This window comes from Arthrobacter rhizophilus (assembly GCF_026241105.1).
Taxonomy (GTDB): Bacteria; Actinomycetota; Actinomycetes; order Actinomycetales; family Micrococcaceae; genus Arthrobacter.
In genome coordinates this window covers 1-57,324 of record NZ_JAPFFT010000019.1, presented here as the reverse complement: position 1 = coordinate 57,324, position 57,324 = coordinate 1, and the positions used below count along the sequence as shown (strand labels likewise).

General features: G+C 63.4%; 49 protein-coding genes and 5 pseudogenes (1 of these 54 only partly in view). 17 read left to right on the top strand and 37 right to left on the bottom strand.

The genetic code is table 11. The annotated features are described in order from the left end of the window. The 3 genes from OOZ51_RS15725 to OOZ51_RS15715 form a co-directional block, all read right to left on the bottom strand. Positions 1-119: the start of a fumarylacetoacetate hydrolase family protein gene (locus OOZ51_RS15725; RefSeq protein ID WP_265980723.1), read on the bottom strand. Its footprint begins 742 nt before the window's first position; the window shows 119 of its 861 coding nt (coding positions 1-119); the start codon lies at positions 117-119; the stop codon falls past the left edge of the window. Between the two features lie 28 nt (positions 120-147). Beyond that, entirely contained in the window at positions 148-1,563 is a 1,416-nt protein-coding gene (locus OOZ51_RS15720) for an MFS transporter (RefSeq protein ID WP_265980722.1), read from the bottom strand. Between the two features lie 182 nt (positions 1,564-1,745). Further along, entirely contained in the window at positions 1,746-2,726 is a 981-nt protein-coding gene (locus OOZ51_RS15715) for a LysR family transcriptional regulator (RefSeq protein WP_265980721.1), read from the bottom strand. 202 nt (positions 2,727-2,928) lie between these two features. Here OOZ51_RS15715 and OOZ51_RS15710 point away from each other — a divergent pair, with 202 nt between their 5' ends. From OOZ51_RS15710 to OOZ51_RS15700, 3 genes are all read left to right on the top strand, one after another. Next, positions 2,929-4,584 (top strand): FAD-dependent monooxygenase, encoded by a 1,656-nt coding sequence (locus OOZ51_RS15710; protein ID WP_265980720.1) that lies wholly within the window; start codon positions 2,929-2,931, stop codon positions 4,582-4,584. A gap of 111 nt (positions 4,585-4,695) precedes the next feature. Then, entirely contained in the window at positions 4,696-5,598 is a 903-nt protein-coding gene (locus OOZ51_RS15705; protein WP_265980719.1) for an alpha/beta hydrolase, read from the top strand. An 11-nt stretch (positions 5,599-5,609) separates the two neighbouring features. Next, positions 5,610-7,007, top strand: coding sequence for an amidohydrolase family protein (locus OOZ51_RS15700; protein WP_265980718.1), 1,398 nt, complete (start codon positions 5,610-5,612; stop codon positions 7,005-7,007). 512 nt (positions 7,008-7,519) lie between these two features. Here OOZ51_RS15700 and OOZ51_RS15695 read toward each other — a convergent pair. The 6 genes from OOZ51_RS15695 to OOZ51_RS15670 form a co-directional block, all read right to left on the bottom strand. Continuing rightward, on the bottom strand, positions 7,520-8,323 hold the full coding sequence (locus tag OOZ51_RS15695) for a formyltetrahydrofolate deformylase (RefSeq protein WP_265980717.1): 804 nt from the start codon (positions 8,321-8,323) through the stop codon (positions 7,520-7,522). A 16-nt stretch (positions 8,324-8,339) separates the two neighbouring features. Next, positions 8,340-8,846, bottom strand: coding sequence for an MBL fold metallo-hydrolase (locus tag OOZ51_RS15690; protein WP_265980716.1), 507 nt, complete (start codon positions 8,844-8,846; stop codon positions 8,340-8,342). An 85-nt stretch (positions 8,847-8,931) separates the two neighbouring features. Further along, the gene (locus tag OOZ51_RS15685) at positions 8,932-9,108 is read right to left on the bottom strand and encodes a hypothetical protein (protein ID WP_265980714.1); all 177 of its coding nucleotides are present in this window, start codon (positions 9,106-9,108) and stop codon (positions 8,932-8,934) included. Between the two features lie 254 nt (positions 9,109-9,362). Next, positions 9,363-10,619: a sugar ABC transporter permease gene (locus tag OOZ51_RS15680; RefSeq protein WP_265980713.1), complete on the bottom strand. Its 1,257-nt coding sequence runs from the start codon at positions 10,617-10,619 to the stop codon at positions 9,363-9,365. Then, a complete protein-coding gene (locus OOZ51_RS15675) occupies positions 10,616-11,428 on the bottom strand; it encodes an ATP-binding cassette domain-containing protein (protein WP_265980712.1) in 813 nt (270 codons plus the stop codon). Before OOZ51_RS15675 ends, OOZ51_RS15680 begins: the two co-directional genes overlap by 4 nt. Before the next feature lie 91 nt (positions 11,429-11,519). Beyond that, positions 11,520-12,596, bottom strand: a complete 1,077-nt coding sequence (locus OOZ51_RS15670) for an ABC transporter substrate-binding protein (protein ID WP_265980711.1) — start codon at positions 12,594-12,596, stop codon at positions 11,520-11,522. A 204-nt stretch (positions 12,597-12,800) separates the two neighbouring features. Between OOZ51_RS15670 and OOZ51_RS15665 the strand changes: the two genes are divergently transcribed. Then, the gene (locus tag OOZ51_RS15665) at positions 12,801-13,610 is read left to right on the top strand and encodes a DeoR/GlpR family DNA-binding transcription regulator (RefSeq protein WP_265980710.1); all 810 of its coding nucleotides are present in this window, start codon (positions 12,801-12,803) and stop codon (positions 13,608-13,610) included. Positions 13,611-13,734: 124 nt separating this feature from the next. On the opposite strand, the pseudogene tal reads toward OOZ51_RS15665, so the two are convergent. The 9 genes and pseudogenes from tal to OOZ51_RS15615 form a co-directional block, all read right to left on the bottom strand. Continuing rightward, a pseudogene (tal, locus tag OOZ51_RS15660) lies at positions 13,735-14,466 on the bottom strand (transaldolase); the annotation flags it as partial. A 194-nt stretch (positions 14,467-14,660) separates the two neighbouring features. Continuing rightward, positions 14,661-15,713, bottom strand: a complete 1,053-nt coding sequence (locus OOZ51_RS15650) for a 2-hydroxyacid dehydrogenase (RefSeq protein ID WP_265980709.1) — start codon at positions 15,711-15,713, stop codon at positions 14,661-14,663. Between the two features lie 21 nt (positions 15,714-15,734). Beyond that, positions 15,735-16,373: a histidine phosphatase family protein gene (locus OOZ51_RS15645; RefSeq protein WP_265980708.1), complete on the bottom strand. Its 639-nt coding sequence runs from the start codon at positions 16,371-16,373 to the stop codon at positions 15,735-15,737. Next, a complete protein-coding gene (locus OOZ51_RS15640) occupies positions 16,370-17,854 on the bottom strand; it encodes an FGGY-family carbohydrate kinase (protein WP_265980707.1) in 1,485 nt (494 codons plus the stop codon). Before OOZ51_RS15640 ends, OOZ51_RS15645 begins: the two co-directional genes overlap by 4 nt. Continuing rightward, positions 17,851-19,455 carry an FGGY-family carbohydrate kinase gene (locus tag OOZ51_RS15635; RefSeq protein ID WP_265980706.1) on the bottom strand — a complete coding sequence of 535 codons (1,605 nt, stop codon included), beginning with the start codon at positions 19,453-19,455 and terminating at the stop codon, positions 17,851-17,853. The genes OOZ51_RS15640 and OOZ51_RS15635 overlap by 4 nt, the downstream gene beginning before the upstream one ends. A 132-nt stretch (positions 19,456-19,587) precedes the next feature. Beyond that, positions 19,588-20,898 carry an MFS transporter gene (locus OOZ51_RS15630; RefSeq protein WP_265980705.1) on the bottom strand — a complete coding sequence of 437 codons (1,311 nt, stop codon included), beginning with the start codon at positions 20,896-20,898 and terminating at the stop codon, positions 19,588-19,590. Positions 20,899-21,275: 377 nt separating this feature from the next. Next, positions 21,276-21,659: a hypothetical protein gene (locus OOZ51_RS15625; RefSeq protein ID WP_265980704.1), complete on the bottom strand. Its 384-nt coding sequence runs from the start codon at positions 21,657-21,659 to the stop codon at positions 21,276-21,278. Positions 21,660-21,790: 131 nt separating this feature from the next. After that, positions 21,791-21,970: a DUF4192 family protein gene (locus OOZ51_RS15620; RefSeq protein ID WP_265980750.1), complete on the bottom strand. Its 180-nt coding sequence runs from the start codon at positions 21,968-21,970 to the stop codon at positions 21,791-21,793. 596 nt (positions 21,971-22,566) lie between these two features. Next, positions 22,567-23,157 (bottom strand): TetR/AcrR family transcriptional regulator, encoded by a 591-nt coding sequence (locus OOZ51_RS15615; protein ID WP_265980703.1) that lies wholly within the window; start codon positions 23,155-23,157, stop codon positions 22,567-22,569. A 72-nt stretch (positions 23,158-23,229) separates the two neighbouring features. Between OOZ51_RS15615 and OOZ51_RS15610 the strand changes: the two genes are divergently transcribed. After that, on the top strand, positions 23,230-24,027 hold the full coding sequence (locus OOZ51_RS15610; protein ID WP_265980702.1) for an SDR family NAD(P)-dependent oxidoreductase: 798 nt from the start codon (positions 23,230-23,232) through the stop codon (positions 24,025-24,027). 352 nt (positions 24,028-24,379) lie between these two features. Here the strand turns inward: OOZ51_RS15610 and OOZ51_RS15605 are convergent, their stop codons facing one another. The 6 genes and pseudogenes from OOZ51_RS15605 to OOZ51_RS15580 all read right to left on the bottom strand — a co-directional run bounded on the left by OOZ51_RS15605 (position 24,380) and on the right by OOZ51_RS15580 (position 29,842). Continuing rightward, positions 24,380-24,982, bottom strand: coding sequence for a TetR/AcrR family transcriptional regulator (locus OOZ51_RS15605; protein ID WP_265980701.1), 603 nt, complete (start codon positions 24,980-24,982; stop codon positions 24,380-24,382). An 81-nt stretch (positions 24,983-25,063) separates the two neighbouring features. Next, entirely contained in the window at positions 25,064-25,870 is an 807-nt protein-coding gene (locus OOZ51_RS15600; RefSeq protein ID WP_265980700.1) for a strictosidine synthase, read from the bottom strand. Between the two features lie 28 nt (positions 25,871-25,898). Then, on the bottom strand, positions 25,899-26,765 hold the full coding sequence (locus tag OOZ51_RS15595) for an alpha/beta fold hydrolase (RefSeq protein WP_265980699.1): 867 nt from the start codon (positions 26,763-26,765) through the stop codon (positions 25,899-25,901). 48 nt (positions 26,766-26,813) lie between these two features. After that, positions 26,814-27,811: pseudogene (locus OOZ51_RS15590) on the bottom strand (NADP-dependent oxidoreductase). A 187-nt stretch (positions 27,812-27,998) separates the two neighbouring features. Continuing rightward, positions 27,999-28,710 (bottom strand): annotated as a pseudogene (locus OOZ51_RS15585) (SDR family oxidoreductase). Between the two features lie 56 nt (positions 28,711-28,766). Beyond that, a pseudogene (locus tag OOZ51_RS15580) lies at positions 28,767-29,842 on the bottom strand (alkene reductase). A 707-nt stretch (positions 29,843-30,549) separates the two neighbouring features. On the opposite strand from OOZ51_RS15580, the gene OOZ51_RS15575 reads away from it, so the two are divergent. From OOZ51_RS15575 to ppsA, 3 genes are all read left to right on the top strand, one after another. Then, complete coding sequence (locus OOZ51_RS15575) at positions 30,550-30,858, top strand: type II toxin-antitoxin system death-on-curing family toxin (RefSeq protein WP_265980698.1); 309 nt, start codon at positions 30,550-30,552, stop codon at positions 30,856-30,858. Positions 30,859-31,651: 793 nt separating this feature from the next. Further along, positions 31,652-32,470, top strand: a complete 819-nt coding sequence (locus OOZ51_RS15570) for a pyruvate, water dikinase regulatory protein (RefSeq protein ID WP_265980697.1) — start codon at positions 31,652-31,654, stop codon at positions 32,468-32,470. Between the two features lie 149 nt (positions 32,471-32,619). Continuing rightward, a complete protein-coding gene (gene ppsA, locus OOZ51_RS15565; RefSeq protein ID WP_265980696.1) occupies positions 32,620-35,013 on the top strand; it encodes a phosphoenolpyruvate synthase in 2,394 nt (797 codons plus the stop codon). Positions 35,014-35,034: 21 nt separating this feature from the next. Here ppsA and OOZ51_RS15560 read toward each other — a convergent pair whose 3' ends face one another. After that, a complete protein-coding gene (locus OOZ51_RS15560) occupies positions 35,035-35,985 on the bottom strand; it encodes an allophanate hydrolase-related protein (RefSeq protein ID WP_265980695.1) in 951 nt (316 codons plus the stop codon). Between the two features lie 9 nt (positions 35,986-35,994). On the opposite strand from OOZ51_RS15560, the gene OOZ51_RS15555 reads away from it, so the two are divergent. The 3 genes from OOZ51_RS15555 (at position 35,995) to OOZ51_RS15545 (ending at position 38,951) form a co-directional block, all read left to right on the top strand. Then, positions 35,995-36,207: a response regulator transcription factor gene (locus OOZ51_RS15555; protein WP_265980694.1), complete on the top strand. Its 213-nt coding sequence runs from the start codon at positions 35,995-35,997 to the stop codon at positions 36,205-36,207. A gap of 118 nt (positions 36,208-36,325) precedes the next feature. Next, positions 36,326-37,981 carry a DUF4236 domain-containing protein gene (locus tag OOZ51_RS15550; protein WP_265980693.1) on the top strand — a complete coding sequence of 552 codons (1,656 nt, stop codon included), beginning with the start codon at positions 36,326-36,328 and terminating at the stop codon, positions 37,979-37,981. Positions 37,982-38,198: 217 nt separating this feature from the next. Continuing rightward, positions 38,199-38,951, top strand: coding sequence for a hypothetical protein (locus tag OOZ51_RS15545; RefSeq protein ID WP_265980692.1), 753 nt, complete (start codon positions 38,199-38,201; stop codon positions 38,949-38,951). A 376-nt stretch (positions 38,952-39,327) separates the two neighbouring features. On the opposite strand, the gene OOZ51_RS15540 is transcribed toward OOZ51_RS15545, so the two are convergent. From OOZ51_RS15540 to OOZ51_RS15520, 5 genes are all read right to left on the bottom strand, one after another. Further along, positions 39,328-39,672, bottom strand: coding sequence for a hypothetical protein (locus tag OOZ51_RS15540; RefSeq protein WP_265980691.1), 345 nt, complete (start codon positions 39,670-39,672; stop codon positions 39,328-39,330). Between the two features lie 3 nt (positions 39,673-39,675). Beyond that, positions 39,676-40,134 carry a prevent-host-death protein gene (locus OOZ51_RS15535; RefSeq protein ID WP_265980690.1) on the bottom strand — a complete coding sequence of 153 codons (459 nt, stop codon included), beginning with the start codon at positions 40,132-40,134 and terminating at the stop codon, positions 39,676-39,678. A 125-nt stretch (positions 40,135-40,259) separates the two neighbouring features. Then, positions 40,260-41,198 carry a multidrug DMT transporter permease gene (locus OOZ51_RS15530; RefSeq protein ID WP_265980689.1) on the bottom strand — a complete coding sequence of 313 codons (939 nt, stop codon included), beginning with the start codon at positions 41,196-41,198 and terminating at the stop codon, positions 40,260-40,262. A gap of 601 nt (positions 41,199-41,799) precedes the next feature. Further along, positions 41,800-42,279, bottom strand: a complete 480-nt coding sequence (locus tag OOZ51_RS15525; RefSeq protein ID WP_265980688.1) for a hypothetical protein — start codon at positions 42,277-42,279, stop codon at positions 41,800-41,802. A 476-nt stretch (positions 42,280-42,755) separates the two neighbouring features. Beyond that, entirely contained in the window at positions 42,756-42,932 is a 177-nt protein-coding gene (locus tag OOZ51_RS15520) for a CsbD family protein (RefSeq protein WP_265980687.1), read from the bottom strand. A 116-nt stretch (positions 42,933-43,048) separates the two neighbouring features. Between OOZ51_RS15520 and OOZ51_RS15515 the strand changes: the two genes are divergently transcribed. Further along, the gene (locus tag OOZ51_RS15515) at positions 43,049-43,549 is read left to right on the top strand and encodes a LapA family protein (RefSeq protein ID WP_323054768.1); all 501 of its coding nucleotides are present in this window, start codon (positions 43,049-43,051) and stop codon (positions 43,547-43,549) included. 382 nt (positions 43,550-43,931) lie between these two features. Beyond that, positions 43,932-44,318 carry a hypothetical protein gene (locus tag OOZ51_RS15510; protein ID WP_265980755.1) on the top strand — a complete coding sequence of 129 codons (387 nt, stop codon included), beginning with the start codon at positions 43,932-43,934 and terminating at the stop codon, positions 44,316-44,318. 731 nt (positions 44,319-45,049) lie between these two features. On the opposite strand, the gene OOZ51_RS22545 is transcribed toward OOZ51_RS15510, so the two are convergent. Together OOZ51_RS22545 and OOZ51_RS15505 are read right to left on the bottom strand one after the other, a co-directional pair. Continuing rightward, the gene (locus tag OOZ51_RS22545) at positions 45,050-45,178 is read right to left on the bottom strand and encodes a DUF6984 family protein (protein WP_416346392.1); all 129 of its coding nucleotides are present in this window, start codon (positions 45,176-45,178) and stop codon (positions 45,050-45,052) included. Positions 45,179-45,205: 27 nt separating this feature from the next. Beyond that, positions 45,206-45,466, bottom strand: coding sequence for a helix-turn-helix domain-containing protein (locus OOZ51_RS15505; protein ID WP_265980686.1), 261 nt, complete (start codon positions 45,464-45,466; stop codon positions 45,206-45,208). Between the two features lie 159 nt (positions 45,467-45,625). Here OOZ51_RS15505 and OOZ51_RS15500 point away from each other — a divergent pair. The 3 genes and pseudogenes from OOZ51_RS15500 to OOZ51_RS15490 all read left to right on the top strand — a co-directional run. Next, positions 45,626-46,650, top strand: a pseudogene (locus OOZ51_RS15500) (IS110 family RNA-guided transposase); the annotation flags it as partial. Positions 46,651-46,856: 206 nt separating this feature from the next. After that, positions 46,857-47,711, top strand: a complete 855-nt coding sequence (locus tag OOZ51_RS15495) for a response regulator (protein WP_265980685.1) — start codon at positions 46,857-46,859, stop codon at positions 47,709-47,711. 690 nt (positions 47,712-48,401) lie between these two features. After that, positions 48,402-50,609: a beta-glucosidase family protein gene (locus tag OOZ51_RS15490; RefSeq protein WP_265980684.1), complete on the top strand. Its 2,208-nt coding sequence runs from the start codon at positions 48,402-48,404 to the stop codon at positions 50,607-50,609. A gap of 28 nt (positions 50,610-50,637) precedes the next feature. On the opposite strand, the gene OOZ51_RS15485 is transcribed toward OOZ51_RS15490, so the two are convergent. Next, positions 50,638-52,101 carry an MGDG synthase family glycosyltransferase gene (locus OOZ51_RS15485; RefSeq protein WP_265980683.1) on the bottom strand — a complete coding sequence of 488 codons (1,464 nt, stop codon included), beginning with the start codon at positions 52,099-52,101 and terminating at the stop codon, positions 50,638-50,640. A 46-nt stretch (positions 52,102-52,147) separates the two neighbouring features. Between OOZ51_RS15485 and OOZ51_RS15480 the strand changes: the two genes are divergently transcribed. Further along, complete coding sequence (locus OOZ51_RS15480; protein ID WP_265980682.1) at positions 52,148-52,576, top strand: hypothetical protein; 429 nt, start codon at positions 52,148-52,150, stop codon at positions 52,574-52,576. Positions 52,577-52,953: 377 nt separating this feature from the next. On the opposite strand, the gene OOZ51_RS15475 is transcribed toward OOZ51_RS15480, so the two are convergent. The 4 genes from OOZ51_RS15475 to OOZ51_RS15460 form a co-directional block, all read right to left on the bottom strand. Continuing rightward, entirely contained in the window at positions 52,954-53,256 is a 303-nt protein-coding gene (locus OOZ51_RS15475) for a DUF4193 domain-containing protein (protein WP_265980681.1), read from the bottom strand. 203 nt (positions 53,257-53,459) lie between these two features. After that, positions 53,460-54,629 carry a cytochrome P450 gene (locus OOZ51_RS15470; RefSeq protein ID WP_265980680.1) on the bottom strand — a complete coding sequence of 390 codons (1,170 nt, stop codon included), beginning with the start codon at positions 54,627-54,629 and terminating at the stop codon, positions 53,460-53,462. Positions 54,630-55,993: 1,364 nt separating this feature from the next. Beyond that, positions 55,994-56,236 carry a hypothetical protein gene (locus OOZ51_RS15465; RefSeq protein WP_265980679.1) on the bottom strand — a complete coding sequence of 81 codons (243 nt, stop codon included), beginning with the start codon at positions 56,234-56,236 and terminating at the stop codon, positions 55,994-55,996. Beyond that, positions 56,214-56,387: a hypothetical protein gene (locus tag OOZ51_RS15460; RefSeq protein ID WP_265980678.1), complete on the bottom strand. Its 174-nt coding sequence runs from the start codon at positions 56,385-56,387 to the stop codon at positions 56,214-56,216. The genes OOZ51_RS15465 and OOZ51_RS15460 overlap by 23 nt, the downstream gene beginning before the upstream one ends. Between the last annotated feature and the right edge of the window lie 937 nt (positions 56,388-57,324).

Below are 57,324 nucleotides of genomic sequence, written 5' to 3'. Positions count from 1 at the left end.
CGTGCGGGATCGGCCCAGAAGCCCTGCAGGGTTGTCAGGACCCTTGCCTTGCCGTGGCCTTCGGTGACTGCTATCCGGGTGTCATCGGTGCCGGGGGTGCGTACGCCGATCAATTTCATGGTGAAGTGCCTTTCGTTCCGCCCTGTGTCAGGCGGAGATGTCTTCCAGTGAGCGGTTGCGGGTTTCGATGCCGGCGGTCCCGATGACCAGGGCACCCACCAGCGCGAAGCCGCCGAGCAGGGCGAAGATGGTGCCGACTCCGCCGCTGTCCAGCAGGGGGCCGATCAGGAAGGGGGACAGGACGCTTGCGAGCCGGGCGAGGCTGCTGGCCGAGGAGCTGGCGAAGCCGCGCATGCGGGTGGGGTAGAGCTCGGCGGTGTACATGTAGAGGACGGCGGCCGGGACGCTGATGCCCAGGGCGATCAGGCAGCCGGTGGTGAAGAGGACCTGCCAGGAGGTGTCCCCGAACGTCGTGGTCATGACCCACCCGTAGGCGCCGGCGGCCGTGGCGACGCCGAATCCGATGAGAAGGGACGGCTTGCGTCCGATCTTTTCGACCAGCCAGGCGCTGATGTTGATGACCAGGATGACGACAATTCCGATCAGGACAGTCAGGAGCAGCGAGTTTGCCGAGGGCAGGTGGCCGACCTTGACGTAGAGGCTGGGCAGCCAGACGGAGTAGCCGTAGATCACGAAGTATGCGGTGAACCACAGGAGGGCCAGCATGATGGTGCGGCGGCCGTACTGTCCGCTGAACAGCTCGGAGGCCTTGAAGGGCTTGTGTGCAACGGCCGGAAGGGGTTCCGGTTCGTCCAGGACCTTGCCTCGGGAGGTCGCTTCGGTTTCCATCTTGCTCACGTAGGCGTCGGCTTCCTCGTGGCGTCCGCGCTCGGCGAGCCAGCGGGCCGATTCGGGCAACGCGAACCAGGCCCAAATGGCGACCAGCAGCGGAATCACGCCGATACCCAGGAGCACCCGCCAGGCAAGCTGCGGTGCCAGTGTGGAGGTCAGGGCAAGAGCGACCAGGGGGGCGAAGAACAGGCCCCAGGAGAACGCAGACTGGTACAGCACACCGACCCGGCCGCGGCTCTTGCGGCCGAGGTATTCGTTGATCAGTGTTCCGGCGATCGGGACTTCGGCGCCCAGGCCAAGTCCCTGGACCATGCGGAAGATCAGCAGGCTGGTGGAGGACCAGGCGAAGGCGCAGGCTACGGAGAGCAGCGCGAAGATGACCATCGCGCCGATGAAGGTCTTTTTCCGGCCGAACCTGTCGGCGAGCAGGCCGATGCAGATGGCGCCGATGAACTGGCCCACGTAGCCGGCGCTGATGATCAGGCCGGCTTCGGCGAAGCTGATCTTGAACGCGGACACCACGATGGACAGGACGACGGCAAGGCTGATGGCGTCGAAGCCGTCGAAGAACGTGCCGGTGCCCAGGATCGAAGCGATCTTGACGTGGAAGCGGCCGGTCGGGACGCGGTCAATCCGTGCCGCGACCATGGAAGGGGAACCTGACGCGCCGATGGATGCGTCTGTTGGTTCGGAGGTCTGAGGATGCCTCATCTTGATCTCCTTCGATACAAGACATGATGGGTAGGTTTCACAGCGCCGGCGCTGGCGGGCCGGCTAAAGGTGCCTGGTCGCCGCGATGGCTGAGGGCCGCCGCCGCCGCGCCCTGAGGTGCTGGTGAGTTCCATCACACCAGCCCTTCCGCCATAAATCAAAGAGATATTAGTTATAGAAAGCTATTCAGGAAGTTGATAGTCTGTCCGGCCCGCTGAGGCGGAGGCGGGTAAGTCTTGGTGGTAGGTGCGGAACTGCTCCCGCAGCCAGATGACCGCGGGGTCATCGAGGTTGCGCGGGTTCCAGACCATGTCGATGCCGAAGGGTCTGAAGGGCACCGGGCTGTCGAGGATGACCAGGTTGCTGCTGGCGGCGTACCGGCGGGCGATGCTGCCCTGGATGACGGCGAGGAGTTCGCTGTCCTCCACGGTGTGCAGCATGGTCAGAAAGTTGTCGCAGATGAACCGGGGCTGGACATGGATGCCTTCGGCGGCCAGCAGCTGCATTGCGTGGACACGCAGGCCGTCCTGTTCGTAGACGGCAAAGGGTGCGGTGGACAGGGTCGATCGTGTCAGCGGTGTCCGGGTCCTGGGGTTCTCTGTCGCTGCGATGATCACCCACTCCTCCTGGTAGAGGCGCTCCCGCGGGTGCTCAACGGGAAGGTGTTCCGGGACAAGGATCAGGTCAACTTCCTGTCCGCCAAGGATCGAACCTGGGTCACGGGGAAGGTCCAGTGCCTTGAAGGAGATCCCCGGCGCGAGCCTTTCGAGGGACTTCATGACCGGGCGAAGAGCGGTGATCGCGGTCGAGGATGAGGCGCCGACGACAAAGCGCCTGTTCGATTCTTCCGGCTGGAACCTGGGCTGCTCCAGGATTTGGCTTGACAGGGCATTGAGCAGCTCATCCACCCGCAGCTGGAGATCGGTGGCCCGTGAGGTCAGTTCGTACTTGTTGCCGATCCGGACCAGGAGTGGATCGCCCAGGAGGCTTCGCAGCCTGCGCAGGCTGTTGCTCATGGCAGGCTGCGTGATGCCCAGGGATTCTGCTGCCCGGCTCACGTTCCGGTGCCGCAGCAACGACTGCAGAGGCACCAGCAGGTTCAAGTCCACGTTGCCCAAATTGCGCTTCTGCATCGCCGCCACTTCCTTTGTTATTAGTTTCATGAATAGCCACCTATGAAAATAATCTCTTGGACTTATGGGTTGACGCAATGGTGAGGTGGGGGTCACAAGGAAGAAACGCAACCCCGGTCGCTCCGGTCGCCAAGGATTTCCTTCTCCAAGAATGGCCAGCCGGTTCTTCCGTTACATCACACACCCCCATCGGGGTCCGACTCCGGGGTTATCAGTACAGAGAGGTACTTTCATGGAAAACGCCACGCAGGCCGCTGGCCGGGTCATCGTTATCGGAGCCGGGCCCGTTGGCCTGAGCGCCGCCGTCGAACTGGGTCTTCGCGGCATTCCGGTCACCATCATCGACCCCGTGGTTGACCTGTCCGAACGCGTGCATCCCCGTGCCCGGATCGTGAACCTGCGCAGCACGGAACACTTCCGCCGCTGGGGAGTGGCGGACACCGTCCGCGACCACTCTGCCTTCGGACCGGACTGGCCCACGCAGGTCCAGTTCCGCGCCAGCCTCGCCGGCTACCGGATCGCCGCCTTCGAAGACGCCTTCTTCACCGCACCCACCGATACCGCCCTCTACCCGGAACCCGCCATCCAGATCCGCCAGTCCGATGTTGAATTCGGCATCCGTGAACGGCTGGCAGGCCTGACCAACGTCGAGAAACTCTACGGCTACGAGGCGCTGGAGGTCAGCCAGGATGAAGAGAACGTCCACGTCCTGGTCCGCTCCCGCGACGGCGGGGAACGCCGCCTGACGGGCTCCTACGTCATCGGCGGTGACGGCGGGCGCAGTATCGTCCGCCGGGCGTTCGGGTTCGAAATGATCGGCAAAACGGCGATCTCCCAGAATGTGCAGATCCTCTTCGAATCAAAGGACCTGTACAAGACCCTGGATCTGGAACCGGCCATGCAGTACTGGTGCCTGAACGACGAGTTCCCCGGATTCGTGCAGACCACCTCACCGGACGGTGAGTTCATCCTCAGCCTGCACAAGCTCCAGGACGTCAACGCGTTCACGCAGGAGCAGGCCGAACTCGCCGTCCGGATCGCCATCGGCGCCGATGTACCCTTCCGCATCATCGGCCTTGACCCCTGGGTCATCCACGCCCGGATTGCCGACAGCTACCGGCGCGGGCGTGCCTTCGTCGTCGGGGACGCCGCCCGCCAACACTCCACCTACGGTGCCCACGGGATGAACATCGGCCTCAGCGACGCCGCCGACCTGGGCTGGAAACTCGCCGCCGTCATCCAGGGCTGGGCACCGCAGGCACTGCTGGACACCTTCACCTCCGAGAGACGCCCCATCGGCGTCGGCGTCCTGGAACAGGCCACCCGCAGCTTCTCCAAATCCGCAGTGGACCTCGTCGTTCCGGGAATCGCCGATCCCGGCCCGGAAGGCGACGCAGTCCGCACGGCACTGAGCGCCGTGATCCTGAAAGAGAAAGCACCGCAGTTCCGCCACATCGGCACACAGCTCGGATACACCTACGCCGGCTCACCCCTGGTCGTCCCGGACGGGACAACAGCCCCCGAATGGACGCCCAACGCATACGTACCCTCGGCCGTCCCCGGCTCCCTGGCCCCGCACGCCTGGCTGGCCGAGGGAACATCCATTTACGACAAGTTCGGCCAATGGTTCACCGTCGTGGATTTCGGCCACGAGGATGCCTGGAACATCGACAGCTTCCTCGAGGCCGCGCGGCAGCAGCGGGTCCCCGTGACGGTGCTGCGGGAACCCTCGCAGGAGCTCGAAACACTGTACGGGGCGCGTTTTGCGATCATCCGGCCGGACCAGCACGTCGCCTGGCGCGGGGATACACTTCCCTCCGCGGAGGTCTGGGCGACCGTGACAGGCCACGTGCTGCAGCACTCCACCGCGGCGGCACCGGCCAACTAAAAGCCGGGCGGGGCGCCGGCCGCCAAGGCGCTCGGCGGGCGCCCCGCCTGTTACTTCATTGCCACGCCGAACCATGGCCGGGGCAGGACCGACACTTGATGGGAACACACCATGACGCAACAGCAGACAAATGTTCTGAAGGGCCTCAGCTACGGCAACGGGGCAGCCGGCACGCTGAAACTGGATCTCTACTGCACCGAAAGTGCACAACCCGCGCCGGTCCTGATCTACCTTCACGGAGGAGCATGGATCACCGGGCTCCGCGACGAAACCCCCGAACGGCTCCACAACCTCGCCTCACAGGGAATCGCCGTTGCCTCCATCGACTACGACTTCGTCCAGGACGCCGCCTTCCCGGCGCAGCTGGAGAACATCAAGGACGCCCTGGCCTGGGTGAAAGCCAACGCCGCCGCATACAACCTGGACCCGCGGCGCATCGCCCTGGGAGGGGCCTCCGCCGGCGGATACCTGGCCACGATCAGCGCCCTGCTCCTCACCGAAACTTCCCCCTCCAACACGACAGCCCGCATCGGTGCGATCGTCGCGCTCTTCACCAACTTCGACCTGACCTCCGCACGTCCGAAACCGGTGCCCAACAGCGGACTCACCGTCCCGGCCTTCATCGCCAACTCGCCCGTCCCGGCATACTTCGGGGGCACGCCCCCCACGCCGGCACGCCGGCAGGCCCTGCTGGCCGGAGTGCCCGAAGAGGAACTGAACGACGAGATCCTCGCCAACCTCAGTCCCATGGACCGGCTCCACACCAACACCCCGCCGCTGCTGATCATGCACGGAACCGCCGACGGCGTCGCTCCGGTCGCCCAGTCAATCAACTTCCACGACCGCGCCCAACGCCTCGGACTGCAGGCCGAACTCAAGCTCCTGGACGGCGCCAACCACGAAGGACCCGAATTCGACAGACCCGAAACAGCGGAGTGCATCGCGGCCTTCCTGACTCACGCCATGCCCACAACATCTGACCGAGGCCTTCAGCCAACGACATCCCATAAGTGACGGTACAAGCCATGCAGCAATCCCAGCGGACTATCATCGAAAACGTCGCAGTTCTCAGCCTCGACGAACACGTCGGTGAACTCGGCAGCGCCACTATCACCATCGATGGCGGTCGGATCACCAGCATCGAACCGACGCCGGTAAATCCACGAACGGCCCCTGACCACCGCGCAGGTGACGAAGTCATCAACGGCTCGGGCCTCCTGGCCCTGCCCGGCTTCGTGGACACGCACCGGCACACCTGGCAAAGCGCCATCAAGCACAGCTACGCCGAACTGGATCCCAGGGTGTACTTCGCCGAGGTACTCAAAGGTCTCGGCGCCTCTTACCAGGCCGGGGACGTCTACATCGGCAACAAACTCGGCAGCTACGCAGCCCTCAGCGCAGGAACCACCACACTCTTCGACTGGTCACACGTCCAGAACTCCCCGGAACACTCCGACGGCGCCATCGCCGGCCTGCGTGAGTCGGGCATCCGCGCGGTCTTCGGCCATGGATGGCCAACCTCACCCGATGACTCCTGGACGGACAAAAGCCTCAGGCCCCACCCCGCGGACATCCGCCGGATCCAGAACGAGTACTTCTCCCAAGGCTCTCTGGATGACCGGATCAGCCTGGCCATGGTCGTCCGGGGCCCGGAAGAAGCAGCACCGGGAATCTGGCACGACGAGCTCAGGCTCGCCCGCGAACTCGGGCTTCGCGTCTCAGTCCACACCGGAGCCTACGCACGCAACGCCAACGCCGCCGCCGTCCAGCAATACGCAGACGCCGGACTCCTCGGTCCTGACATGACCTTCGTGCACTGCAACCACCTCACCGACCAGGAACTCGGGCTCATCGCCGACAACGGAGCAACCGTCTCCCTCGGAATTCACTGCGAAATGAACTCCCAAGGCGTCGGCGAGATACCCTTCCACCGGCTGCTCCAAGCCGGCATCCGCCCTTCCCTGAGCGGAGACACCGAAACCAAATGCACCGGTGATATGTTCACCCAGATGCGCATGCTGTGGGCCTACCACCGCTCCACGCTCACAAGGATAGGTCCCGAACGTGCTGCTCAAGCGCCGACGGTGACGATCAGGGATATCCTCGGCTACGCCACCATCGAAGGAGCAAAGGCCATCGGACAGGAAACCGACATCGGCTCGCTCACTCCCGGGAAACGTGCAGACATCCAGCTCATCGACACCAACGCCCTCAACCTCGGACCCGTACAAGACCCCGCAGCGTCCATCGTCCTGGCCGCACACGAAGGCAACGTCCGGCACGTACTCGTGGGCGGCAAATTCGTCAAACGAAACGGTCTTCTACTGGGCGTCAACACAGAAGAGCTAATGGACGAAGCCCGCCGCTCTCAACAGAGCCTGTTGGAACGCGCGGCCAAGTACAAGTCCATGGCCGGGGTCTGACACAACTGCACGAAGCCCCTGCCAGACTGCGTCTCTTCACCACACATGCCTGGCCATGCGCCAACTGCCGACCTTGGCTTGAGCATGAGTCGAGAACAGTGACAGCGCGTCCCAGTTGATGGAAGGGGACAGTCAATGACCTCAACCACTGACAAAGCCGTTCCCCTGCCAATTTCCGATCACCGATAATTGATCTTCCGTCACTGCCTCGGCCGACAAATCCATGCTCGCTGATTACCCTGCCGGAATTGAGGGCGACTTTGACCCGTCCATGGCCGGGGTCACTTCAGGTTAATCCACGGCTGGAAATCGGGAGCCGTTGGGGTAGCTCTCTGGTAGCAGTCGCGGTGGACAACCTATGAGAATTGTCCCCGGCTGTGGGCGGCCGCCGCAGCAAACTCTTCACCGTCCAGCGGAGAGTCATTACCCAAATGCTGCCGCGTCTAGGCAAGGGTCGTTCGTCAGGCTGGGGTGGGCCCTAAGTTGAAGAAACTCTTAGATCTTCGTCCGCACTAATAATCCTCCGGCTGCTTCGGAGGTTGCCGCGTGGGTGGTGGTTTGGGGGCTACGCAATGGGATTGACGATGGCGTAGCGCTAGGCCGTGAAACCATACTGGCTTCAGGAGATCGACCGCTTCATCGAGGGCGGCGTCCAGTTCCATCCGGGTCTGGTGGATGTTGATGGCCCGGCCATCCAGCTGCCGGGTGAGGTCGTCGCTGAGGACCTGCATGTAGCGGGCCAGCACCACCAGTTCAACGTCGAACGTGTCCACCAGTTCCAGCAACCGGGCCTCGGCCGCTATCTTGGTGGCGGCGGTGACCGGCACGTGGAAGAAGGGGATTCCGTGCCATTCCACGAGGCTCTGGTGGTCCGTGTGGTTGGAGTCAAACGCCGCGATCTCCACCGGTAGTTCGCCGGTTCGGGCGCGGAACAGCAGGTCGTTGAGACAGTGCCCGAATTTGGACACCATGATCAGCACGCGGCGCTTGGCGCCGTGCCGCTCCAGCCGCCAACTCATCCCGTAGCGTTCGGCTACCGGGCCGAACGCGGCCCGCAGAGTGTCCGCGGTGGAGGAATTGCCGTCGGACGCGAAATGCACGCACATAAAAAAGTGGCGCTCCGACCGTTCGCCGAACTGCTTGCTGTCCACGATGTCGCAGCCGTGTTCGAGCAAGAAGCCGGAGACGGCGTGGACGATGCCGGGCGTCTCCGCGCAATCCAAAGTCAGGACGTGTTCGCCGGCCGCAGAGGCGAGATACTGGCGGGACCACGGCCGCAGGAGAGTTCTCGTCGGAGTGGTTCGGCCCCACGTCATCTCCCTTTTGGCTACCCTAGTGCCCAGCGTGGCGGCAATACCCAGCCCGGCGCCGGGGTAAGCGGCCTTCAGCGCAGCTTCCGCAGTGGCGGCATCCGGAGCTTTCGCAACTGTTGTTTCGAAGAACCGCAGGTAGTCGCGGGTGGTGGATCGAGGTCAGGTCGATGAGCGAGCCGGTGACCCGGTGGCCTGCGGAGACGAAGCTGGGGTTGAGGGGATCGAAACTATCGAGTACGCGGATCCACTCCTCGCGCTGCTCGCGGGTGGGCGAGTTTGCGGTCCATACATGCAGGCCTTCGAAGAGGACACCGCCGATGAGGACGCGCTCGGCTGGCTCATAGACGAACCACGCGCGGTCACCGAGGTTCGTGCTGGCCTGGCGTATCTCAAGGACAACGCCGTCAACGGTCAGGTAGGTTTCTGTCAGGGGTGCGATGGTGATCAGGCGTGAGGGCAGGTTGGCGCCCAGATGCGCCCAGGACACCAGCTTCTTCTCGTAGGTGTCTTTGAAGTGTTCGATCACGTCATCCGGGGCAAGGAACGCGCCTCGGGGAATGCTTCGGCGATTACCTCAGCTCCGAAGTAGAAGTCAGGATCGCCGGCGGTGATCAAGACAGTCTGAAGGGACCTTCCGGAGTCGAGTACCTCGGCGACGATGCGGTGGCCGTCTGCGCGGGTGACCCGGCATCGACGAGCAGTGCTTCGGATTCACCGGTTACCAGGACGCTGGTCTTGTTCAGGGACGAATCCGGCGCATCGATGACGGTGTAGTTCAATGGGGTCATGGCGTGTACCTTCGTTTGGGAGACGAGTACAAAGCGGGCTTGGGAATGACGTGGCGAGTGAGCATGCGCTGGTTCATCGGCACGATCCTCATGAGTGGTTGCAACATAGGCCCACGAATGTGCCCCGCCGGCGAATCCCTGAAGACGAGAGAGCACTCTGCCGTCTGACAGAGGCTCTCTCGGCATCACCGTTTCTGCACAGATGCCAGCGGGGCCACCACACGTCGTGGCTTTGCGATCTTCGGCCGTTTCGTTCAGGCCCTGCCGTGGGACGTTCGGGACCGGCGTGATACCGAATCGAGTGTTACCGCCAAGAGCAGCACGACACCGGTGACCATGAAACGGAATGATGAGTCGAGGTTCAGCAGGGTGAGGCCGCTGGAGATTGACTGGATGACGACGATTCCGAGGATGGCGGCGAAGGCGCTGCCCCGGCCGCCGAACAGGCTTGTCCCTCCGATCACGGCCGCTGCGATTGCGTTCAGGTTTACGTCGCCGGTTCCGCTTCCCTGGTTGGCTGCGGCCAGGCGGGCTGCTGCGAGGAGTCCGCCTACCGCGGCCAGGGTTGAGCAGGTGATGAAGACAGAGGTGTAAATGGCTTGGACGTTGATGCCGGCCCTGCGTGCTGCTTCGGGGTTGCCGCCGACGGCGTAGACCGAACGGCCCCACTTGGTGCGTTTGAGCATGTAATTGAGGATCAGTGTCAGTGCGATGAAGAATACGAACATCCAGCCGACGCCGCGGCCCTGGTTGAGGTACCAGACGGCCACGCCGAGAGCTATCAGCAGAAGGGCGGCTCGCAGGGCGATGTTCTGAAGAGACATTGCGGACAATCCGGCGTTTCTGCGGGCGCGGGCGTGGAAGTAGTCGGTGGCAAGCAGGCCAGCCGCTGCAGCTGTTACCAGGACGTAGGACAGCCAGACTGGCACAAATGCCAATTGGGCAAAGTACACCAGGGCGGAGTCGAAGGGCAGGTTGATGGATCCCTTGGCGCCGAGGATGTAGAGCTGCAGCCCCAGGAATCCGAGGAGGCCGGCGAGGGTGATGACGAAACTGGGAACGCCGAAGCGGTTGAAGATTTGTCCGTACACCCAGCCGACGGCTGCTCCCAGGGCAACTGTTGCGAGGATGACCAGCCAGACGGGCCAGCCCATGTTTACCGATGTGACTGCGACGACGGCAGCTGCCAGGCCGCTGACGGAACCGACGGATAGATCAATTTGGGCTACCAGCAGGACGGAGACGATGCCGAGGGCGATGATTCCGACGGCTGAGCTTTCCATGGCAAGGTTGACCAGGTTTGCGGGGGACAGAAAGATCGGGTTCAGCGCCTGGAGAACGGCCCAGATGACGACCAGCCCGGCGATGACGGGCAGGACGCCCAGGTCTCCGGACCGGGTGCGGTCCAGGAGCGCTTTGTATTGTCCGCGCAGTCCGGTGCGGTCTTGGAGTCTTTCGTCCTGCAAGTCCAGAGCAAGGGGGCCTGGTGTGGGTTGTGTCTTGGTGTTCATGATGTGGTCTCCTGGCTGGTGCTGCGCGCGGCGGACCGTCGTGTGACGACGTTGTCGCTCGCTCCGGTGATCGCGGCAATGAGCTCTTCAGTTGAGACATCCCCTACGCGGAAGTCTCCGTTGTTGCGGCCGAGGCGGAGTACGACGACGCGGTCGGCCACTGCCTGGACGTCGGCCATGTTGTGGCTGATCATGATGACGCCGTGGCCGCGTTCACGCAGTCGTTCGACGAGGTTGAGCACTTCGGCGGTCTGTGCCACGCCGAGCGCTGCGGTTGGCTCATCGAGGATGACGATTTTGGGATCGCCGAGCAGGGACCGGGCGATGGCGACGGTTTGTCGTTGACCGCCGGACAGGGAGGCGATCTGTGTCCGGACGGAGGGGATCTTGGCTGAGAGTTGCTTCAGTAGTTCCCATGAACGGACTTCCATGTCTACTTCGTTCAGCCGGAACGGCGAGAGTTCCCGGCCAAGGAAGAGGTTGTCGACGACTGTGAGGTTGTCGCAGAGTGCCAGGTCCTGGAAGACGGTGGCGATGCCGAGGTGCTGTGCGGCGGCCGGGCTGGAAATGGAGACTTCCTGGCCGTCAAACTCGATGGTGCCGGAGTCTGCCGAATGCACTCCGGAGAGTACCTTTACGAGCGTGGATTTGCCGGCGCCGTTGTCACCGACGACGGCGACAACCTCGCCTGCGGCGACGTCCAGTTCGATGTCCATGAGCGCGGCGACGGCTCCGAAGGACTTGTTGATGCCGCGCAGTGACAGCAGTTGGGTGTTTCCTGCTGCTGCGGCGGTGGGTTCTGTTGCCATGATTTTTCCCTGTTGTTTCCTGGGGTTTTAGAGATGTTGGGGGTGGAGTCCCGGTGTCCGAGTGGGCACCGGGACTCCTTTACGTGAATGCCTAGTTGATGCCTGCTTTGGCGCAGGCCGCCGCGTAGGTGGAGGTGCATAGCTCGGAGGCCTTCATGATTCCTGTGTCCACCAGCGTCTTTTTGAGGTTGTCCGCGGTGACCACGGTGGGGACGAAGAGTTCCGAGGGGGTGTTGAACAAGGTGGTTTTGCCTGCAGGCTTTTCACCCTTGGCAAATGAGTAGGCAATCTGGGCGGCGGCTTCAGCTACGGTCTTGATGGGCTTGGAGATGGTGTTGTACTGATCCCCGGCCACGATGCGCTGGGCGGCCGCGAGTTCGGCGTCGTTGCCTGTTACTGGGGGGACGTTGGTTCCGGCGGCTTTGAATGCCGCGATGGCACCGCCTGCCGTGCCGTCGTTGGCGGCGACAACTCCTGCGATCTTGCCGGGGAACTGGGTGATCTGTCCGCTGGCCCAGTCCTGGGCCTTGGTCGGTTCCCAGCCCGGGGTGTCAAACTCGGCGAGGAGCTTGAAACCACTCGGGTCAACGGCGGAGTGGATGCCTTTCTTGATGAGCCCGGCGGCTGCGTCGGTAGGCGAACCGTTGACTTGCAGCAGTCCTCCCTGGGCGTTGCTGGCCTTCAGGTGGTCCACCAGGGACTGGGCGATCATCGAGCCGATTTTCTCGTTGTCGAAGGAAACGTAGTAGTCAGCAGGGGCATCAGGGATGGGCCGGTCGTAGGCGATGATTGGCACGTTCTGCGCCTTGGCTGAGTTGACGATCGTCGCGGCAGCTGCCGAGTCCACCGGATCAATGACAATAGCTTTCACTCCCTGAGCGAGTGCTGAGTTTGCCTGTTCCTGCTGCTTTGCCGCGCTGGCGTTGGCGTTGGAATACACCACGGTGCATCCTCCGCAAAGCTCCTTGACCTTCGCCTCAAACAGAGGCTTGTCGAACAGTTCGTACCGGGTTGAGGCAATATCCGGCATCAGAAACGCGATTTTCGCGGCCGAAGCGTCGCCGGTGCCCGCTCCTGCAGAGCCCTGTGAACCGCAGCCGGTGACGGCAGCGCCCAGAACCGCAGCTGTGGCGGCTGCCGTCATGATGCGCACGTAGAAGTTCTTCATTGAATTCTCTTTCTTGAGGTGAGCCAAGCGAGTTGGGGCATCCGTGACCTCAACTTGTATGTCGAGAATAACAGGAAAAGTGTGAATTTACTCACCTTTGTTGATAGATTTTTTCATAGCTTGTGTGGGGCATATCCTAGGCGCAGGCCTTGTCGCGACGAATCACGCAGGAGTGGACCGGCGGCACAGACGAAAGGGAGCATGATGAACGACAGTCCCGGGCTCAAGAAGCCGCGCATCAACCGGCAGCGGCGGATCATTGAACATGTGGTGGGAGCGGGGTTTTCCAGTGCCGCCGATCTTGCGGCTCTCACCAACGTCAGTCTGATGACTATCCACCGTGACATCGATGATCTGGCAACGCGGGGAATCCTGCGGAAGGTCCATGGGGGAGTTTCGGCGCTGCCCTCGACCGTGTTTGAGGCCAGTTCTGAGATCCGGATGCAGATGCAGCCCCAGGCCAAGTCGGCGCTGGCACGCAAGGCTTTGGAAATGATCGAACCGGGAATGTCCGTGATGCTGGATGATTCGACCACGGTGTTCGCGCTTGCCCGTTTGCTCAACGATGTGGGGCCGTTGACGGTCATCACGAACTACAGGCAGGCAATTGAGCTGTTCCGGGAGAACGATGACATCCGTTTGATCGTGACCGGGGGGCAGTATTCGCGGACGCATGACTCTTTTATCGGCTTGCCGGATGACGGCTCGTTCAGCTCGTACGCGGTCGATGTCGTGTTCCAGTCCACATCAACAATGGGCGCTGAGATGACATATCACCAGGAGCAGGATGTCGTTCACATGAAGCGGGCGATGCTGAAGTCCGGCACAAGGCGGGTGCTGATGATGGACGGGTCCAAAGTGGGGCGGACATCCCTGCACCACTACGTTCCGGTGAGCGATTTCACCGACCTCATTCTTACCGACGATGTCTCTTCCGAGTTCAGGGAAGCAGTATCTGAGCACACGACCCTGCACATCGCACCGTTGCGTTCCACCCACAGCCAGACGGGGTAAGCGGTCCGCGGGAGGGACATTCCCAGCACGCTGATCCGCATCGAAGACTGGCCCCTGGCGCTGATGGCGGGACAGGCCACTACTGCCGCCCGGTCCAGGGAGCAGCAGAGCCATCACCAGGAACCTACTCAGCCGGCTGCCTCCGAAGGGCATCTTCGACGTCGCCCAGCAGTTCCTTCCAGCTGGCCACGAACTTGTCCAGGCCCTCGGACTCAAGCAGTGCCACAACGTCGTTGTACGAGATTCCCAGGCCCTCCAGTGCGTTGAGGACGCTGTTCGCTTCCTCGTAAGTACCGGAGACGGTGTCACCCGTAACCACGCCGTGCTCGAAAGTGGCGTCGAGGGTCTTCTCCGGCATGGTGTTGACTACGCCGGCGGCGACCAGCTCGGTCACGTACAGGGTGTCCGGGTATGCCGTGTCCTTCACGCCGGTGGAAGCCCACAGCGGACGCTGCGGCAGCGCGCCGGCCTCGGCCAGGACTGCCCAACGCTCGGTGGAAAACAGCTCTTCGTAGACCTGGAAGGCCAGGCGGGCGTTGGCCACCCCGGCCATTCCCATGAGTGACCTGGCCTGTAGAGTGCCGATGGCGTCGAGGCGCTTGTCGATTTCGGCATCCACGCGGGAGACGAAGAACGAAGCAACGGAGTGGATCTTGGAGAGGTCGTGGCCGTTTTCCTTGGCCAGCTCCAGGCCCGACTGGAAGGCGTTGATGACGGCGCGGTAGCGCTCCAGGGAGAAGATCAGGGTCACGTTGACACTGATGCCCTCGGCCAGGGTTGCCGTGATGGCCGCGAGGCCTTCAAGGGTTGCCGGGATCTTGATGTGGACGTTGTCCTTGTTGACCTTCTTGTACAGTCCTTGGCCTCGGCGAGGGAGTCCTTCGCCGCGGCGGCGACTGCTTCTGCGGTGATGCCGAATTCCTGGAAGAGCCGCTTGTAGTCAGCGGAGGCGCCGAAGTGCTCGAGGCTGATGGAGTGTCCGGCGTCGCCGACGAATTCCCGCCGGGTGCTTCTCTCTCCAGTAGTTAGGGTCGGGGCGTCGGCGCGGTTCTAGACCGTTCCTGCTGGCATCAGTGCTTCGGGGTTGGCGCAGTGGGCCAGGGGTTCCCCGTTCAGGTACCTCCGCACATCCGCAGCCACAATCTGTGCTGCCTTGTTGGCCGTGGCCTTGCTGGCCCCGGCCAGGTGCGGGGTCATGACAATATTCGGTGTTGTCAGCAGCCTGGAGGCAGCGGGAATCGGTTCCTCGGGGAAAACGTCAAAGGCGGCCCCGAAGAGGTGGCCGGAGTCGAGGGCGTCGCAGAGTGCGTCGTAGTCCAGCAGGGCGCCCCGAGCACAGTTGACGATGATGGAGCCGGGCTGCAGGGCAGCGATCTGTTCGGCTCCGATCATGCCGGTCGTCTCGGGCGTGACACGTGCATGAAGGGTGACGACGTTTGAGCGGGCCAGTAATTCGTCGAACTCAACCTTTTCGGCCTGTCCGGCCAGTACGTCCTCCGTGACGTACGGGTCGTGTACGAGAACGGTTGCCCCGAAGCCTTGAAGCATGCGGGCAACCCGACTGCCGATGGCGCCGTAACCGACCAGGCCGACGGTGCTGCCTTCCAGTTCGGGGCCAACGTTTTCGTACATGTAGTAGTCACCCCGCCACGTTCCGGCGGACAGGTCGGCGTTGGTCTGGGGGATGCGGCGCATCGCGGCCAGCATCATGCCAAGGGTGTGCTCCGCTGTTGCTGCAGCGTTGCGTCCAGGCGCTGACGTTACGGCTACACCGTGCCGGGTCGCCGCTTCCAGGTTTGCATTGACGGGGCCTCCGCGGCTGATGCAGAAAAGTTTGAGGTCGGGGCATGCTTTCAGGACTTTTTCGGTCAGGGGGGCCATCTGCGTGACGCAGATTTCCACTCCCTGCAGGGCTTCGATGAGTTCATCTTCGGTCCCGGAGGCTTCATCAACTTCGGCGACCCGGCCGAAAGGGACAACAGGCCAGGGCAGGGTGAGTTCGGTGAAGGAAACGCTGCGGTCGGTGACTTCCCTGGCTACGGCGCCCATGAGCAGGTCATTGAGTACGAAGTGGTCGCCAGCGGCGAGAATGCGGGTGGTCATGATGGGGATCTCCTTGCTGGATCAGGTCTGGGGCTGGGAGGCCGGCACGATGCTGGCCGCGACGGGGGTGTTGAACTCGAGCACGGAAACGTAGCCGTCCCTGACGCTGACTTCAGTGAGAGAGCAGTTCCGGATGGCGGGGAAGACCCTCCGGTATTCGCGCAGCGGTATGCCGATCAGCTGGCACAGGGCGAGCCGGATCGCCGTGGTGTGAGCAACGACCAGCACCCGCTTATCGGGATGCTGCTTGGTGATGTCCTGAAGGCAGTCCACGAAGCGGTCAGCGGCTTCGAAGGGGTCCTCTCCGCCGGGCAGGTGGTGCTTCGCCGGATCAGACCGGAAATGCTCCAGGGCCTTCGGGAAACGCTGTTCCATCTCCGCGGTTGTCAGGCCTTCGCCTTCACCAAAATCCAGTTCGCGCAGGCGCGGATCCACCTGCACGGGAAGGCCGGTGGCCTTCGCGCTGGCCTCGGCCGTTGCCTGGGCGCGGCTCAGAGTGGAAGCGTAGATCGCGGAGAGCCCTGCCGTTTGCGCCCAGTTGGCCAGCTGGGCCGCCTGAACATGGCCCCGGGGTGTCAGATCGATGTCGCTGATTCCGGCGTAGCGGTTTTCGGCGTGCCAGACGGTCTCACCGTGGCGGCACAGGATGATGTTGGTCATGCGTTGGTCCTTTTGATGGCGTGTTCGGCAGCGGTCGAGTCCAGCCAGCCGCGTTGTTCCAGTTCGGTGATGAGGCGGATGTAGGAGTCGTCGAACCGGCCGGCTATCTCCGGGCGTGGCTCTATGACCTGACGTACCTTGACCATTTCTGCTGCGACGTCGGCGGTTTCCCGGTCCGGGGAAGCAGCGAGGACAGCCATGCCCAGGGCGGGTTCTGCATTTTGGGGGAGTGTCACCGGGCGGCCGAGGACGTCGGCACGCAGCTGGTTCCAGTAGGGGCTTTTGGTGGCGCCGCCGGTAAGTACGAGGCTGCCGTCGGTGGGGGCACCCAGGAGGTCTAGATAGTCAAAGCAGAGCCGTTCGATGAACGCTACTCCCTGCAGGGCTGCTGCGTAGCGGTCGCCCTCATCTTCGGATGTTCCAAGAGTGAAGCCCCGGGCCTGTGGTGCCGCGAAAGGGAACCTTTCCCCTGATGACACCAGGGGATAGGTCAGGACGGGCGCGGGTTCCCGTGTTTTTGCCAGGGCCTCCAGGATGCCCAGGTCCTGTCCGGCGAAGTCACGGGAAATCACACCGGCTCCGGTGCTGGAGGCGCCTCCCGGCAGCCAGTCACCGTCAGGGCTTTTATGGGAGTAAACGACGCCGAGAGGGTCCTGGATCAGGTTTCGGGTGACGCCTTTGAGGATCAGGGTGGTGCCCAGCACGGAATTCCAGCTGCCGACGGTCAGGGCGCCGGAGCCCAGCTGTGCTGCACAGCCATCGGTTGCCCCCGAGATGACGGGCGTGCCTGCCGGGATGCCGGTGGCGCGGGAAGCGTCGGCGGATACGGTCCCGATTCGGGTGCCTGAGCGGACGAGACCCGGAAGCATTTGGCGAGGAACTCCCAACGCGTCCAACACGTCTTCAGGCCATTTCTCGTCAACCAGGTGTGCGCCTGTCTTGAGGGCGCTGCTCAGGTCCGTGGGGACCGGATGGCCGGTGAGGCGCTCATTGATGAAGTCTGACTGGTGCAGCATGCGGGTCCCGGCAGTCGGGGTTCCCGGGTCGTGGAGGAGCCAGAGCAGCTTGGGAAGTGCCCAGGGAGTCTGCATCCGCTGGTAGCCCAGCTCGTTCCAGACATGGGAACCTGCCTGGTTCACACGGTCGGTTTCCCCGCTGGCACGGCCGTCGTCATACATGAGTCCGGGTGTGGCGGGGTGGCCCCGGGCATCGGCAAGGAGGATCGTTCCCGAGGTGGCGTCCACGGCGACGCCGAGGACGTTGCGGTGCCCGAGGCCGTGAAGTGCCTCTGAGGCTGCTGCTGATACGGCTTCCCACCATTGCTCCGGGTCCTGCTCGTGCCGGCGTCCGTCGCGGCGGCTGGTGAGCTTTTGGGTGCCGGAGCCGAGGACGTCGCCGCTGGCGTTGACTGCCAGGGCGCGCACGCTCTGCGTTCCAAGATCCAGGCCCACCCAGATGCCGTCGTGGTTCGTTGCTGTCATGATGTGCCTTCCAGCGTGGACCGGTACTTCCCGGGAGCGGTCAGATCGTCGGATCCTGCGGAATAGTGCTCCGGGACGATGACCGGCAGCGGGTTGGTGGTACTTGTCTGCGGGCTGCGGCCCCGCATGGCCGCTAGGCGCGGCCAGGTCTCGCTCGTCGTGGCTCTGAGAGACAGGAAGTCCTCGTACAGCTCCGCGTATTGAGCGGCCCTCCCTGGATCCGGGGTGAAAGTATCCCGGATCCTGACGTACCAGGAGCAGACGTCTTCGACGCGGGCGGCTCCGCCGGTGGCGACAAGCCCGACAAGGAAAGCTCCCTTGGCGCCCACTTCCGTGTCAGTGGACCGGAGCACCGGGACGCCGGTGATGTCGGCGATGAGCTGAAGCCAGATGGGGTTGGCTGCCCCGCCCCCGCAGACCCGGAGTTCGGTTGGTGTGACTCCTGAGGTGCTGAGGCAGTCGCGGATGACCAAAGTCAGACCTTCCATCACGGCACGTGCGATATGTTCGCGTTTGTGATCGAAGGAAAGGCCCAGGAAGGACCCGCGTGCCTGCGCGTTGAGAAAAGGCGCGCGTTCCCCGGCTGGTGACAGATACGGTATGAACGCGAGACCGCCGGCCCCCGCGGGGCACGTATCGGCAAGTTCGGCCAGCTCCGTGGGGTTATCCAGGTCCAATAGCTGACACGCCCATTGGATGACTTCACCCCCGGCAAGAGTGGGAAAGGCATTGAGGTATTTCCCGGGAAGGCCCAGTGCAACAGTCAGCCCGGCTGATTTTCCTGCCGTGCTCACGGTCTCGGCGACAATTTCCGTGCATAAGGTCGTGCCAAGGATGCTGCAGGCCTGACCGGCTTCTACAGCCCCGACTCCTATTGCCGTGGAGGCGATGTCGTACGAGGACATGACGATCGGGAGGCCGGCCGGCAAGCCCATCTCCAGTGCTGCGTGCTGTGTCAGTGCGGCAACCCGGCGGTCGTCGCCCCGCAGCTCCGGCAACAAGGACCGGGCCCACTCCATGTCGTAGAGCTTCAGCAGCTCGGGGGAGTACTGGCGGGTGCGGATGTCCATGAACGGGGCAGCGCCGTCTGATTCATCGATGGCGAACTGTCCGGTCATACGGGCAAAGAGCCAGCCTCCGCAGGTGAGGGACACGTGTGAGCGCTCGAGCCTTTCGGGGTCGTTCTGCTGCAGCCAGGTGAGTATGGCGTTCGGCAGTCCGGGGAAAGTCTGGGATCCGTTGATTTGGAAGGCTTGTTTGAGCAGTCCCTGGCGTGACCATTCCTCCACGATGGCGGCGGCGCGTCCGTCGTTCCACAGGATCGCGGGGCCTGTTGGTTCCACTGCCGCGTCAACGAGCCAGCATCCGTCCCCTTGGGCGGTAATCGCCAGGAAATCGATGTCCGATTTCAGTTGACGCTGGACGCTGCGGACGCTGAACACGACGGCATCCCAGACGGCGAGCATGTCCTGCTCGGCCCAGCCCGGCTGCGGGCGGCTGACGGAGGTCGCTTGGCGGACGACCACGATTTCGGTGCCTTCTTCGTCGTAGCCGACGGCCTTGATCATTGTGGTGCCGGCATCAACAGCGATGACCGCCATGGCTTAGGCCTTTCTTTTGTTGGAAGCTTGCCCGTTGCGGGTGCTTTGGTGTTTGAGGGCTCCTGCCGGCGGCTGCCGGAACGGATGCGCCGGCAGGGAGCCCTCTCGTAGCCACTTCAGGTGTAACGGAAACTACTGGGCGCTGCTAGGTGCAGCAATGTCGCGGGAGGCGGCGGGGAGCTTGAGCTGCCAGGTCAGGACGGCGCTGAGCAGGTAGAGCCCTGCGAAGATCCACATGACACCGCCAACCCCGACCAGGGAAAGGAACAGTGTCACGATCAGCGGGCCAAGGAACACGGAGAGGCCGGCGCCAAAGTTCAGCGCGGACATGGCCGCGCCTTTGTGTTCCGGTGCCAGTGAAGGCATCAGGGCTGATAGCGGCACGAACCCGGCCAGGGTGGCGCCATAGGCGGCACCAACAGCCATCGCCGCGATCAGGTTCGCGCCGGCGGCCAGGGGTACGTAGTAGAACGCCAGAGTCGTCACGGCGCATCCGACGCCGCCAAAAAGCGCTATCGTCTGCCGCCAGCCAAACTTGTCGCCGACGATTCCGAAGATCAGGTTGAAGAAGATATTGGTGAGGAACACCACGCTGAGGATCTGAAGCCACTCGGTAAGTTCAAACCCGATTTCCTTGGTGAAAAAGACGGGGAGGAACACAAGGAAACCGAACTGCGAGGCTGTGTTGATGGAACGGACAGCCGCACCCATGCCAATTCTCGGGTTACGCCAGAGCATGGTCAGGCTTGACGCCAATGTCGCTACCGGCTTCTCACCCAAGGGGGCCAAGCGTGAAAAGCCTGTGCGTTCCCGGACCGTGGTGAGGACGACAAGGCCGCCGACAACGACAAGCCCCAAGGCGATCCATAGCGTGTTGAAAGCGCCCACGGCCGGGATGGTTGCGCTTGCCAGAAGCGAGCCGAGGGTCGGCAGGCCTCCGGTGAATGCAAACCAGAACCATCCCACGGCGGAGCCCAGCCGGTGTGACGGAGTGCAGGCCGCGATCCACACGAGGAAGCCGTAAGCAAAAAGCGGATACCCCAGCCCTCGAAGTCCGTAGCTGACAAGCAGCAGCGTTAAATCCATGGACGGGAGCGCAACTGCAAGAACGACAATCTGGAATGCCACCCAAAGGAGGAGTCCCAGGATCATTACGCGGCGGGGACCCCAGAGATCCGACAGGGCACCCGAGGCCCAGGCGGCAACGCCGGCCGCGACCCCGTACACCGTGAACAGAAGCCCGACCTGCCCCTGTTCCAAACCCCTGTCCAGCAGGAACGTCGAGAGATACCCGGACTCCACTCCGTCGCCGATCATGAAGATGAGCAGCCCGACAAACCCCCAACGCAGCGCATGGGGCATACCGAGCCGGCCTGCCCAACTGCGGGACGGTGCTAACGGCGACACTGTCGAAACAGCGGGGGAAGCGGAAGGTGCGGCCATTGCAATCTCCTGGGTAGCGCAGCACAGAACCGCTTCTTCGCGGAAGGCTTCTGGTGCCGACGGGAAAACAAAGAGTATGTGATCTATATAACGCCATACCTGCTAATTTTGTCAACTTAAATGATAAAGTTCACAATTTTCCTGTTATATCCCGCCATTCCGCCCGCCTAACCGGACTCTGCCTCAGCAACGCCGTCCTACGGTCAACAGCTAGCCGCCCACACGGGGATCCGCCTCTTTGAAGTTTTCCTAGGAAGCACCGCTGGCCATCTACTCACCCAGCCTCGGCACGCCCGGGGCGTCTTGGGGGAAAGTGTGGATGCTGAAAGTGCGATAAAACCCCGCAGGGTGGCTGCGTCGCCGCGCCGGAAAGTTGTCTAGCTTCGTCGGATCATTCGGAGGACCATCCCGATGACCGCGGACTGGCTGCCCGTGAAGTAGTGGTGCTTCGGAACGTCTGTGGCGTCCGCTTCGCGCAAACGGTAGTAGATGTGGCGCTGCGCAGGCGGCAGCTGGGCCTGTCGGGCGAAGTTGGCGCTGGGGATGAAGCACGTCTTCGTCGGGCCGGATCCGATCCACTCGATGAAGGCCTGGCCGCACTCGTTATACCGGGCGCGATCGAGATTTGCGCACTTCGCGAAGCGCCCACTATCGGGATGCCCGAACCGTGAGCCCCGCCCGTGCGCGAAGCCCGGAGGCAGGAGGTCGCGATCCACTATGCCTCGTTCGGGGACCTCGAGCGGCGTGATCCCCTGGGCCATGGCAGCCTAGGCAGGATCCGCCGCATCTCGGCGATGGTTCTCAAAGAGCGAACTCGTCCTGCTCTTGCCGTGAGGCGCCGGACCCTGTGGCCATCGTCGCGGCCGCGACTCTACTGTGTTGCGGTGAAGGGTCAGTCAACATGGCAAGCACTGAGCCGTGCCAGACGATAGGCGGGGTCTGCTTCGAGTGCGAGCTGCACGAATTCGTGGGCCTCGCTTCCTCGGCCTTCCCACCAGTTGATGTACCCGACTGTGGTCAACAATGCTGCGGAGTGTTGGGTGCTGCAGTGCGTGTAGGCATGAAGGAGCAGTTGCTGCGCCCATTCAACCCTGGACCATTGGGGTTTGGCCTCGGTCTGGGCCAGGAGGACCTCGTCTCACCAATTTCCCAAGGCTTCTCGGTGTAGACGGCAAGATGACTGTCGAGGCATTCGCATCGTTCTAAAATGTAGCCAGCGACTGTTTTGGCGTAGGTGAAGTCCCGCAATACGTTCAACACTTACTTTGTCGAATCCCCGCCTGGCTGAGCATGGATGGCTCAAAACTTACAGTTTGTTCCTATCTCTCGTCGCCGCAGCGGCTTCTTTGCAGAGCGGTCTGCATCACGCGCTTGCCCGAAGAGACTTCTACTTCGGCGGTTGTTCCGTCGTATTGCTTGTAAACGATGGTTGGCATTTTTCGGTACTCCTTTATAGATGTGGATAATCCACTACACTCAGTTCGTCGGCCGGTCGGAAGGGATCGGGTTGTGGGATCCCAGACAACCAACGCACTCTGTCCCCCTTATTGATACCACCGCACCCCACCGCTCTCTGAGTGGGCACGTGAACCATCGCAAGGATGTTTCAACAGTCCCGGCGGCGACCAACGTTATCGGCAGAGGGCGCTGCACGCGGGGCATAACCAGTCAGTGTGCGCGGCGGACCGCCTGGACTGCAGCGTCGTAAAGGTGAAAGAGGTCGACCCGCCCGCCTATGCGCGACCATTCCTCGGTGGCTGCTTGCAGGCATGTGATGGCTGCTGCTGCGATCGCTCGCGCCTCGAGCGATCGGTGGTCCGAAAGGGGGAGTCGCTCCTCGATCTGGGGCGCGAGCAGTTCCTGCCAGCGCGACTGCTTTTCCACGTGCCCGGCGCGCAGTGATTCACTGCCAAAGAGGAGGGTGACGATCTCAAGCCTTCTTTCAGAGGTGGTCTCGATCTCTTCAAGCACGCGGAAGGCCGAACTCAGGGACTCCCAGATGTCTTCACCCGGAGGGGAGGAGGCGAAGCGCGCAGCGATCTTCTCCCCCTGTTCTGCCAGTCCGCTGAGCGCAAGGTCCTCTTTGCTCTTGAAATAGTTGAACAGCGTGCGTCTGGAGACGCCGGCGGCGGCGGCCACCTCCTCCACGGTGGTCTCGTCGTAGCCCTTTTCGGCGAACACCGCCATGGCGGTCTGAGCAATGAGAGAGCGGACGACGGCGCGCGTCTGCTGACGAAGGGGAGGAGGTGAAGCTTTCATGCACCTATGGTACATGGCTGCACTTGAGGCAGACTATTGCACTGAGTGCATTATGCTGCATATGATGTATCCATGAATAGAATCGACTACACCACGCAGACCACCATCGTCACCGGAGCAAGCTCCGGCCTCGGAGCCGAATTCGCCAGGCAGTTGGCAAGCCGGGGCTCCGATCTTGTCCTCGTCGCCCGGCGGGCCGACCGTCTCGAGGCGCTTGCCCAGGAGCTCACCCTCGCCCATCAGGTCAAGGTGACCGTCATCGCACGCGATCTCGGTCGACCCGACGCTGGCCGCACCCTTCGTGCAGAGCTCGAAGGGCGGGGGATCCACGCGACGAGTCTGGTCAACAACGCCGGCTTCGGCACCCATGACGAGTTTGGCGATGAAGACCCCGAGCGTCTCCAAAGCATGATCGCTCTGAATGTCAGTTCCCTCGTGGACCTGAGCCGCGCGTACTTCGAGCCCCTGAAGACGGGCCACGGGGTGCTCATCAATGTCGCGAGCTTTCTCGGCCTCCAGCCGACTCCCTATCTCAGTGTGTACGGGGCCACCAAGGCGTTCGTGCTGAGTTTCACTGAGTCCTTGTGGGCGGAGGCCCGCGGTTCCGAACTCGGCGTGCTCGCTGTGTGCCCCGGTGCGATGCAGACAGAGTTTTTCGACGCCGCTGGCAGTCAGTCCGCGGACTACGGCGCCGCCAGGGCGACACCGCAGCATGTCGTGCGGATGGCGCTCGCGACGCTCGACCGTCGCTTCGCGCCGCCGTCGGTGGTGACCAATGGCCGGCTGCTGGCAATCGCCACCAAGTTCCTGCCCCGCCGGATGGTGGTGCAGGCCATGGGCCGGATGGCGCGGCCGGCTGCGCATGTCTAGCGACACCCTCCCCGTTGTTCCCCCACCCCCGCACAACCGTCCGCAGAAGACAACGACTCTCACAGCAGAAGCCACACAACAGATCACCGATGCGCAGCGCTTCCGCGGCACCCTTGCTACCCAGCGCGCCGCCTTCCTCCGGGAAGGAGCACTTTCTCCGGCGCAGCGGCAGAGGGATTTGAGCGCCTTGAAGTCGCGCACCGTGTGCAGGGCCGCGCCCAATATGAGCGTTCAGCCGCAACATTCGATTTAGTGTTTCGGGTTTGTCTCGGCTGTGCCGTTGGCGGAGGTTTGTCTCCTCGACCGCAAACGTAACGAGTGGCTGCCGTCCAGATCGAGTTTGCCGGCCGCGTCAGCGGGGTATGAGCAGGCTGATTTGTGTCCTGATGTCCTGCACCAGTGCTTCAGTTTCCAATCCAGCGTTTACGCTTGCGGCCATGCTGACAAACATGATCGCGGAGACAATGCGCGCCGCCGTCGCGGCGTCACCGGCACCGGCCGGTTCTTCCCTGCCCAGGATGGCGGCGATGGCCTCCTCGGTTTGCGCAACGATGGATAGAGCAGCGCTGTGCTGTGGCTCCGTGGGGTCGCCGAAGACCATTTCCCGCAGGTAGGTACGCCCGTTGTCGACCTGGACGCGGTTGCACTCTACGATCGGCCGCACGATGGCCATCATCGCACCCAGGGCATCCTGGATGGTTTCAGCATCCGCCCGGCCCCGCTCGAGAGCTTCGGCGTAGTGGGCGTTCTGTACCAGGAGGAGGAGCTCTCCCTTGGTTTTGGCGTAGAGAAACAGGGTTCCGGTGCCGATGTCGGCTTTGTCGGCGATCTGCTGGGTGGTGACGTCCTCGACCCCGTATTCGGCGAACAGCTCGCTGGCTGCGGCGGTAATGCGGTCCAGCTTCTGCTGTTTGTTCCGCTCGCGCCGTCCGAGCGGCGGGGACGTGACGGGCATGGGTTCCTCCGGAATTAAACTGACTGGGCTCAATAATGAGTATAACGAACGCGGGGGAACCGGGTCTCTCACGCGGTGCCGCTACTGTTGGTGGTGGGGGAGGATCCGGCCATGCTTGACATACGTCAGTGCTGCTTCGACGTCATAGGCATGGATGGCGGAGGCCACTGGCTTCAGCTGGTGGGACAGATCCTGGACCGCGCTGCTGTCAAAGAAGGTGGCACGGGCTGCAGAGTCGGCAAATCCCAGGATGATTGATGCTTGGAAGCGTTGGTCCGCCGGGTTGTCGTGGGCGACGTTGGGGGTGTCCCACGTCTTCTTGATCCATGGCATGAATGATTGGGTGCGCAGTTCCTTCAGCATCCCAGTGCCGGCCAGGGCAGGAATAAACCTCTTCTTCACGAGCCGCCGGAAGTCGGACGGGCGAACACCGGGGCGGCGGCGGAGGTAAATGATCGCGCGAGCCCCGACAGTCTCTTCCGGGGAGGCGACGTCGTACCAGTGTGAAGTGTTCGGCGGACCGGCGTAGAGAAGGGTGCGGCGGAATACGTTGACCTCGTCCTTATAGGCCAAGGCGGTCTGCTTGCGCCCCTTGAGCGGCGAAAGCGCGGATTGGAAGGTGACTTCCGCTATGCCGTCGATCTTCCGGTCCGCGGGGATGGTGGTCTCCACCCCTGTGGTTGCGGGCCATAGGCCGGGGTTGTGTTCGGCGAGGTGGATCTGCCGGTACTCCTCCAGCCCTGGTGTGGCGGCGATGATGCCGGAGTGCGGGCCTTTCCAGTAGTCCATGCCCGTTTGGCGGGACTGGCCGCTGCGCACCCATAGCAGGACCGAGGACGTGAAATGTTTTTCCAGGTGCGGTCCGGTGGTTGGTGGTGAGGTGCCCATTGATGCCTTCTTGTCGCGAGCGCGGTGGTCAGGGGGCAAGGAATTCGACGACGGCGGGTGCGAACCGGGGGTGGTGCTGGAAGATACCGCCGTGGCCGGAGTCGGGGTAGATGATCAGTTCGGATCCCTTGATGCGCCGGTGCAGGTCTTCGGAGAGCACGGAGGGCACCATGCGGTCGTTGTCGCCGTTGGCGATAAGAGTGGGGTGCGTGAGCGTGGACAGGTCCGACGGGGCCGAGCGGCCGAACGCCTGGATTGCCTTCAGCTGCATTCGGAATGCGCGGGTGCTGATTGGCTTGTCACGGTCGATGGCGCGCTCCTGAAGGCGTTTGATGAAGGCTTTCGCGGCGGGTTTGCCGGTGGTGTTGCGGTTGAAGAACAGGAATTCCTTGGGGTCGGACCGGGTCAGGGTTGCCCGGAGGATGTCCCGGTAGGTGGTGCCGACGACCTTGTCGATGTCCTTGCCGCCGCGCGGGCCGGTTCCGGTCAGGACGAGCTTGCGGACAAGGTCTGGATGCTTGAGGGCCAGGTCCTGGGCGATCATGCCGCCCAGTGAGAAGGCGAACACATCTATCTTGTCGAAACCGAGGGCCTTGATGAAGGTGTAGGCGTCGTCGGCCATTGCCTCGATGTTGTCGGGAACCCGTCCGGTGGAGGCGCCGACGCCGGGCTGGTCGAAGGTGATGACGTGGCGGTTCTTGGCAATGGGGTCGATGATACGGGGGTCCCAGTTATCAAGGGTGGCTGCCAGGTGCACGAAGAACACGACGGGGATGCCGCCCTTGGGCCCCAGCTCGCGGTAGGCGTAGCTGACGCCTCCGGCGGTGATGGTGCTGGCAGGTGCCTTCGCGTACGAGGTGATTACTGGGTCGTTTGGGGCGTCGGTGTTGTCCATGACGGTTGTTCTCCTGGATTCTCGGCGTGGATAGTGGCTGGCGGCGGGTCAGCTGGTGACGGTGAGCACTGCTTTGCCCCGGAAGCCCCCTGCGGCCAGGGATTGCAGTGCCTCTGGAGCCTGGCCGAAGGTGAAGACCTTCCCTACGATGGGGCGCAGCACGCCGGCGTCAACGAGGGCGCTGATCTGACGTAGTTGGTCGCCGCTGGCTCGCATGAAGAGAAACTCATAGCTGACGCCGAGCTTCCTGGCTTGCCGCCGGATCTTGCTGCTGAGCCCGGTGATCGCCAGGCGCAGTATGGGGTTGAGGCCTGCTTTGCGGGCGAATGCCGGATCGGGAGGGCCGGCGATCCCAATCGCCATCCCGCCGGGCTTGAGGATGCGCAGTGATTTCTGCAGGTTTTGCCCTCCGAGGCTGTCCAGTACCAGATCGTATCCGCTCAGGAGCTGCCCGAAGTCCTGGGTGCGGTAGTCGATGACGATGTCAGCGCCGAGGTCCCGCACGAACCCGGCGTTGGAGCTGCTGGCGGTGGTTGCAACGGTCGCGCCGAGATGCTTGGCCAGCTGGATGGCGATGGAACCGACTCCGCCTGCGCCGGCATGAATGAGAACCTTCTGCCCTGGCTGCACATTGCCCAGCTCGACGAGGGCCTGCCATGCGGTAAGAGCCACAGCGGCAGCGAACCGGCCTCCTCCATACTGGCCGAGACGGGCTTGAGCGCAAGGTCTTCCTCCGCGACGGCAATACGTTCAGCAAATGTGCCGATACGGTCCTCGTTGGGACGGGCGTAGACCTCATCACCGGGCTTGAACCCCTTCACCGTTTCCCCGACGCGCAGCACGGTGCCGGCGACGTCGTTCCCCAGGACCAACTGGAGCTTGTAGGGAAGGATCTGTTTGAACTCACCCAGGCGGATCTTCTCGTCCAGCTGGTTCAGGCCGGCAGCATGCACCTGCACGAGCACGTCCCGGTCGCCGACGGTGGGTTCAGCAACCTCGGCTTCGCGCAGCGGTTCCTTGTACTTGTTGATCACGAATGCCCGCATGCCGCGATGCTCCTTCTGGGTGGATGTTCTTGTAGTTGGCGCCGGTGGCGACGGTAACTTCGCCGTGGGGCGACGTCTGGTTAAAGTGACTACAATCAATTATGAGTATACTCAGTTAATTGTCAAGCGGTAATGGAAAGCGCCGTGGTGATGAGTTGGATTCATCACCACGGCGCTTCTGCTGTTTCTAGGACTTGCTGGGCGCCAGTTGGGGGTAGAGCGCTTCGATGGGGGCGCTGAGTCCGGCTTTGAGCTGGACGGATGTCTCGTCGGCGAGGACCTCGTACTCGCCGGCTTCGACGGCATCCAATACCGTGGTGACCAGATCGGCCGGGTCCATCTTGGGGTCGGTGGCGTTCGCTGCCATTGCCGTGTCGACGTAGCCGACGTGGACGCCCACCACGTGTACCCCTTCCGGAGCGAGCTCCAGGCGCAATGAGTTGGTGGCCGACCAGAGGGCGGCCTTGGTGGCGGTGTAGATGCCGCCGACGGCGTACCAGCTCATGGCGGAGTGGATGTCGATGATTGCGGATTTGGCCTTCGCGGACAGGATCGGTGCGAAGGCGCGGGCGAGGAATAGTGGGCCGAAAAGTTCGTCTCAACATTGGTCCGGATTTCGGCGTCGGTGTGGGTGAGGATGCCCGGGGTTGCCACGGAGGCTCCGGCGTTGTTGATCAGCACCGTGACGTCCCCGGCGGCTGCGACTGCTGCCCTGATGGAGTCCGGGTCGGTGACGTCGAGGGTAAGGGGGACGATGCGCTCGTCCTCCCAGGTGCGGGGGTGCGGGCGGTGGCGTAGACCTTGCTGGCGCCGCGTGCGAGGGCGCCGTGGACGAAGTGGGTTCCGATGCCGCCGTTTGCGCCGGTGACGAGGACGACTGCTCCATTGAGTGAGTGCATTTCACGAACTTTCTTGTGTTGATTTCCATCCGCGCCGGTCGGCCTGGATGGGGGGATCAGGCGTGGGCAAGGGCCGGGTAGTCGGTGTACCCGGCTGCCCCGCCGCCGTAGAGAGTGCTGGGATCCACCTCGTTCAGGGGTGCGTTTGAGCGCAGGCGCTCAACGACGTCGGGGTTGGCCAGTGCGAAACGGCCCAGTGGGGCGACGTCCGCCAGGCCGGACTCGACGTCGTCGGCAATCTGTTCGCGGGTTCGCCCGTAGCGGACCACGAGCACCGCCGTCGGCCATATGTCCCTGAGGGAGCGGAGCAGTTCGTCGTCGCCCATGTGGTGAAGGTGCAGGTACGCCAGGTTCAGTTTCGCGAGCTCGCCGACCAGGTGCCGGTACTGAGCGCGCACGCTCCCGGTGTCGCCCTCGTCGATTCCACCCAACGGCATGGCGGGGGAGAGGCGGATACCCACCCGGTCCGCGCCGATTTCCTCGGCCAGAGCCTGGGCGAGTTCGATCACGAACCTCGACCGGTTTTCCATTGATCCGCCGTATGCGTCGGTGCGATGGTTGGCATTGGGGGAAAGGAACTGGTGCAGCAGGTAGCCGTTTGCGCCATGGATTTCGACTCCGTCGGCGCCGGCCGCGATGGCAGAAGCTGCCGCGAGGCGGAAGTCAGCCACGGTGGCCTGGATATCCTCCGCACGCAGCTGACGTGGCGTCGGAGCTTTTTGCGGTCCGGAAGGCGTGAATATTTCCTGGTCGGCGGAGATCGCCGAGGGTGCCACGGGCTGACGGTGGTGAGGAGTGTTGTCCGGGTGGGACATGCGGCCCGCATGCATCAGCTGGATGAACACCGCCCCGCCCCGGGCGTGCACTGTTTCGGTGACGCTTCGCCAGCCCTCGACATGCTCGGGGGTGTAGATCCCCGGCGTGTTGCATAGCCCTGTCCGTCTGCCGACGGCTGCGTGCCCTCGGTAATGATCAATCCCAATGAGGAGCGCTGCCCGTAGTACTCGGCCGCCAAGTCGCCCGGCGTACCATCCGGGTTGGAACGGCTTCGGGTCATCGGTGCCAGCGCCAGCCGATGGGTTAGGTCAAGGCGGCCAAGAGTCAGTGGTTGCCACAGTGAAGAAAGGGTCATCGGTTAGTCCTGTTGCGTTCGATGTTTCAGAGCATCACCGCCATCCAGCCGATGTTCGGCTGCCGTGGACGCTAAGACCTACTGCTGCGGCCGCGGGCTAGTGATTACACTCATAACTGAGTGCACTCAGACAATATTCCGATGAGAATCAGGAAGGCAAAAAACGAACGGTCAGAAGGCTCTGCTCTGTCCGCCTTGAATGTCGAGGGTCCAAAGCCCGCTTGGGGCCCCAGTGGGCGCTGCCTACCGAGGACGAAGTCCGTCACAGCTGGCCCGCGGCGGCGGACCTGGCTTCAGGCTGGGGCTCTGCGGGCGGCGAAGAAACTGCCGGAGAACTACCTGTACGCCAGGATGAGCAGTCGCAAGACTTGCGAACAATGAGATCGGTGGTGAGGAGCACGAACCCGCCGCCCGGCTCTTCCGGTGACAGGGCCGCCGCAAGAACCCCTCTCTGCGAAAGGTACAACCGGGACAAGCCTTGTCCAACCTCACAGCGTGCTCCGGAGGCCACCTTGTGTAGTTCAGGGAGGCGGACCGATTGAACTCCCCGGAGGCAACTTGTTGGACGTCGGGATTTCCGGCGGCACGACCGAACAAGATGAAATCGCTCTCGCTCTTACCTTGAATCGATGGCGCGGACGTGCTGTCCCCATTCATACACCGGCTTAGTAGGTCCGGGCACGGTAAACAGGAAGTGCCGGTTCCAGATGGGCGACGTCGGCCTGCTCGCTTTGGCCTTGGTGCGTCCCGCGACGGCGGTCATGGGCACCGAAGCCTATCCCCAGCTGGCCATGAAGGCGGCGGCGCTGCTCGCGTCCCTGGCCGGGTTTCATCCTCTCATCGACGGCAATAAGCGCACCGCTTGGACGCTGATGGTCCTGCTGCTCTGGATCAACGGTTACCGGCACGACTTCGACGCTGAAGAGGGCATCGACCTGGTTGTCGGCGTGGCCGCCGGCCGCATCGATTTGCAGCGCAGCGCCATCCTGATCGAGAAACACCTGATTCGACGGTAGATGCTGCGAGTGGGTCCCAAAGCTGACGGCTCGGGGTTCTTTGACGTGCGGTTGGCGGGGGAGCCTGCAGGGGGAGAATTGGGGTGTGTACAACGTACACACTTTCGGCTTCGGACTGGGCCGTACATCGGCCGGACTGGCTCGTACTGCCTATGTTTTCTGGAGTTCCCAGTGTTTCCAAGGCCCGGAATGCGGTTCGAGTCCCACCTCGGGCACAACATTCCCCCTCGTCAGAGGGGGTTTTTGCTTTAACGTGTGTACAAAGCTTGTGGGGGCGTCCCTCTGACGCTAGGGGTGCGGCTGGTGCCTGGCGGCCGCGGTGGCCTATGAAGGTGTGTGGGTAGCGGGTTCAGATTCCTGGCTGGTGGGCCCTCCGCTTGCCGGGATGTGGGTTGTTCGGGTCTCCCATCGGTGATGGTGTGGCGGCCTGGCTGGCCGCTTACCTATTCATGGGCGGGGGCTGTCTTGATGACATGACATGTACGAACTTTTCTTAGTTTTTCTGGATTCACCCTTCAATTGTTGGCCTGAGGCCCCGGTCTCGTGTCTGAATTTGTCCGACCAAAGATGGCGTGTACCGCGTGCACACTTAAGTCTGCTTTTTATTTCTGCTGCAAGGGCGGCGCTGCGGCCTTCCTGATGACTATGTGTTCATCGACCCTGCAGGGCTCTACCACCTGACTTTGGAGCAAAGCCAAGCTGACTGCGGCCGGGCGCCCGGATGAGTGGGTCTCGACGCCTCTGCCATGCTGAGGGCCCGCACGGGACGTCACCTTGGTGCAAGAATGCGTTCATGAGCAATGACGATCTCAGGCCTGTCTATTTTCTTTCCGACAGCACAGGCATCACCGCGGAAACACTCGGCAACACACTGTTGACCCAGTTCCCCGCGAACAATTTTGACCGCATCACAGTCCCCTTCATCACGACCGTTGAGCAGGCCAGGACCGTGGCCGGTACCATCGACGGGCTCGCCGATGCTGGCCTGCGTCCGATCGTCTTTTCGACTGCGGTCAGCAGCGATATTCGCCATGTCTTGGCGACGTGCAAGGGAATCATCGTCGACCTTATCGGGGCTCACCTCGGACAGTTGGAGGACGCGCTCGGTTCGTTGGCCAGCGGCGAACCCGGCAGGGCCCACGGCTTGGGCAACGCGGAGCGGTATCAATCCCGGATGGCCGCGGTGGAGTACGCCATGGAACACGACGATGGGCAGAGCCTCCGGGCGTTGGAAAAGGCCCAAGTTATTCTGGTTGCGCCGTCGCGTTGCGGTAAGACCCCGACCACCATGTACTTGGCTCTTCAGCACGGCATATTCGCGGCGAACTTCCCGCTGGTGGACGAAGACTTTGAACGTGAGGGGCTCCCCAAGCCTCTTCGGCCATTCGTTGAGAAGTGTTTCGGCCTCTCGTCCAACCCGCTGCGTCTAAGTCAGATCCGCACCGAACGGCGTCGCGGTTCAGCGTACGCTTCACTCCGGCAGTGCGGCTTCGAGTTGCGCAGCGCCGAGCAACTGTACGTATCCCACAGAATCCCATACCTGAATTCCGCGACGGTGTCCGTGGAGGAAATGGCCGCTACCATCCTTCAGCGAATGAATCTGAAACATTAGAAAAGCGTGTACAACCCTTATGTGTCACGGCCCACATCTGGTGGAAACTACACTGGCAACCTGCCATGGTGTAGGGAAATGTACCCTCCAGCCATCCGTGCGGGCTGGGTGCCGCCGCCCATGCCATCAACTGCAAAGGAGCAGTAACTATGACGAATGACATCCTGTGGTTTTCCGAACTCGGGCTCAAGGACCTGGACCGGGTGGGCGGAAAGAACGCCTCGCTCGGTGAGATGGTTCAGAACCTGACCTCAGCCGGGGTCCAGGTCCCGGACGGATTCGCCACGACCGCGGATGCGTACCGCAATTTCTTGGCTGATTCCGGCCTGGACCAGAAGATCGCCGACCGGCTGGTCGGCTTGGACACCGACGACGTGACAGCCCTTGCCTCTGCCGGACAGGACATCCGGTCCATGATGCGTGAGACGCCGTTCCTGCCGGACTTTGAGGCGCAGATCCGGGACTCCTACCAGAAGCTGGTGGACAAGCACGGCGGTTCCACGGACCTCTCCTGGGCCGTCCGTTCCAGCGCCACCGCGGAAGACCTTCCGGATGCATCGTTCGCCGGCCAGCAGGAAACCTTCCTGAACATTCGTGGCATCGAGAACATCCTGCTCGCGATCAAGGACGTGTTCGCGTCCCTCTACAACGACCGGGCCATCGCCTACCGCGTTCACCACAAGTTCGAACATGCCGACGTGGCACTGTCGGCTGGCGTTCAGCGCATGGTGCGCTCGGACATTGGCGCCTCCGGCGTCATGTTCACCATGGACACCGAATCCGGTTTCCAGGACGCCGTCTTCGTCACATCTTCCTACGGTCTGGGCGAGGCCGTCGTCCAGGGTGCCGTTAATCCGGATGAGTTCTACGTTTACAAACCCGCGCTGCAGGCTGGCCGACCTGCGGTTCTCAAACGCGGTCTGGGGGAGAAAGCCCTCCAAATGACCTACACGGACTCTTCTGAAGTCGGCCGCACTGTTGACTTCGTACCGGTGGAAGCCGAGTTGCGGAACCGCTTCAGTCTCAGCGATCACGACGTCGAGCAGCTTGCCCGGCACGCCGTCGCCATCGAAAACCACTACGGTCGCCCCATGGACATCGAATGGGGAAAAGACGGGATTGATGGTGGTCTTTACATCCTTCAGGCACGCCCGGAAACCGTGCAGTCCCGGCGTGCTTCGGGGAGCCTGAGCCGTTTCCGGCTCAACGGCGACGGTCGCGTGCTGGTTGAGGGCCGCGCCATCGGCCAGCGCATCGGCGCCGGCCGTGTCCGCATCCTTACCGCGATCGAAGAAATGGCATCCTTCAACACCGGAGACGTCCTTGTCGCCGACATGACCGACCCGGACTGGGAACCGATCATGAAGCGTGCCTCGGCCATCGTGACCAACCGCGGCGGGCGCACGTGCCACGCCGCCATCATCGCTCGTGAACTCGGCATACCCGCCGTCGTCGGTACCGGGTATGCCACAGATGCACTCAGCAACGGCCTCGAGGTGACGGTTTCCTGTGCTGATGGTGAGACCGGCGTGATCTACGAAGGGCTCCTGGATTTCAGCGTTGAGGAAACGGAAATCACCCAGCTGCCTGAAGCGCCGGTGAAGGTCATGATGAATGTCGGCACCCCGGAACAGGCGTTCACCTTCGCGCAGCTGCCCAACCACGGGGTAGGGCTTGCCCGCCTGGAATTCATCATCAACCGGCAGATTGGCATCCACCCCAAGGCGTTGCTGAACCTCGTCGACCAGCCTGCCGACATCGCCGCGGAGATCCGGGAGCGGATCTCCGCATACGATGGCCCCCGCGACTACTACATCAAGCGCCTGGCAGAGGGTGTCTCCACCATCGCGGCGGCCTTCGCACCTGAACCCGTCATTGTCCGGATGTCCGACTTCAAGTCCAACGAATACGCTAACTTGATTGGCGGACCCGCTTACGAACCACACGAAGAGAACCCGATGATCGGGTTCCGCGGCGCCTCACGATACTTGGAGCCTTCCTTCCGGGACTGTTTCGATCTCGAGTGCGAGGCTTTGTCCTTTGTCCGCAACGAAATGGGGCTCACGAACGTCAAGTTGATGATCCCCTTCGTGCGCACCCTGGACGAGGCCAAAGGCGTCATTGAGCTCCTGGCCGAAAACGGCCTCAAACGCGGCGACAACGGCCTCGAGGTCATCATGATGTGCGAGGTTCCGTCCAACGCCCTGCTCGCCGACGAATTCCTTGACTACTTCGATGGATTCTCGATCGGTTCCAATGACATGACGCAGCTGGCCTTGGGCCTGGACCGGGACTCGGCGATCGTTTCCGGAGGCTTTGATGAACGAAATCCAGCTGTAAAGAAACTACTGAGCATGGCGATCAAAGCTTGCCAGGCCCGCGGCAAATACGTCGGCATTTGCGGCCAAGGTCCCAGCGATCACGCGGACTTTGCCGAATGGCTGGTAGAAGAAGGCATTCATTCCGTCTCCCTGAACCCCGACACCGTCGTTGATACCTGGCTGCGACTCGCCGGAAGTACGCCGCAGGCTGTCGCTTCCTGATGGACCACGGCACCAGCGCAGTTAGCGGGAAAAGTAGCTGCGCTGGTGCAGTTGGTGGAGCGTTTGGGGGCTCGCTCCGAGTCGAACCATGCTATTTTTGGCCTCTTTGCAAGCCGGTGATGAGGGCCTGTCCGACTTCCCGCCAGACCCGGGGTCCACTTTTGGCCACCGGTCTGACCGACTCGACATGTTGGTCAAAAGCTCGCAGGGCCATAATCCAGTCGCGGTATTCCGTGATGTCCCCCCGCTGGCCGCGGCCTCGGCGTCACAAGCGAAGCCCACTGCCTTGCTGCCGTCGCTCAGCGTGATGGACCCCAGCAGCATGGGCTCGGGAAGGTTAGAGAGGAAAGACCCCAAAGCCGCCTCGGATAGGAGCCACCGCTCCCCGACAAGCTCCGCTCCCCGCTTGGACCTGACAAAGTCCGGGCTTCGGGGGAGTCGTGTCAAGTGCGACCATTCTGCACAGGGTGCCGTGGTCACCGGTCCATCCCAGAAGGCTCCGCGGCGTTCAAGGTCGGCCACCAACGGCTGCCCCTTGCGGTGCGCGCCGCCGACGACCAAGGGCAAGACGGCGGCTCCCGCAGTAACCGGCCAAGGAACCTTGGGCGCGGATGACTTGGTTCCGGCCGCCCCGGCGGGGAACAGTTCCGGATATTCCGGAGTGATCTGGATCCTTCGCGCGATGTCCACCGCAACGCCGTCCTCGAAGGTCCTTGCCACGACCGTCAGGCCGAATTGGGAAGTGCCCTGGTCATCGGTCACGTTTCCCGTGGGGACGGCGACGGCACTGAGGTCGAAGAGGTTGCAGAAGTTCGTGTAAGTTCCCATGCGGGAGTTGACCCCGACTGGATCTGCGGCGACGTCGGCCAATGTGGGATGGAAAGGCGCCGTGGGAACGATGAGCCCGTCGAAGCCCTCCAGCCGCCGCATCGCCTCCCGCCTTAGTTCCTCAAGGGAGGCTGTGTCGGCCACAACAGGCACGTGCCTGAAGATGCGTCCCGTTCCGAGGCGTACTCACTGACGGCGAGGGAGCACGAGATCCTCCAGCTTCTCGGCAGGGGTCTCACGGGCGTCGCCACAGGTCACCTGCTCGGCATTGGCCCAAGGACGGTCGCCAAGCACCTCGAACACACATACGCCAAGCTCGGGTGCACCAACCGGATCGACCCTCTGCGGCGCTTGAGGGCCGAGTGAGGCGAACCGGTTTCCCGGGTCCGGGCCATGAGATCGGCTCTTCTGTGTTTGACAGGATGCAAGCCCATTCCGACTCCCTGGGGCTTAGAATCTCCCTTACGGGGACAAGGGCTTCCTCGTGTTTTGCCTATTCTGGGGGTGCGAGTTGGGGTTCCGTTACCGCAAGTCGAAGAGTTTCGGGCCTGTGAGGATCACGGCGTCCAAGCGCGGGGTGAGTGCGAGCGTTGGGGCGGGCCCGTTCCGGGTTACGAAATCCACGACAGGCCGTACGACGAGCACAGTGAGGATCCCCGGAACGGGCGTCTCGTATGTGACCACCGGCTCGAACCGGCGGCCGGCACGGAATCCTGTTGCCCGGGCGTCTCAACGGGCCCGCCGTCAGGTGGTGCATCAGATCATCAGCGACGAGGCCTGGCGGGGGCTCCTCGCTGCCGATGAGACTGCCGTGGCATCAAAGTTCCAGCGTGACTTCGTTCGCGCGGCCGTGGCACGCGCGACTGGCAAGCGCCCGAGCCTGATGCACCTGACCTTGGGACAGGCGGCACGCGTCCTGGAATGCGTCGGTCAGAACCCGGCGAAGCTGACCGTCGGCGGCCGCGGCGTGCCGGGGCTGGAGAAGGCCGGGACGGTGGCGCAGTGGACCTTGTTCGGGCTGCTCGTGCTGGTGGTGACGGTATCCTCACCCGTGGGGTTCCTGCTGGCCGCGGGGATCGTCGGGCTGATGTTCCTGGTGCGGAAGCGGCGCCGTGGCCGGCAGGCGTGGGAGGACGCGAACTGGGCGGGGAGTCCGGTCAGTGCCGTTCAAGGAATCGCAGTTCCTGATGCCCGGATCGAGGCACCCGCGAATCACGCCGCGCCACAGCAGGTCGCGTTTGAAGGGCAGACGCCGATTTCGCCAGTCACCCGGCCCGCTTACTCAAGCCAGCCGCTGTACCGGGTGTCGCTCGGCCGGTCGGAATGGCCGAACGTCGAAGTCGTAGGCGAGCACGCCTACAGCCAGGCGATCAAAGCCACGCTCCGTGCAGGCAATGCACCCGTCGCTGCCGGGAGCGACAGTGAAGCTGAAGGCGTTCAAGTGGAACTCGTGGCCGAGCCCGACAACCCGTATGACCGGAATGCCATCAGCGTCCGTTGGCGGAATCAGGTCCTGGGCTATCTCAGTCGTGAAGACGCGGTCCGCTACGCGCAACCTGTCAGGAGAATCATTGCCAGCGGGCTCACCACGGCTGCGTCGGCCCGCATCTGGGCGTACGACGGCGGTGACCGGCTCCAGGCCCGGGTCACCGTCGCGCTGCCTGAGCCGGAGCTGATCGCGCCGCTCAATGAGCCCGCGGCGGGCGTCACCACTCTTGTGCCGTGGGGATCGGCGATCCAGGTCCTCAAGGAAGAGGACCATTTCGACCTCCTTTTCAACCACGTGCCACCGGAAGGGGTCGGACTCCTTCTCGTCAGTCTCCATAAGGCGATCCGCACTCTCAGGAACGGTGCCGAGCGTCCCTTTGTCGAAGTCCGGCTTAATGGGGAGCGCGTCGGTGAGCTCAGCAACATCACCTCCGCGCATCTGTTGCCGCTGCTCGAGCACACCGAGACTATCGGGGAAACCGCTCTCGCTTACGCAAAAATCACCGGCTCTGCCCTCGCTGCCCAGCTCGTTCTGCACGCCGCCAAGGCCACCGAGATCAGTAACGACTGGTTATCCGAAGGGCCGCACCCCGCCCCAAAACTCCTCCCATGGGCGGCGCGATATGAGGTCCCACCCGCTTACGCCACATAGGAGACACTCCGGACAGATCCGATCCAACAGGCGCCGCTGGGGCTTCCGCTGACGGCTGCCGGCTAGGTTTGGGGAGGTCATCGGTAGACGGGGGTCTGCCTCGCTGTCTGTAGGTGATTCGGCTGGGGACGCGAGTGGTCGGCCATGTCTCTTAAGGGCCTCTGGGTTCCCGTCCCGAGGACCTCCGACGACGCGGGAAAGGTTTAGTCTCGGAGGTATGGGCAGCGATTCCGTCCCGGGCAGGAGGTTCCCGGACACTCCGTCCTACCATGTGCACCGCCGCGTCGTGGAGACGCACGCCCGCGAGCTGCCTAACAGCAACAGCCTGGTGGATGCCCTTGCCAAGCGCACGAGGCGCGGAGGGCGCAAGGCCGAATTCGAGTTCACGGCTGCTTCGGGGGAACCGGACGGTTTGGGCTGCCGTGCAGGAGCGCAGGATCGATCCGCGGGACATCCTCCAGATCGGCATCTCGCGGTTCCTCGACGCCGAGGACGACGAGGTACTCTCGCTTGGCTGCTGGCCAGCCTGAAATCGGGCGCAGATCAACCGGTCCTGGCCGAGGACATCAGCGGCTGGATCGAACGGTTTGGGATCGGGCTGGCGACCCCGAATGAGGTTAAGACGGGCGTCTACCGGTTTGCCGTGCGGCACGGCGGCGACTTCGCCGCGCAGATCCCGCGGGATCTGCGCACGATGAGGCTTGCCAACGGCCTCTCGCGCGCCGCCCACGGCGAGAGGCGCGGTCTCGACTTTGAGCGGTACCTGATCCTATTCGGGGCGGAGGTCTTGGCCTGGGCCTCGCCGGCGAAAGGGCTGTCAGCTCTGCCGGGCGAGCGCGACCTGATGAGGTTGGTCGACGCGGGGATCACCGCCCCGCAGGCGGCCGAGGGGTATCTGAGGGGGATGAGTGCGACCCAGATGATCGCGGTGCACCGGGACGGCATGGTCCCGGGTGTCCCGGACGGGTAGGTCTGACGCCTGCCCTGCACGTTAGGGGGCCCGGGGCAAGGAAAAGCGCCCCGTTGGAAGTACTTCCGTTCGCATGCTGACTCCCCAAACATTCGGTGCACGCCAGGCAGAGAACGGGCAATACTGGGTCCAAGCTGATAGTCGAACATGGAGACGACCATGACAAGAGGTGTCGGTACCTGTCTTCTCGGGACGGGTGGCGCCGAGCGGTGCAAGGTGCTTTCCGATGACTCCGCTGGCACGGGCCACCAACACGCATGTTTCCATGCCTAGCCCTTCGGGGAACGCTCTGCAATGTGTCCGGTCCGGTGAGGATCCTTTACCGGCTCATCGCATAGAAGCATGATTGATCGGGCTTCTTTTTTGCCGAAAGGCGCTACTTCTTGGTCTGGTTGGGATGGCTCGTGTGAACCTGTTCCAGGTAGACCAACTGATCCACCAAGAAGAACCAGATGCGTGCATCACCCTTGAGGGTTGGCTTGTGCTGCCAGCGGTCATGGGTAGAGCCTCCATGTGTCACAACACCGAGTTCGCCACGCAGGCGGTAGTTTGTGGGTGTTTCGAATTCAGGTGTCCTGGTCAGAAAATCCCACGCATCGACCAGCGGATTCCTGATCGTGGCCTTCAGGTCTGTCCAGCCTCGCTTCGCCTGGACGGAAGCGAACCTGAGCTCATATTCACTCTTCTTCTTCGGCCGCTCTACTTTTTCCCCTTTCCCCATCGCTCAGGGACGCTCGACGGCCTCGGAGAGGTCATCAAGCCATTCGACGGGCTCGTTGCCGAGGCCGGCAGCGATGGCCGTTGCCGTCTCACGCCAGGCGGTGAGTTCGGCAATGGCCAGGTGGGCCTGTTTGGTGGCGAAGGATGCACGCGCGGCCGCGACGATCTCGCTGGCGCAGGTCGACCGGTCTGCCGGGCTCAGGGCGAGCATCCAGGGAAAGCGATCGCTCATGCGATCGGCAAGGGTTCCCTCCGTGCTCGTGGTGACAGCCACAAGCTGGGCCGCTAGTTCCAGCAGTGCGGCACGCGCCTCATCGACGCTCTCCGACATCAGCACCAGGGGTGCGCCGTCGCGGCGTGTGACCCGGACCGGGTGATCCGCTGCTGCCGCAAATACATCAGCGGAGGCGCGGCTCAGTTCGGACGACTGGAACGACGTGCGGGATTTGGTTGCTGTGCTCATGCCCCAACACTACTTCAGAACGTATTCTGAAGTCCAGCCGGGTTTTCTTCTTCCCGTGAGACTCGGCTTCTGTTGTCGGGACTAATACCTGGTCGGATCTATCTTGCGGGTGAGGCTTGGAACGTTCATGACCGGGGTCGGGATGGATGTGCCCGAGGGTGACGGGTCGAGAGTTGGAAGACGCCGTAGACGGCCAGGGCGCCCGCGAGGACGAAGACAACGCCTGCCCAGAGGGGGGCGGAGGAGGCTTCGCCGAGCACGGCGATTCCGATGCTCACACCTATCAGGGGATCGATGACCGTCAGTCCGGCGACAACGAGGTCGGCAGGCCCGGAAGCATATGCGCTCTGGACAAAGTAGGATCCTGACAGGGCCGCGGCGGCCAAGCCGGCCATGCACACGAAAGTGAGCCCGTCTCCTGGTTCGTAGTGGAATCCGAACCGGACCAGCGTATGGACCCGGTCGATGACGACCTTGGCCAGGGTCGCGACAAACCCGAACAGGACGCCGGCTGCAACGATGTAAAACAGTGTGCTGAACCTCCTGCGGAAGAACCCGAAGGCCAACGCAAGGATAGTGAGCACGGCGGCGAGGATGCCCAGCACGATGATCAGCTGGGTATCGTGGATGGGAACCGTGGTCGTGGTCAGGGCCGCGACGCCGACGAACAAGCCGATGCCGCCCGCGCAGAAGGCCACGGCCCGGATGGTCGGGATGCCCAGCTTTGCCTTGGCCGCCCGGGCGTTGAGGACAGCGGTAATGACAAGAGCGAGGGCGCCGAGGGGCTGAACCACCGTCAGAGGCGCAAGGTACAGGCTGAAAAGTTGCAGGAGGATAGCCAGACCGAGCATCAGCGTCCCGGCCAACCATGCGGGCCGGCGCACCAGGGTCAGTAGATCTTTGAGGTTCAGCCCGGTTTTAGTGCCGGCCTCGGCTTCGGGATCACGCTCTGAGACTCCGCGGTGTTGAAACTGTGCGCCCAGGGCCAGGAAAACCGAACCGACAAGGGCCACCGGAATGCCCAGGGTCTGTGTTGGGGTCAGGGAGATGAGTTCGATGGCCATGGCGCCAGATTACCGGTGGCACCGGCGGGTATCGGTCATTTCGGGACCTGCTTGTCCGGGCCGTGGGCCTTGGTCAGCGGGCTGGGCATGTGTTCATCCATGGGGAACCGGGATTTGCTGGGACATCAGCCAGGCGGAGACCTTCTTCTCGCGCTGAAGGAACGACAAACCGCCATTTCACGCTGAGCCCATTCTCAACGAACAGTCGCGGTGTTGGACGAAGACCGGAGGATCTATTACAGTCTTTGCTACTGAAACCGGCACGGGCGACAGAAGGCCCGGGAAGGAGGAGCGCATCACCGCTGTCCAATCCACGCAACATTGTCCATTCCCGATGAAAGCCCCTCCCGAGGGGCTTTCCCTATTTCCCCACGAGGCCCGGAGCAGTCGTCGGGGCGACTATCCGGTGGAGGAATGTCCCGCGTCCCGGGGTGTCCCGGTTTCTTTCCGCGGGACGTTGAGCACCGAGACGCTGTACTCCAGCGAACCGAGAACGGCGTCGTCGATCACATGCCCGGCCGGCTTCTTCAGGATTCCGGAACAAACCTGTTTCCCGGAGCATTCGACGGCGAAACCCTATAGATCACGCCAGGGGCGCAGCCTACCGGTACCAGCCCATTGCGCGGTCGTACCTGCACTCCAGTGCACCGGTTCCCGGGGCAAGGCCGCCGCCGGAGGGAAAGTAGATGGCGCCGAAGTCCGCCCCCTCGGCCTCGATCCGTCCCTGTGCCCAGATCCGGGCGGCTTCCAAATCCATCTCGGGGATGGGTTCCCGGGTGCTGTGGTCCGCGCCGAAGTGGATGTCCAGCTGATACTGCCCCGGCTGGGAGGTCCCGGCGTGATGGGCCGGATCCTGCTCATCGCGCCTGCTGACGAGGACCTCGGCCGAGGCGTGAAGGACTGAAGGCTCGCTGGCCCGGCCGCCGTGCTCCTGCTGTTTCATCCGCAGGCCCGAGACGACGCTTTCAACGGTGTCGTCCTCTGTGAGGACGTACGCGGGACCGCTGGCATCAGGCTCTGAGCCGACGACGCTTTCCACATGCTGCCCGAAGTGTTCGGAGCTGGACTGGCTGGAAGCCAAAGGCCCTCCTGAAGGGTTGTCGCGGCGAATGCCGATGATCCCAACACTAAGTCCATTGCGTGCCGCCGACCAGGAGAACACGGAACTATTCCCCGCGAAGGTTCCGGGCCCGGCGGTTCCTTGGTCAAGCCCAAGGTCTGGGGATGGTTTTTGGTTTTCAGGATCGTTGTTGGGCTGAGGGGGCGCGGGCGCCTTGGTTCCGAAGCGGCAGGGTCAGCCAGGCCCCGGGCTGGTCGTGCGCCGGTCTCAGAACCGGGTGCCGTACATGAGTTCCTTGGCGTGGTTGACGGCTTTTCTGAAGGAGTCGTTGCGGAGGGCGACCTGCTCGTCAGTGCCTGTTTTGCCTGGCTCGATGTAGCCGGTTTGGCCGGGGTGCAGACCAGGATGTCTCCGGACCGGGGCAGGTAGAAGACGCCGAAGGAGCGGTGCCGGGGGTCTCTGGCCCAGATGGGGACCACGGGGTCCCGGCATCCCGCTCAGTCCTTTTTGAAGGCGTCTTTTGTTTTGTCGGCGGCCTGCTTCACTTCCGCCTTGGCCTGCTCGGGCCGGCCTTCTGCTTTCAGCTTTTCGTTGTCGGCCACATCTCCTGCTGCCTCCTTGGCTTTGCCGGAGGATCTTCCGGCGGCGTGCTTGATCTTGTTACCCAAACCCATGATCGCTCCTGCCAACGGAGGGTGCCGGCCGGTGCGACCGGCACCCTCCGTTGACCCGGAGCCGCCCCGCTGACTCCGGTCCAAGGACCTTTGTCCGGCCTTGGCCGGGAAGCGGTTTGCTGCCCACGCCGCAGGCGTCGCCGGGTATTTCCGCTGCTGCCGAGCTGTCCTTCTCCGTTCCCCCGGCGTACTCTGATCAAGTTCCCGGTACCGGACCGGGCCGGGTCCTTCCCTCTCCGGACTCGCTCGGGCCGGCGATCCAGTACCAAACCAGCGAGGTCAATGCCATGAACACGGAACCACAGCCCCCACCCGAACCTGCACCCGGCCCGGGACCGGGTCCGTCCGCCGCACGGCGGCCGGTGATCACCCGCGCCGGCATGGCCTGGACCGCAACCATTGCCGCCCTCGTGCTCCTGATCCTGCTCATCGCGTTCATCGTGCAGAACCAGGACAACGCCAGGGTCAGGTTCTTCGGCCTGGACGGGACCATCTCCCTCGGCGTTGCCCTGCTCATCGCCGCGGTCGGCGGCGGGGCCTTGGTCGCCGTAGCCGGTGCCGTGCGCATCATCCAACTCAGATCCCGCAGCCGCCGCACACCCACAACCAGGCCATGACACACCACTGCCCAGGGCATGAACGGCCACCGGTCATCCCCGGTACCGGGCGCCACGCCAACCGGAGCCGGAACCGGATCCTGCCCCGCCAGCCTCGAAGCGGCCAAGAACGATGGCAGGCCCTGGCCTCGCGAAGATGCCAGGGCGTAGCCTGAAGTCACCAGCCAGGCCCACCGCAAGGGAGCAACCGATGACCCTTCCACCGCAGCCCGGACCCGACCACGCCGCCGGACCCTGACCCGAATCCGGCGCCCGGCCCTCTCCCCGTCCCCGACCCGGGGCCGCCGAACCCTGATCCAACCCGCCGTTCATAACCGCCCCCACCCAACCCATTGCGTCTGACATGCAGATGCCCGACGACACGCCTTCGGAAAGGATGACCATGACCGGATTGAACGAGACCTCGCACGCCCTCCAGCACCGCACGGCCGACTGGATCAAACACGCCATCCAGGACCCCTCCCCCCAGACCGAAGCCGCGGTCCGGTGGGCACTGTCCAGGCTCGGGGAAGCCAACGTACCCGAGGTGGTTCACGCCGTGGTCCTCACGCTTACCGGGAAGAAGAAGGCTGCCGGACAGGCCCGGAAGGCAGCCGCAACGGCTGTGCAACGGGCGGAACGGAAACTCAGGCGTGCCGACCGCGGCCACCGCAAGGCATGGCTGGCCGCCGGCTTTCTCGCCGCGGTCGCAGCCGCGGCGGTACTCACCTGGCGAGGCCTTGCCGCCAACACCGATCCCCAGGCGGACACGGCGGCGGACACGGCCTGATATTTCCGTTTGAGGAACCACTTTTCGAAGGTGGGGCCACGAATAATGGGGCTGGAGCCCGAATCGGTCAATGCCCCGATCATGGCGACGCCATGTGGGGACGTGCCGTTCCTTACGGGTGGTTTCCGGGACACCAGGGCTTGACCGCACCACGTTGACCGGCCAGCTCGCCGACGACTGTGCCACCCTTCGGGGCGGTCTGCCGGGGATGTCGTAGGGGTGGGCTACGTCGCCGATAGCAGCAAGCAGCGTGGGGTAGACCATGGCGGTGCCGGCACAGAGCGGGACGACGGCGGCAAGCCCGATTCCGAATGCCGGAAAAAGCATGAGCTCCTTCGTTGTTGGCGCCGGAGAGCAACAAACATCCCACGGCGAACACGATCTTTACTACAAGAAGAAGCTCGTCTTGTCAAAGGATCCTTTGTCCGGACTACCGACCCGGCCTGTCGGACACTTGATCGCCACTGGGGTTGACAGGATTGGGATCAATGTAATTTCCCGCAGTCGTCTTCGGGCGGCCGCCCGCTGCCTCGAAAACCTCAGCGCACGGCGCATCTGAGACTTTTCACATTGGGACAGCTTAAGGAGACAGGGCCCCCGGGGTAAGACCCGGCGTCAAACGGGTCCGGCCTTCAGGGATAACCGGCGTCGTATTAACCTGTTGTATTCCAAGACAGTCGCTGACGCTGTCACACCAACCCATCCCTTGGCTAAGAGTGGCACGGCAGCGGCTAGTCCATATTTGCTAGTCCGGGAAGTATCTCCGCCTCGTTCCGCGGAAGTCGGCGTCGTCGCGAGAAGTCAACCTTCCAACTGTCGAGTTCGAAGACCTCATCCTCTTCGTCTAGGTTGAGGCACAGCGCCTTGGCAAAAGTGGGCGTGGGCTCTTAGGCCATGGGGTCTGGTCGTTCTGTCAAGCGTTCCTCTGCTTTGCCTAGAAGGACAGAGGGAGCAACGCCAATGGCCTCGGTGAGTTTGAAGAAGCTCTCCGCTGTCATGCTGCGGTGCCCCGTAAGGTAATGGTTCAAGCTTGGGCGGCCGATGCCCATTGATTCGGCCAAGGCCTTTTGGGTGATACCCCGCTCTACTATTTCGACCCTGATCTGCTTCGACAGGGCTGCTTCCATACGGTCGGTGTAAGTATCCATTTGAGCAACACGGTACCTGTCAATATCTTTGGCGGTGATTGTTGCCGAAGCCAGCCGTGGCAATCACCGCCCGTGACCCCATTGGGAGCCCCGTGGCAGGTTACGCGGTACTCCGTGGTCTCGGATCCGTGGGGGGAGCGTCCCACCGGGGGCGTTCCGGACCTGAACCACGGCGGGCCCGCGCTGCTGATCGCCATCCTCGTCGCCCACGGCCAGAACATCCTCTACATCCCGGGCCGGATCGTCCACCACGCCTCCAAGCTCTACCGCTGCGAGGGCAAAACAGACGCCAAAGACGCCGCCGTAATAGCCGACCAGGCCAGGATGCGCCGCGACCTGCAGCCGCTGCGGGCAGGCGCCGAGATCAGCACCGGGCTGCGGATCCTCACCGCCCGCCGGGCCGACAAATCCGCGGACCGGGTCCGGGCAATCAACCGCCTGCAGGCCCAGCTGCTCGAATACTTTCCCGCGCTGGAGCGTGCCTTCGACTACAGCCGCTCCAAAGCCGCCGCGCTGCTGCTCACCAAACACCGCACCCCGGGCGGGATCCGCCGCACCGGCCAGACCAGGCTCCATGCATGGCTGAAGAAACACGTTGCACGCTCCTCCACCGCTGTCGCCACCGCCGCGGTCGAAGCGGCGAAGTCCCAACACACCACCGTCCCGGCCCAGCACCTCGGGGAATTGATTGTCGCTGCCCTCGCACAGGAGATCATCATCCTGAACAAAGAACTCGCCGAGCTGGATGCGCTGATCAGCGAGAAGGTCACCGAACACCGACACACCCGCACCCTGCTCAGCATGCCCGGCGGCCCCGCCCTCGCCGCCGAGTTCCTCGGCGCCACCGGCGGAGACCTCACCGTCTTTGAAACCGCGGACCGGTTCGCCGGCGTCGCCGGACTCGCCCCCGCGCCCCGGGACTCCGGCCGGATCACCGGCAACCACCACCGGCCCCGCCGCTACGACCGCAGACTCCTCCGCGTCTTCTACCTCTCCGGGCTCTCGGCCCTGAAAGCTGCCCCGTCTCCCGGGCCGACTACGACCGAAAACGCGCCGAAGGCAAAACCCACATAGAGGCCATGCTCTCCCTGGCCCGGCGCCGCCTGAACGTCCTTTGGGCCATGCTCCGCGACGGCACCACCTACACTCCCGTTCCGGTACCAGCTACACGCGTGGCCGCCTGAGGCGACGGCACCGGTCGTCTGCCCGGAAGCTATTAGGTATAGGACGCTATCGGGTCTAGCTTGGGGAGAAAGGGCCTGTGCGCATGAATGCGCGCCGGCAGAGGGACCGGACGGGGATCCGGGTTCGTCGTCGAGCCGGTGAGGGCGGCGTCAGGGATTCACTAACAACGCCTTCGGAGTTTGACAGGCGACAGAACGGAACAGCAATGATGGCTGACCCGGACGCCCATGAGCACTACCCTTTGGCAGGCCGGGGCGTGTATCTGCTGGATGACCACGAGGTCATCAGGCGGGGCCTGCGCCAACTGTTGGAGTCCGATGGTCTGAGCATCGCCGGAGAATCCGGGGTCGCCCGTGAAGCAGTGCGGCGGATCCCGGCCCTGCGCCCGGAGCTGGTAATCCTTGACGATGATCTTCCGGACGGTTCCGGTGCCGACGTGTGCCGGGCCGTCGCCGCGGCCGACCCGGGCATCCGGTGTGTGCTGATGACCGCGGAAAGCGACGAAGCCGTGCTGATCGACGCGATTCTGGCCGGCGCGTGGGGGTGCCTGTCCAAACAGGATGACAGCAGCGAACAACTCAGGCTCATCAGACGGGTCTTGGCCGGGCACACCGCATACAGTGCCCGGTTCCATCAGGCTCTTCTGGCCCCGTTCTCCCTGCCAGGGCACCCACGCCCGGATGAGAGACTCCTGAGACTTTCAAGGCAGGAAACGACTACCGCAATTGGCGTGGGTAAAGGACTGAGCAACCGCGAAATCAGCCAGGAGATGTCCCTGGCAGAAAAGACCGTGAAGAACATGGTCTCGTCCATCCTGATGAAACTCGGCATGACGCGCAGGACCCAGGTCGCAGTGCTCGTCACCAGAACACTGAGTCACTCCGAGAACCCCGACGATTGCGGCTACCGGGCCAGCCGGTTCCCGGATCTGGTCGCCGAGGTCACGGCAGCGCTGCTGAATTGCACCAGCGAGACCCGCACCGTGCCCTCCACGGTCGAAGCGCGCGCAGGGGACGCGGACCGGCTTGCCGACGCCTTACCGCGACCCGGACCGGAGTGACTGTCACCCGCCCTCAACTAAGCCGCACTTAAGAGCCCCGGCCCCCGGCAATACGGGGTACTGGGCTACTTTTCCCCCGGGACGCGAACGGCGTTCCCGGGTCCGGCAAGCAGCAGGAGCACGGGCCGGGTTCCCCCTTAACGCAGTATTTGGGGGCGTTGAGGGGGAACACGGGAACTGCAGGTCGAGATGGCTGTCGTGGGGGGGCTAAGAGGCCACGCAACGGATGATCCAGCCGCGCGGCACGGTCAGGAAGCGCTGAGGCGGTCCCGGAAAGGTTACCGGGACCGCCTCACTCGCCGGCCCAGTCCCCTTTAACGGGTCATGGGGCTGGTCCTGTGGGCCTTTCGTGCAAGGTACTCCGATCTCCTGACAGACGTCTTGCTCTCCGCAAACCCCTAGCGAGATAGATACAGGCTCGGGATTTCCTTTGTCTGCGTCAGGACAGTATTCGGCGCGAGCTAACTCCAGCCGAACGTAAACATGCACAAATGCCGTGAAACTTGGTCTTCAGGGTACGGCGCCCGGGGCCGGACGCACCGACGACTCCGCGACCGGCACCGGCACGTACCGGCCTCGGCCACTAACGCGCACTCACAGGGTGCAGACTTTAGGCATGAAGATTACTGCGGGCTTTAGTGTATGAAGATTGCTGCGGGGCGACGGGCAGCGCGAACGCAAGGGCTGGCTTTGACGGACACGATGACGGCGGAGAGCAGCGCCTATGGCGAGGCGGTCAGGGCAGTCCGGGCGGGCGAGCTCGACGCGGATGAGGCCGCGGAGTTACTGATCGACCTGATGACGGATGGGGAGATCCTCGGCCTGCTCGACGGCGACTCTCCCGGATTGCTGCTCCCGCTCATCCCGATACTGCTCGATAGGGTGCCGTTCGTGGCCGGGGCGGTCTCGCGGCTCGGCATACCGGGCATCCGCTTCAGCGACGGTGGCCGCGGCGTCGTGATCGGCGCCTCCACCGCCTTCCCTGTGACAATTGCGCGGGCCGCGACCTGGGATCCGTCGCTGGAGGAACGGGTCGGGCTTGCGATCGGTCTGGAGACCAGGGCTCGGGGAGCAAATTACTCCGCCTCCGTTTGCGTAAACCTGCTTCGCCACCCCGCGTGGGGCCGGGCTCAGGAGTGCTACGGGGAGGATCCGGTGCTCACCGCACGGATGGGAGCTGCCATCACCCGAGGCGTGCGCGTGAACGCGATGGCGTGCGTAAAGCATTTCGCGCTCAACTCGATGGAGAACGAGCGCTTCGAGGTTGACGTGTCGGTCGACGAACACGCCCTGCACGAGGTGTACTTGCCCCACTTCAAGGCGGTCGTGGAAGCCGGCGCGGACTCTGTAATGAGTTCCTACAACCGGGTGCGAGGCGAGTACATGGACGTCAATCGCGCCCTGCTCACGGATGTGTTGAGACAGGAGTGGGGCTTCCCCGGGTTCGTGACGAGCGACTGGGTGTTCGGCACCCATGACGCGATTCTCAGCCTGCAGGCAGGAATGGACGTGGAGATGCCGCTGCGACTGCTGCGCGCCCGCGAACTGCCGGCCGCGCTGCGTAACGGTGACCTGGCCCGCGCGACAGTGCTGCAGTCCGCGCGCCGTATCTTGCGCACTTGCGTGCGGCATGCCGCGGCTCGGGAGATGGTGGCCCCTACCCGCGCCGTCATCGCCTCCCCGGCGCACCGGGCTCTTGCCCACCGGGTCGCCGCGGAGTCGATCGTACTGCTGAAGAACGAAACCGTGGGCGCGGAGCCGCTACTGCCCTTGGCTCCCACCACCGGACATCTCGCGGTGATCGGACGACTCGCGGCACGAGCGAACCTGGGCGATCATGGCTCGTCACGCGTTCGGCCTCCCTCCACGGTCTCGCCGCTGCAGGGGCTGCGTGAGGCGCTTCCCGGGGTGCGGATCACGACCAGCTCCGGTCGGAACGAGCGCGCCGCGGCCGCGTTGGCAGCCGCTGCGGAGACAGCGATCGTCGTCGTCGGCCTGGACCAGCACGACGAAGGCGAGTCCGTCGTTACCGGCGGCGTGGACGTGGGCGTCCTCGGTCGGACCTTTGCCTCAGGCCCCCTCCGTCGGGTGCTCATCGGCCTGGCGCACCTGGCGTCGCGCTTCGTCCGAGGTGGCGACCGCAGCTCCCTCGAGCTGCGCCCCGGCGATGAGCGCCTCATCCAGGCGGTCGTGGCCGCAAACCCCCGGACCGTCGTCGTGCTGATCAGCGGCAGTGCGATCCTCACCGAGACATGGCGAGGCCGCGTGCCGGCCCTCCTCCTGGCCTGGTATGGCGGTATGGAAGGCGGCCGTGCCCTCGCGAGCGTGCTGACGGGCAGTGAGGAACCCGGCGGGCGGCTGCCGTTTGTGCTGCCAACGGACGCCGCGCATCTGCCATCGTTCGACCCCGCGGCGAAGTCCGTCGTCTATGACGACAAGTGGGGTCAACGTCTGCTCGACGGCGAGGGACAAGCGCCCGCTTTCCCGTTCGGATTCGGCTTGGGCTACACGAGGATCGAGCATCGGCTGCTAGACCACAGGTTCGACGACACCGGCGGCTATGCGGATGTGCTTGTAACCAATACGGGCGACCGTGAGGGCTCGACCGTCGTTCAGGTCTACGCTGCGGATGTGTCCATCCGCAGACCGGTCGCTCAGCTCCTGGGCTTCCAAAAGGTGACGCTGCAGCCCGGCGCGGACAGGACGGTGCGGGTTGCCCTGGATGCGGGGCCGACCCTGCAGCGGGATCCGTCCACGCGGCGCTGGTCGCCGCGGGCGGGGGACTGGTGCCTGCTGGCAGGCCAACACAGCCCGGTCGGCTGGGCAGGCGCGGGACGGTTGTGGCGCCCGGAGCGACTGATTGACGAGGAAGGTGTCTCGGACCGCCAGCCGATCTGAGGTCGATATGGGGGGCGTGTCCCGTCGGTCACCCGGGAGGGAAGCGAAAGGGTGCCGATGGCGCTACGACGCGGACGGGCAGCGATTTGGCGCCCCGCAGCAGGGTGCGAAGCAACCGCCGTTCCTCCCAGCCGAGCAAAAGGGGCGCTTGGCCGCGCCGCAGCACCAGGCCACTGTTCGGAGTTGCGTACCGTTTCTGCAGGTCGGAAAGCTCCTCGGCTTGCAGCAGCGCTACGGTGCTACCCGCGGCCCGGTCAACCAGGCGGACCAGGGACGAGGGTCCTGTGAGATCGGTCGCGACGAAACGTTGCTCGCTCGCGGCAAGAACTGTCCTTTGCGCGGCGCGGGTCACGACCAGCGGACGTGACGGCCCGCCCAGCAGGCCGCTCAGGACGTCCGCCGCGGCGTCGGGGCGGCCGGTTCTCCGCGCGGCCGCCTGCATCCGCTGCAGCCGGCCGGGCTCGCGCAGCACCTCATCGATCTTCCAGCCGATCGTTGCGGGGGTGTTGCAGCGGACGGCCGCGCCCTGCTCCATCAGGTAATCGCCGTTGCGAACCTCCTGCCCCGGGATGGGGTTTACAAGTACCATGGGCAGCCCCGCAGCCATGCACTCCGACGCTGAAAGCCCGCCCGGCTTGCCGACAAACAAGTCCGCGCGGTCCAGCAGCTGCGGCATCTGCGTGGTGAAGCCGAGCACGCGGTAGCGGTCGCGGGCGGTCGCCACCAGCTTCTCGATGCGTTGCCGCAGCGCGTCGTTGTTTCCGCACACGACCGTGGCCGTGAATGCCGACCGCATGTGCATCGTCTGCCGCACCACGGAGAACGCATAGTCCCCGCCGGTCGCACCCGCCGAGATCAGCAGCATCGGTGGCTTATTGCAATCCCGCACGGGCGCGGGACCGGGCGGTTTGGTGATCGGGATGCCCGTGGCAGCGACTCGGTCGGGAGGAAGGCCGAGCGCCGTCAGCTCCACCCTCCCTTCCTCCCTGGCCACAAAGATCATGTGGAACGCGCCCGAGAGCCACAGGCCCTGGAAGTCATAGTCCGTCGTCACGACAGCGGTCTTCGCATCAACCACGCCGCGGAGGAGCAGTGACGCCAACAGCTGGGCGGGCAGGAAGTGCGTGCACACGATCGCGGTCGGTCGGAACCTTTTGATCGCACTGATGACCGGACCGGCGTTCACCCGTGTCCAGGGGTCGATTGGGCCGCGGCGCCGGAAGGGCGGGTTGCTGATGTCGTAACCCCACTCGACCAGCCAGGGTAAGCCCTCGACCAGGACGAAGTATCCCTTCCCCAGCAGTGCGCGGTAGAGCACGCTACTCACCTGCAGCACGTCCAGCACCTGCACCTCGGCGATATCACTGCGCGCGGCACACGCCTGGTGCACCGCCGCGGCCGCGCTGTTGTGCCCTGATCCTACCCCTGCGGACAGGATCAGTACGCGCTCTCCTCTGGCGGTGTCTGAACCTCGTGCCGATGTTCTGCGCATGGAGTGAGGCTAGCAGGCCGCATCACCACAAGGACGAGACCTGGCCGTGCTGGGTGATGCGAAGGGCAGTGCCGACACCTCCGGCCAGCGGCACAAGCCGGCCCCCGGACTTGAACGGGGACACCCCGGCTCGCCTTACTCCTGGGCTGTGAAACGAGTGCTCCTGGACCAGACGATCTACACCGACTACGGACAGTTTGACCTGATCTGGTCCGAGACAGGCGGTTTCGATAGAGATTTCGCCCGCTTCTTCGCCGGCCGGGTAAACGGGCTGATCGGCGCCTCCGACCCGGATGGCGTCTTCGTCAACCTCGCCCGCAGGTCAGGAGGCTCCTCGGTCCGCATGATTCTGCTGGAGGATCCGCCTGCAGATAATGATGCCTCGTGGGAGGACGTTGTTGCGGTGTCCTTCATCTTCCCAGACGGGCACTCGATGGGGTGGCTCTCCTGGGCGGCGGAAGCAGGGGACCGCTGAACGGTGTCCTCTCGGGCAGCTACAGGCTGCGCGTCAGCGCCAGGGGACTGGATCAGGGACAAGCCGGCGAGTTCTCCGAAGGCCCGGTCGATTTCTATCTCCTGGAATTGTGGCCCGCGCACCCGCAGCCCGACGCCATCTTGCGCACATGGAGCGTGGACGGCCGCTACAGGCACAATGAGGTGGGCCAACGTCGCTAAATCACCCGGGCCACGAACGCACCGCGGAGCAATTGAGGCGGCGCCCCACGGCTAAGCATCTGCCTCGATCCTAGGGCACCCTCACCGGCCGACAGACAGGAATGCGTCCAGCATGTTGGGAGACAGGCGGGACCACCCGGCGATAACAAGCGCTCCTGTCACAGGCTGGAGAGCCGCTCAGCCTTCACAATCGACGCAGTACGAGTGGCCGTCTTTCTGGCGTGCGATCTGGGACTTATGCCTGACCAGGAAGCAGGAGTAACAGGTGAACTCGTCTTCGGCCTGGGGGATGACCAATACTGTCAGCTCCTCGGCGATGATCTCTCCACCTGGTGTTGATCCAGAGTCCAGTGCGTCAGCCTCGTCGAGATCCATAACGACGCTGCGGGCATCCGGTGCGTTAGCGGTCTGGAGCGCTTCCAGGGAGCTGTTCTGGGATTCCTTGACGTCGTTGCGGAGTTCGTCGTAATCGGTTGCCACTGAAGAGGTCTCACTTCTTTGAATTGATGGGGGTCGGAATGCAACATACACCATGGGTCCTCGATTCAAAGCACCGAGGGGCTTGGACACTTGGTAGCTGCAACTGTGGGAAAGTTTCTCGGCTTATTGGGCTAGTCCCTAGTGCCTAACCCCGGCGCGGCATAGGGCATGCTGCGGGTTCGGGGGCAGGGCCGCCCTCTCGATCAGGCTGTCTGCCATCTGGCCGGGAGCGTCTTGAGCCCGTAGACGATTGTGCTTTCCATCCTTTCGAGGAGCGCTCCCGGGGCGAGCGTCAGCCCGGGCAGCCGGGACAGGCTGGCTTCCAGCGCGATCTTTGCTTCCAGCCTTGCAAGCGGGGCGCCGAGGCAGAAGTGAATGCCGTGGCCGAATGCTAGATGTCGGATCTGACCCCGGTCGATGTCGAACTGGGTTGGCCTCTCGAATTGGCACTCGTCGCGGTTTGCGGAGCCTATCCAAGCCACGAGCGGGGCGCCGGCCGGAATCCGAACCTCGCCTAGGGTGGTGTCTGCGACCGTCACTCGGTACATGGACTGGACGGGGGACCGAAAGCGGAGCACTTCTTCGATTGCCTGGGGAAGCAGTGACGGCTCTGTCAGTAACCGTTCGATAGTGCCAGGGACTTCAGTAAAGCAAAGAACCGCGTTGCCAATCAGATTGGTCGTTGTTTCGTTGCCGGCGACGAGCAGCAGACTGCAAAAACCCAGCAGTTCGGCCACACTCAGTTTCTGCCCGTCGATCTCAGCCAAGAGCAAGTTGCTGATCAGATCGGCGCCGGGCCGATGCCTGCGTTGTGCGATCAGGTCCAGAAAGTACTCCGTCATTTCCTTGTTGGTGAGGGAGTGATTCTCATTCGTCGCACCGCTTCGGGTTTGGCTCACGATGACATCGGACCACGTCTTGAAGAGGTCGCGGTCATGGGCGGGTACTCCCAGCAGTTCCGAGATCACGATGACCGGCAAGGGGTAGGCCAACTCCTGGATCAGGTCCGCTGTTCCGCGGGAAGCGATCCTGTCCAGAAGCTCTTCCGTGAGCTGTGAGATGCGGGGACCAATCGCCTCCACAGCTTTCGGCGTGAACGCCTGGGTCACCAAGGAGCGTAATTGCCGGTGTCGCGGAGGATCAGTTGTGATCAGGCTCGACGCGAACAGCTGACCAGTCTCTGATGGATCGTTGCCGCCCAACCGTGAGGAAAACCTGGCATGTTCGGACAGCACCTGCTGTACGTCGTCATACCGGAAGACATGCCAGCTCCCCGATTGTTCGTCATGAAAGACAGGTGCGGCTTCCCTCATTCTCGCGTAATGGGGAAAAGGATCCAGCGAATACTCGTTGGCCGGGACGAAGTCCTCCATGGCTGGCCTCTCTGCTGAGCCCCGGCGACTTATCGGCCGGCCCGAACCGTCGGGGCCTCGGGTTGATGGACCGTGGGACCCTGAGTTTATCCGCCGCCCGGTCCGACGTCAGTAGTGCAAGAGATTTCCACCTAGGCTGTTTCCCGTACTCGGAGTCTGGTCGTGACGGATTCCTCGTCGCCGGCTCAGAAGAGCACTTCAACGCTTTTCGCCCGAAGGCCGCGAAGGCTTACCCCTCGTGCGCGTCCGAAGCTTCCTCGGTTCGCTCGGACGCGAGTTCCTGCACTCGCCTCGGCCTTGACCACGCCGGCGACAACCGTTATAGGCGTTGAAGCCCATCCCGAGGTGACCATGAAGGCGGCGGCACTCCTTGAGTCTGTGCCCGCTTCCATCTGCTCATTCGATGGCAATAAGCGCGCCGCATGGACGTTCATCGTGTTGCTGGTGTGGATCAGTGGATACCGTCATGACTTCACGACTGACCAAGGGTTCGATCCGTCCTAGGGATGGCTGGGGGGACATTGAATTGCGGGATTCTTCGGCGGTGATTTCCATGCAGCTGGTCCGACGTTGAGGCTGCCGGAATCGCCTTAAAACGGGGTGTGTACAACATACACACTTTGTCCTTCGGACTGGGTCGTACATCGGCCGGACTGGCTCGTATTGCTTATGTTTTCAAGAGTTCCCAGTATTGGCGGGGGCTGGAATGCGGTTCGAGTCCCACCTCGGGCACAGCATTCCCCCTCGTCAGAGGGGGTTTTTGCTTTAACGTGTGTACAAAGCTTGTGGTGGCGTCCCTCTGACGCTATGGGCGCGGGCTGTGGCCTGGCCGCCGCGGTGGCCTGTTCAGGTGTGTGGGGTGGCGGGTTCAAGACCCTGGCTGGTGGGCCCTCCGCCTGCTCTGGGGTGGGGTTATGCGGTTTCTCGTTCCGGTTCTGTCTGGTTGGTCGTGGATGGCCAACACCAGTTCATGGTCCAGGGTCCGGGGTGCAACATGATGAAACCGGCTTTGGCCCGGAAAGTCTCTGGGAGAGCTACTCCCGGTGGCAAGGGGAGTGTTGTGCATGTCCATTTGTCCTGCCGAAGGTGGTGTGGACACTGTCCACACTTAAGTCTGATTTTTTGCGGCTGATTATTGCAATTTGCTCGCGACTCGCTCTTAGACCTGCGCGTTTTCATTGCGGGAGCCCGGGCGGAGGGAAAAGACTACGGTCTAGCGAATGAACGGTATCGGGTCAGCGGTGAAGGAATAGCCCGAATTTTCAAGCCTGCGTAGGGCGGCTCCGTTGCTTCACGAGCATCGGCTTGCAGCGCCTGTTCACTATTGGCTGTGTTTTCTCGTCCTTCATGCGATTGCCGGTGTTCTAGTGTCCGTGGCTTGGCCGGGTCGAGCGGTGGGATGTCATGGTGGCTTCGAAGTCCGTGACGGTGTGGGTTGCAATGCGATGGATGCGGTAGGGGTCTTGGTCCAGTTCCGGCCCGAGTGACTTCCGGTTCGGGTGGTTGGTGAGCAGGATGCCTCCGTCCGTTGTGGACTTGGAGCCGGCAAGTTCCACGTGGCTGCTGAGGTTTGGGACCCCTGAGTCAGGGGCCAGAAGGGTCCCCATAATTGACGCCGATCGACCGCCCCCGCGCGAAATGGGCGTTGGCGCTTTCACTGAGGTCACGGCTGCTCTTCTCGGGGTTGGTCAGCCGGAGCCACTCGTAGTCCCACTCCTGTATGTCCCGAATGCGGCGGACCTGTTTGGCTGCGCTCATCTAGTCTGCGAGATCGTCACTGACGAGGGCCGGGCTGGGTGGTGCCCTGACCGGTGGGGGCTTGGGCGGACGTGCAGGCTTGGGCGGGCGCACCCTGGCCGGAGGGGCGGGGCCGTAGCGACGCGGACGAGTGCCACGGTCACCGCAACCACGCCGAGAGCGATCAGGAGAACCCACCAGTACTGGATGAGGAACCCGATTACGATGAGCGCGAAGACGGGGCCGCATCCGACGGCGCCGGCGCCGCGCTACGTGATCGACGACGTTTGGTTGCCATGATGCAGGATCCCACCTGGTTCCGACAATTTGTAGCGGCAGCAGTGCTCGGGGGCCAGCGGGCTTGATGTCACGCTCTGCGTCATCGGTTGCGCGCTGTCGCATTTTCGACGGTTCGGGGATTCTGAAGTCTCTGTGCGTCGGCCTGCCGAGCGATGGTCCAGGCACAGTGAGCCACGGGATTGCAGTGATGGCGGTTCTTTAACGAGGCGTCCCGTCAGCTCTCGACTCCAGAGGAGATCGCGATGTCCGATAGCCCGCCCTCCTCCGGCCGTTGCAGGGATACCTCGGATATGCCTTGCGGTTGTTAGTTGAGCAAGAACCGAGCGGAGAGGCCCGGTGATTGCCCCTGCAGGCGGCCACCTTCGGGATATCTGTTTGGGCCGGATGAATCTTGATTCCTTTTGGTTGTCCGCGGACTGCGCCGATCCCACGTCTGAGTCCGTAATCGTGCGTTTGCCTTCCAAGCCGAGTGTGCGCTTGATTGGCGGAGTGCCTTCCCTGACGAGAGAGCCTTTTTCGGACAGTCGAAGGCAAAGGTTCTCGCAAGGGGTCGGTCCTCACGCGTGCGCCAGTTAGTCCGGCTAGACGATATGTGTGAAGGGTTGCGGCCCGGGTTGGGTTCTGGTCCTTCTGATCGTCCATTGTCGCCGGGCGGTTC

Excerpts from the sequence above, each read along its gene's own strand:
- OOZ51_RS15545 (WP_265980692.1), top strand. The coding sequence starts at position 38,199 with ATGGGCAGCGATTCCGTCCCGGGCAGGAGGTTCCCGGACACTCCGTCC.
- OOZ51_RS15485 (WP_265980683.1), bottom strand. The coding sequence starts at position 52,101 with ATGCGCAGAACATCGGCACGAGGTTCAGACACCGCCAGAGGAGAGCGC.
- OOZ51_RS15595 (WP_265980699.1), bottom strand. The coding sequence starts at position 26,765 with ATGGACAACACCGACGCCCCAAACGACCCAGTAATCACCTCGTACGCG.
- OOZ51_RS15520 (WP_265980687.1), bottom strand. The coding sequence starts at position 42,932 with ATGGGTTTGGGTAACAAGATCAAGCACGCCGCCGGAAGATCCTCCGGC.
- OOZ51_RS15600 (WP_265980700.1), bottom strand. The coding sequence starts at position 25,870 with ATGGGCACCTCACCACCAACCACCGGACCGCACCTGGAAAAACATTTC.
- OOZ51_RS15700 (WP_265980718.1), top strand. The coding sequence starts at position 5,610 with ATGCAGCAATCCCAGCGGACTATCATCGAAAACGTCGCAGTTCTCAGC.
- OOZ51_RS15645 (WP_265980708.1), bottom strand. The coding sequence starts at position 16,373 with ATGACCAACATCATCCTGTGCCGCCACGGTGAGACCGTCTGGCACGCC.
- OOZ51_RS15570 (WP_265980697.1), top strand. The coding sequence starts at position 31,652 with ATGAGCAATGACGATCTCAGGCCTGTCTATTTTCTTTCCGACAGCACA.
- OOZ51_RS15695 (WP_265980717.1), bottom strand. The coding sequence starts at position 8,323 with ATGACGTGGGGCCGAACCACTCCGACGAGAACTCTCCTGCGGCCGTGG.
- OOZ51_RS15510 (WP_265980755.1), top strand. The coding sequence starts at position 43,932 with ATGACCGGATTGAACGAGACCTCGCACGCCCTCCAGCACCGCACGGCC.
- OOZ51_RS15630 (WP_265980705.1), bottom strand. The coding sequence starts at position 20,898 with ATGGCCGCACCTTCCGCTTCCCCCGCTGTTTCGACAGTGTCGCCGTTA.
- OOZ51_RS15470 (WP_265980680.1), bottom strand. The coding sequence starts at position 54,629 with ATGGAGGACTTCGTCCCGGCCAACGAGTATTCGCTGGATCCTTTTCCC.
- OOZ51_RS15650 (WP_265980709.1), bottom strand. The coding sequence starts at position 15,713 with ATGACCACCCGCATTCTCGCCGCTGGCGACCACTTCGTACTCAATGAC.
- OOZ51_RS15460 (WP_265980678.1), bottom strand. The coding sequence starts at position 56,387 with ATGAGCGCAGCCAAACAGGTCCGCCGCATTCGGGACATACAGGAGTGG.
- OOZ51_RS15575 (WP_265980698.1), top strand. The coding sequence starts at position 30,550 with ATGGGCGACGTCGGCCTGCTCGCTTTGGCCTTGGTGCGTCCCGCGACG.
- OOZ51_RS15665 (WP_265980710.1), top strand. The coding sequence starts at position 12,801 with ATGAACGACAGTCCCGGGCTCAAGAAGCCGCGCATCAACCGGCAGCGG.
- OOZ51_RS15715 (WP_265980721.1), bottom strand. The coding sequence starts at position 2,726 with ATGAAACTAATAACAAAGGAAGTGGCGGCGATGCAGAAGCGCAATTTG.
- OOZ51_RS15540 (WP_265980691.1), bottom strand. The coding sequence starts at position 39,672 with ATGGGGAAAGGGGAAAAAGTAGAGCGGCCGAAGAAGAAGAGTGAATAT.
- OOZ51_RS15680 (WP_265980713.1), bottom strand. The coding sequence starts at position 10,619 with ATGAACACCAAGACACAACCCACACCAGGCCCCCTTGCTCTGGACTTG.
- OOZ51_RS15505 (WP_265980686.1), bottom strand. The coding sequence starts at position 45,466 with ATGGATACTTACACCGACCGTATGGAAGCAGCCCTGTCGAAGCAGATC.
- OOZ51_RS15675 (WP_265980712.1), bottom strand. The coding sequence starts at position 11,428 with ATGGCAACAGAACCCACCGCCGCAGCAGCAGGAAACACCCAACTGCTG.
- ppsA (WP_265980696.1), top strand. The coding sequence starts at position 32,620 with ATGACGAATGACATCCTGTGGTTTTCCGAACTCGGGCTCAAGGACCTG.
- OOZ51_RS15705 (WP_265980719.1), top strand. The coding sequence starts at position 4,696 with ATGACGCAACAGCAGACAAATGTTCTGAAGGGCCTCAGCTACGGCAAC.
- OOZ51_RS15625 (WP_265980704.1), bottom strand. The coding sequence starts at position 21,659 with ATGGCCCAGGGGATCACGCCGCTCGAGGTCCCCGAACGAGGCATAGTG.
- OOZ51_RS15635 (WP_265980706.1), bottom strand. The coding sequence starts at position 19,455 with ATGGCGGTCATCGCTGTTGATGCCGGCACCACAATGATCAAGGCCGTC.
- OOZ51_RS15465 (WP_265980679.1), bottom strand. The coding sequence starts at position 56,236 with ATGGGGACCCTTCTGGCCCCTGACTCAGGGGTCCCAAACCTCAGCAGC.
- OOZ51_RS15670 (WP_265980711.1), bottom strand. The coding sequence starts at position 12,596 with ATGAAGAACTTCTACGTGCGCATCATGACGGCAGCCGCCACAGCTGCG.
- OOZ51_RS15615 (WP_265980703.1), bottom strand. The coding sequence starts at position 23,157 with ATGAAAGCTTCACCTCCTCCCCTTCGTCAGCAGACGCGCGCCGTCGTC.
- OOZ51_RS15640 (WP_265980707.1), bottom strand. The coding sequence starts at position 17,854 with ATGACAGCAACGAACCACGACGGCATCTGGGTGGGCCTGGATCTTGGA.
- OOZ51_RS15495 (WP_265980685.1), top strand. The coding sequence starts at position 46,857 with ATGATGGCTGACCCGGACGCCCATGAGCACTACCCTTTGGCAGGCCGG.
- OOZ51_RS15605 (WP_265980701.1), bottom strand. The coding sequence starts at position 24,982 with ATGCCCGTCACGTCCCCGCCGCTCGGACGGCGCGAGCGGAACAAACAG.
- OOZ51_RS15710 (WP_265980720.1), top strand. The coding sequence starts at position 2,929 with ATGGAAAACGCCACGCAGGCCGCTGGCCGGGTCATCGTTATCGGAGCC.
- OOZ51_RS15530 (WP_265980689.1), bottom strand. The coding sequence starts at position 41,198 with ATGGCCATCGAACTCATCTCCCTGACCCCAACACAGACCCTGGGCATT.
- OOZ51_RS15685 (WP_265980714.1), bottom strand. The coding sequence starts at position 9,108 with ATGACCCCATTGAACTACACCGTCATCGATGCGCCGGATTCGTCCCTG.
- OOZ51_RS15610 (WP_265980702.1), top strand. The coding sequence starts at position 23,230 with ATGAATAGAATCGACTACACCACGCAGACCACCATCGTCACCGGAGCA.
- OOZ51_RS15720 (WP_265980722.1), bottom strand. The coding sequence starts at position 1,563 with ATGAGGCATCCTCAGACCTCCGAACCAACAGACGCATCCATCGGCGCG.
- OOZ51_RS15535 (WP_265980690.1), bottom strand. The coding sequence starts at position 40,134 with ATGAGCACAGCAACCAAATCCCGCACGTCGTTCCAGTCGTCCGAACTG.